This is a genomic window from Porphyromonas endodontalis ATCC 35406 (assembly GCF_000174815.1).
GTDB classification, from domain to species: Bacteria; Bacteroidota; Bacteroidia; order Bacteroidales; family Porphyromonadaceae; genus Porphyromonas; species Porphyromonas endodontalis.
The window spans coordinates 1-50,967 of sequence record NZ_ACNN01000011.1; the positions used below are offsets into that span (position 1 = coordinate 1).

Annotated in this window: 39 protein-coding genes, 3 tRNA genes, 1 other RNA gene, 1 pseudogene and 1 riboswitch; of the genes and pseudogenes, 17 read left to right on the forward strand and 27 right to left on the reverse strand. The window is 48.0% G+C overall.

Annotated features, from left to right (window positions below; genetic code table 11):
• Nucleotides 1-419: 419 nt before the first annotated feature.
• The 4 genes from POREN0001_RS02170 to nusB are packed head-to-tail and all read right to left on the reverse strand — an operon-like array spanning nt 420 to nt 6,099.
• The gene (locus tag POREN0001_RS02170; protein WP_004332704.1) at nt 420-3,710 is read right to left on the reverse strand and encodes a glycosyltransferase family 117 protein; all 3,291 of its coding nucleotides are present in this window, start codon (nt 3,708-3,710) and stop codon (nt 420-422) included.
• Nucleotides 3,711-3,762: 52 nt separating this feature from the next.
• The gene (locus POREN0001_RS08970; RefSeq protein WP_004332696.1) at nt 3,763-4,254 is read right to left on the reverse strand and encodes a methylated-DNA--[protein]-cysteine S-methyltransferase; all 492 of its coding nucleotides are present in this window, start codon (nt 4,252-4,254) and stop codon (nt 3,763-3,765) included.
• A gap of 9 nt (nt 4,255-4,263) precedes the next feature.
• On the reverse strand, nt 4,264-5,022 hold the full coding sequence (locus POREN0001_RS02180; RefSeq protein WP_004332679.1) for a lysophospholipid acyltransferase family protein: 759 nt from the start codon (nt 5,020-5,022) through the stop codon (nt 4,264-4,266).
• A 30-nt stretch (nt 5,023-5,052) separates the two neighbouring features.
• Nucleotides 5,053-6,099, reverse strand: a complete 1,047-nt coding sequence (gene nusB / locus POREN0001_RS02185) for a transcription antitermination factor NusB (protein ID WP_004332658.1) — start codon at nt 6,097-6,099, stop codon at nt 5,053-5,055.
• A 151-nt stretch (nt 6,100-6,250) separates the two neighbouring features.
• Here nusB and POREN0001_RS09340 point away from each other — a divergent pair.
• A pseudogene (locus POREN0001_RS09340) lies at nt 6,251-6,370 on the forward strand (ISAs1-like element ISPg6 family transposase); the annotation flags it as partial.
• 207 nt (nt 6,371-6,577) lie between these two features.
• Here the strand turns inward: POREN0001_RS09340 and POREN0001_RS02190 are convergent.
• The 12 genes from POREN0001_RS02190 to POREN0001_RS02240 all read right to left on the reverse strand — a co-directional run bounded on the left by POREN0001_RS02190 (nt 6,578) and on the right by POREN0001_RS02240 (nt 23,002).
• The gene (locus POREN0001_RS02190; RefSeq protein ID WP_147286677.1) at nt 6,578-9,562 is read right to left on the reverse strand and encodes a hypothetical protein; all 2,985 of its coding nucleotides are present in this window, start codon (nt 9,560-9,562) and stop codon (nt 6,578-6,580) included.
• Between the two features lie 12 nt (nt 9,563-9,574).
• Nucleotides 9,575-10,666, reverse strand: a complete 1,092-nt coding sequence (locus tag POREN0001_RS02195; RefSeq protein ID WP_004332692.1) for a hypothetical protein — start codon at nt 10,664-10,666, stop codon at nt 9,575-9,577.
• A 26-nt stretch (nt 10,667-10,692) separates the two neighbouring features.
• A complete protein-coding gene (locus POREN0001_RS02200; protein ID WP_004332669.1) occupies nt 10,693-12,678 on the reverse strand; it encodes a T9SS type A sorting domain-containing protein in 1,986 nt (661 codons plus the stop codon).
• Nucleotides 12,679-13,395: 717 nt separating this feature from the next.
• Nucleotides 13,396-16,365 carry a protein translocase subunit SecDF gene (gene secDF, locus POREN0001_RS02205; protein WP_004332663.1) on the reverse strand — a complete coding sequence of 990 codons (2,970 nt, stop codon included), beginning with the start codon at nt 16,363-16,365 and terminating at the stop codon, nt 13,396-13,398.
• Nucleotides 16,366-16,528: 163 nt separating this feature from the next.
• Nucleotides 16,529-17,452: a 16S rRNA (cytosine(1402)-N(4))-methyltransferase RsmH gene (gene rsmH / locus POREN0001_RS02210; protein WP_004332693.1), complete on the reverse strand. Its 924-nt coding sequence runs from the start codon at nt 17,450-17,452 to the stop codon at nt 16,529-16,531.
• 86 nt (nt 17,453-17,538) lie between these two features.
• Nucleotides 17,539-17,962, reverse strand: an RNA gene (rnpB, locus tag POREN0001_RS08975) — RNase P RNA component class A.
• 32 nt (nt 17,963-17,994) lie between these two features.
• Nucleotides 17,995-19,116, reverse strand: a complete 1,122-nt coding sequence (locus tag POREN0001_RS02215) for an Mrp/NBP35 family ATP-binding protein (RefSeq protein WP_004332660.1) — start codon at nt 19,114-19,116, stop codon at nt 17,995-17,997.
• Nucleotides 19,117-19,118: 2 nt separating this feature from the next.
• Complete coding sequence (trmB, locus tag POREN0001_RS02220; protein ID WP_004332710.1) at nt 19,119-19,907, reverse strand: tRNA (guanosine(46)-N7)-methyltransferase TrmB; 789 nt, start codon at nt 19,905-19,907, stop codon at nt 19,119-19,121.
• Nucleotides 19,908-19,910: 3 nt separating this feature from the next.
• Nucleotides 19,911-20,252: a hypothetical protein gene (locus POREN0001_RS02225; RefSeq protein WP_004332724.1), complete on the reverse strand. Its 342-nt coding sequence runs from the start codon at nt 20,250-20,252 to the stop codon at nt 19,911-19,913.
• Complete coding sequence (gene meaB, locus POREN0001_RS02230; protein ID WP_004332653.1) at nt 20,245-21,369, reverse strand: methylmalonyl Co-A mutase-associated GTPase MeaB; 1,125 nt, start codon at nt 21,367-21,369, stop codon at nt 20,245-20,247. Before meaB ends, POREN0001_RS02225 begins: the two co-directional genes overlap by 8 nt.
• Nucleotides 21,370-21,404: 35 nt before the next feature.
• Nucleotides 21,405-22,523 (reverse strand): DUF1573 domain-containing protein, encoded by a 1,119-nt coding sequence (locus tag POREN0001_RS02235; protein ID WP_004332661.1) that lies wholly within the window; start codon nt 22,521-22,523, stop codon nt 21,405-21,407.
• An 86-nt stretch (nt 22,524-22,609) separates the two neighbouring features.
• On the reverse strand, nt 22,610-23,002 hold the full coding sequence (locus tag POREN0001_RS02240; RefSeq protein ID WP_004332715.1) for a DUF1573 domain-containing protein: 393 nt from the start codon (nt 23,000-23,002) through the stop codon (nt 22,610-22,612).
• A 540-nt stretch (nt 23,003-23,542) separates the two neighbouring features.
• On the opposite strand from POREN0001_RS02240, the gene POREN0001_RS02245 reads away from it, so the two are divergent.
• From POREN0001_RS02245 to POREN0001_RS02315, 15 genes are all read left to right on the forward strand, one after another.
• Nucleotides 23,543-24,787 (forward strand): Omp28-related outer membrane protein, encoded by a 1,245-nt coding sequence (locus POREN0001_RS02245; protein WP_040580227.1) that lies wholly within the window; start codon nt 23,543-23,545, stop codon nt 24,785-24,787.
• A gap of 273 nt (nt 24,788-25,060) precedes the next feature.
• A complete protein-coding gene (locus tag POREN0001_RS02250; protein WP_004332677.1) occupies nt 25,061-26,956 on the forward strand; it encodes a hypothetical protein in 1,896 nt (631 codons plus the stop codon).
• A gap of 133 nt (nt 26,957-27,089) precedes the next feature.
• Nucleotides 27,090-29,498: a T9SS C-terminal target domain-containing protein gene (locus POREN0001_RS02255; RefSeq protein WP_224208860.1), complete on the forward strand. Its 2,409-nt coding sequence runs from the start codon at nt 27,090-27,092 to the stop codon at nt 29,496-29,498.
• 734 nt (nt 29,499-30,232) lie between these two features.
• Nucleotides 30,233-31,045 carry a helix-turn-helix transcriptional regulator gene (locus POREN0001_RS02265; protein WP_004332684.1) on the forward strand — a complete coding sequence of 271 codons (813 nt, stop codon included), beginning with the start codon at nt 30,233-30,235 and terminating at the stop codon, nt 31,043-31,045.
• Nucleotides 31,046-31,047: 2 nt separating this feature from the next.
• Nucleotides 31,048-31,140, forward strand: a complete 93-nt coding sequence (locus tag POREN0001_RS09725) for a hypothetical protein (RefSeq protein ID WP_442957976.1) — start codon at nt 31,048-31,050, stop codon at nt 31,138-31,140.
• 11 nt (nt 31,141-31,151) lie between these two features.
• Nucleotides 31,152-31,943, forward strand: a complete 792-nt coding sequence (locus POREN0001_RS02270) for a hypothetical protein (RefSeq protein ID WP_004332638.1) — start codon at nt 31,152-31,154, stop codon at nt 31,941-31,943.
• Nucleotides 31,944-32,171: 228 nt separating this feature from the next.
• Nucleotides 32,172-32,405 (forward strand): hypothetical protein, encoded by a 234-nt coding sequence (locus tag POREN0001_RS02275; protein WP_004332646.1) that lies wholly within the window; start codon nt 32,172-32,174, stop codon nt 32,403-32,405.
• A gap of 205 nt (nt 32,406-32,610) precedes the next feature.
• Nucleotides 32,611-32,684: transfer RNA gene (locus POREN0001_RS02280), tRNA-Arg, on the forward strand.
• A gap of 97 nt (nt 32,685-32,781) precedes the next feature.
• Nucleotides 32,782-32,856 (forward strand) — tRNA-Pro (locus tag POREN0001_RS02285).
• Nucleotides 32,857-33,005: 149 nt separating this feature from the next.
• Nucleotides 33,006-33,162, forward strand: a riboswitch (FMN riboswitch).
• Between the two features lie 176 nt (nt 33,163-33,338).
• Nucleotides 33,339-33,977 carry a 3,4-dihydroxy-2-butanone-4-phosphate synthase gene (ribB, locus tag POREN0001_RS02290; RefSeq protein ID WP_004332702.1) on the forward strand — a complete coding sequence of 213 codons (639 nt, stop codon included), beginning with the start codon at nt 33,339-33,341 and terminating at the stop codon, nt 33,975-33,977.
• 118 nt (nt 33,978-34,095) lie between these two features.
• Nucleotides 34,096-35,082 carry an aminodeoxychorismate synthase component I gene (locus tag POREN0001_RS02295; RefSeq protein WP_004332651.1) on the forward strand — a complete coding sequence of 329 codons (987 nt, stop codon included), beginning with the start codon at nt 34,096-34,098 and terminating at the stop codon, nt 35,080-35,082.
• Nucleotides 35,083-35,091: 9 nt separating this feature from the next.
• Entirely contained in the window at nt 35,092-35,673 is a 582-nt protein-coding gene (locus POREN0001_RS02300; RefSeq protein ID WP_040580240.1) for an aminotransferase class IV, read from the forward strand.
• Nucleotides 35,670-36,248 (forward strand): DUF3109 family protein, encoded by a 579-nt coding sequence (locus POREN0001_RS02305; RefSeq protein WP_004332685.1) that lies wholly within the window; start codon nt 35,670-35,672, stop codon nt 36,246-36,248. Before POREN0001_RS02300 ends, POREN0001_RS02305 begins: the two co-directional genes overlap by 4 nt.
• Nucleotides 36,249-36,266: 18 nt before the next feature.
• A complete protein-coding gene (locus tag POREN0001_RS02310; RefSeq protein WP_004332688.1) occupies nt 36,267-36,647 on the forward strand; it encodes a CidA/LrgA family protein in 381 nt (126 codons plus the stop codon).
• Nucleotides 36,647-37,351 carry an LrgB family protein gene (locus POREN0001_RS02315; protein WP_040580242.1) on the forward strand — a complete coding sequence of 235 codons (705 nt, stop codon included), beginning with the start codon at nt 36,647-36,649 and terminating at the stop codon, nt 37,349-37,351. Before POREN0001_RS02310 ends, POREN0001_RS02315 begins: the two co-directional genes overlap by 1 nt.
• A 29-nt stretch (nt 37,352-37,380) precedes the next feature.
• Here POREN0001_RS02315 and POREN0001_RS02320 read toward each other — a convergent pair whose 3' ends face one another.
• The 11 genes from POREN0001_RS02320 to POREN0001_RS02370 form a co-directional block, all read right to left on the reverse strand.
• Nucleotides 37,381-38,259, reverse strand: a complete 879-nt coding sequence (locus POREN0001_RS02320) for a GSCFA domain-containing protein (RefSeq protein ID WP_004332719.1) — start codon at nt 38,257-38,259, stop codon at nt 37,381-37,383.
• Nucleotides 38,260-38,290: 31 nt separating this feature from the next.
• Nucleotides 38,291-39,382: a DUF4369 domain-containing protein gene (locus POREN0001_RS02325; RefSeq protein ID WP_004332700.1), complete on the reverse strand. Its 1,092-nt coding sequence runs from the start codon at nt 39,380-39,382 to the stop codon at nt 38,291-38,293.
• A 14-nt stretch (nt 39,383-39,396) separates the two neighbouring features.
• Nucleotides 39,397-40,548: a tRNA 2-thiouridine(34) synthase MnmA gene (mnmA, locus tag POREN0001_RS02330; protein ID WP_004332690.1), complete on the reverse strand. Its 1,152-nt coding sequence runs from the start codon at nt 40,546-40,548 to the stop codon at nt 39,397-39,399.
• Between the two features lie 10 nt (nt 40,549-40,558).
• Nucleotides 40,559-42,370 (reverse strand): arginine--tRNA ligase, encoded by a 1,812-nt coding sequence (gene argS, locus POREN0001_RS02335; protein WP_004332673.1) that lies wholly within the window; start codon nt 42,368-42,370, stop codon nt 40,559-40,561.
• 147 nt (nt 42,371-42,517) lie between these two features.
• On the reverse strand, nt 42,518-43,213 hold the full coding sequence (locus tag POREN0001_RS02340) for an SIR2 family NAD-dependent protein deacylase (RefSeq protein ID WP_004332649.1): 696 nt from the start codon (nt 43,211-43,213) through the stop codon (nt 42,518-42,520).
• 155 nt (nt 43,214-43,368) lie between these two features.
• Nucleotides 43,369-45,168: a 30S ribosomal protein S1 gene (gene rpsA, locus POREN0001_RS02345; RefSeq protein ID WP_040580231.1), complete on the reverse strand. Its 1,800-nt coding sequence runs from the start codon at nt 45,166-45,168 to the stop codon at nt 43,369-43,371.
• A 278-nt stretch (nt 45,169-45,446) separates the two neighbouring features.
• Entirely contained in the window at nt 45,447-46,943 is a 1,497-nt protein-coding gene (hutH, locus tag POREN0001_RS02350) for a histidine ammonia-lyase (RefSeq protein WP_004332680.1), read from the reverse strand.
• 8 nt (nt 46,944-46,951) lie between these two features.
• Complete coding sequence (locus POREN0001_RS02355) at nt 46,952-47,578, reverse strand: cyclodeaminase/cyclohydrolase family protein (RefSeq protein WP_004332655.1); 627 nt, start codon at nt 47,576-47,578, stop codon at nt 46,952-46,954.
• A 24-nt stretch (nt 47,579-47,602) separates the two neighbouring features.
• Nucleotides 47,603-48,859, reverse strand: a complete 1,257-nt coding sequence (hutI, locus tag POREN0001_RS02360; RefSeq protein WP_004332640.1) for an imidazolonepropionase — start codon at nt 48,857-48,859, stop codon at nt 47,603-47,605.
• An 86-nt stretch (nt 48,860-48,945) separates the two neighbouring features.
• Complete coding sequence (gene ftcD, locus POREN0001_RS02365; RefSeq protein ID WP_004332682.1) at nt 48,946-49,851, reverse strand: glutamate formimidoyltransferase; 906 nt, start codon at nt 49,849-49,851, stop codon at nt 48,946-48,948.
• A 248-nt stretch (nt 49,852-50,099) separates the two neighbouring features.
• Nucleotides 50,100-50,170, reverse strand: a tRNA-Gln gene (locus POREN0001_RS02370).
• A gap of 492 nt (nt 50,171-50,662) precedes the next feature.
• On the opposite strand from POREN0001_RS02370, the gene POREN0001_RS02380 reads away from it, so the two are divergent.
• Complete coding sequence (locus POREN0001_RS02380; protein ID WP_004332698.1) at nt 50,663-50,911, forward strand: NifB/NifX family molybdenum-iron cluster-binding protein; 249 nt, start codon at nt 50,663-50,665, stop codon at nt 50,909-50,911.
• Nucleotides 50,912-50,967 lie beyond the last annotated feature (56 nt).

The following is a 50,967-nucleotide window of genomic DNA, read 5'->3' on the forward strand; positions in this document are numbered from 1 at the left end:
CCACAAAGCGACCTGTCTATTGTAAGCAGTAGTAGCAGTCGCACCCTTTAGGGGTGCGTGAATTGAAACCTGCAATCATTTCATTTATCATATCAAAACTCTGTCGTCGCACCCTTTAGGGGTGCGTGAATTGAAACCATTGATTACTCTAGAGTGTATACACATGTTGTTTTGTCGCACCCTTTAGGGGTGCGTGAATTGAAACGCAATCTTATTGAGTATCAAAATTCTGAGAAATCTGTCGCACCCTTTAGGGGTGCGTGAATTGAAACTGTCTTTTAGCCCTTGCAATGTATGCAATTAAATGTCGCACCCTTTTTCCATAAGTACAGAAAAAGGGAACCCCTCTCAAGGGAGCTCGTCGCAGAGCGAGGCATCTTGAGAGGGGCGATTTGTATTCTTATAGGATTGGCGGGATCTTAGGGAGTATTCCCATCCACATCCTCCTGAGGTAACACGCTATCAGTGGGCTGAGGAGTCGGCTGGGCTGCTCCGTCTTGGTCAAAACCACGAGCGGACTCTTCTCCATATATCATTTGGATAAAGCCCATCAGCGTATTAGCTTCGTGGTCTACCACTTTGGAGCCATGGCTTCGTGCCACTTGCAAAGCAAGGCGAGCCACAGAGAAAGTCTCGTCTACTACCCCGTCTCGATAGTGGCGGAAGAACATCTTTTGCAATCGTGAGCCTCCCATCGCAAGGTTCATAAGCCAACGGCTCTTGCGCATATATTTGGCCATTACATCCGAAACGATCTCATCCCCTCGCTGTGTAAGCCCTGCCTTATAGCAGACATCGGCAAGCATAAGCTCGTTGCGCGAATAGGGGACTGCCTTAGGATTGATCTCCTTGAAGCACTTCTCCAAAACCTCACACGCACGCTTTTTGTCTCCCTTAGCGAGTAGCGCATTAGCCAAAGAGGGGAAGAGCATCCCACGATAGTAACCGCTGATCGTATTGCGAATATTCTCGTCGAAATAGATATTAGGATCACTAGCCCCAAACCAGCGGTACTTATTCATCACGAGATCGTACTCATGCTCTACGTCCTCTTCATAAGGAGTCCCCACCACGGAGATGGGGTTAAGTCGCCAAGTCATACCATCCGCTGTCAGGTAATTGGGCAGATTGGCAAAGGCATTGATAGGTGTAGAACGTGCCCAGTAGAGAGGACGTTGCCAATCGTTAGCCCCTAGCAAATCGAGGATAGCGAGCTTATCTCGCCCAACAATCCGACTCCCCGAGAGGTCGATAAGCATTTCGCCGGGCAAGCTATCACCCAAGAGGGGATAACGCTTCGCCAACATGGCTCTATCCAGAGGGAGCAAAAGTTGATGTGACGGCAATACGGACTGCCCATAACCCGGGGATTGTACTGCAAACTCTAGAGCCTTGTCTAGAGGCAGTAGAGCCCCCTCTTGCACAAAGGAAAGGGGATTTTTATAGTAAAAATCGGGTGTCATGTAGCGGTGTGGCATGGGAGGTGCATCGTAGAGTTGCTGCTGCATCTGATCTACATACCACTCACCCCCTAAAAAACTTAGGTTCGCCACCAAGACGTCGGGGCGTACCCCCTCAATCTCCTGGGCATACCAGAGAGGGAAGGTGTCGTTATCTCCAAAGTCGAAAATAATTGCATTGGGCTGACACCCTATTAGGAAATTGTACCCGAAGTCGGAAGCAACCGTTCTTCCGGAACGGTCGTGATCGTCCCAGTTCTGACCTGCCATTTGAAGGGGAATCAGCACGGCAACAACGGCTCCGATAGCTGCACTTACCATGGAGGAGAGCTTCAGCCGTTGCAAGAGGTAGTAAAGTCCGGCTATACCCATACCTATCCAGATGGCAAACGCGTAGAACGAACCGGCATAGGCGTAGTCTCGCTCACGGGGTTGACCTGGGGTTTGGTTGATATACATCACAATGGCAAGCCCCGTCATAAAGAAGAGGAAAAATACCACCCAAAAGCTCTGTACTCCTCGTGCTCCTCGCATCAATTGGAATACAATGCCTAGTATCCCGAGAATAAAGGGAAGGAGATAGTACACATTGTGCCCCTTGTTATTGGTAATCTCATCGGGGAGATCGTCTCCGCTCCCCAGCACCAAGTTATCAATGAAAGGTAGCCCTGTAGAGACACCTCCTCGGATATTAGAGCCATCGCCGTAGAGGTCGTTTTGCCGTCCTATAAAGTTCCATGCAAAATAACGCCAGTACATATAGTTGACCTGATAGCCGAAGAAGAACTTCAGATTCTCCACAAGAGTAGGTTGGGAGAGGTCTCCTTCGCTACGTCCCATCCAGCTGTTGTAACTAGCAATATGGTTAGGATCCGAGGAATAAGCCCTTGGGAAGAGGGTTTGATTCGTATAAACCGGCTTCTCTTCCATATAGAGTTCGATATAGCGATCAGGGTCGTTGGGGTTCGACTTGGGGGCCGCGCTTATCACCTTCTTCTTGGATTCGTAGCGCACCACTTTGGATGCAAACGTTTGCCCATAGAGCAAGGGTCTATCGCCATACTGCTCCCGATTGAGATATTTCTTAAGCGACAAAGCGTTATTGGGGCTATTCTCATTCATCGGTGTATCTGCCACGGAGCGAATCAAGATCACACCATAGGAAGAAAATCCGATAGCAATTACAGCCAGCGAAATCTGTAAAAGCCCCAGCACTCGCTGCGATACCTTTTTGTTGAAGAGGGTAAACCAAAGCAAAATTGCAAGGCACAGCAACCACACCCATACGCTATCGGACATGAAGGGAATCCCCATCAAAATAGAACTACAAAGTAGCGAGATACGGCTACGACGCTCATTCTTCCCTCGATAGAACTCCCATGCAGACCACGCCAGGACCCCCAAAAGCAGGACGACATAGAAGAGGAATCCGCTATTAAAGCCCAGCCCCAGCGTATTTACGGCAAAGAGGTCAAATGCCGCTCCAAGCTTTACAGAGCCTTGTATGATGCCGTACATCATCACAACAATGAGGACGAAGGAGAGTAAAACAGCTCCAATAGCCCCCTTCATAGAGGGGTTTTTAGTCCTCTTATAGTAGTAAATCAATGCCATGGCAGGGATGCAAAGGAGATTAAGGAGATGTACCCCAATACCTAAGCCCATGAAGTAAGCAATGAGCACAAGCCAGCGATCGGACTCGGGCTTCTCGGCGCGCTCTTCCCACTCCAGCATCAGCCAAAAAACAAGGGCTGTGAAGAAAGAACTAAAGGCATACACCTCCGCCTCCACGGCACTAAACCAGAAGGTATCGCTAAATGTGTAGACCAATGCCCCGGCAACGCCCGAAGCAAAAATAGCAATAGACTGAGCTTTGGTGAGGTGAGCCGGCTTGCCATCCGAGGTGAATCCCGTACGCACCCCGGGAGCGATAAGCCGCCGAACCAGATGGGTGATGGTCCAATAAAGGAACAAAATGGTGAAGGCGCTGAGCAAAGCACTCACAGCATTACAAATCAGCCCCACCTTCATGGGATCACTCGTTACCTGCGTAGCTAGGTTGTACACAAGCATAAAAAATGGAGCGCCGGGGGGATGCCCTACCTCCAGATTACGCACGGTAACAATAAACTCAGCACAATCCCACAAGCTAGCTGAGGGACCAATAGTCAAGAGATAAACTATGGCTGCAATGGCAAATGTGAGCCATCCTAAAGCACAATTGATCTTTCTAAAAGATTTCCATTCCATACTATATGGTAAATAAATACCCTATTACATTGGGTACAAAGATAGTTGAGAATTAGCGAAGAGCAAGCACTCTCCGCTCCCAAAGGAGAAGGGACGCCTTGAGAGTGGAACCCAAAGCGAAGTTGCCCAAACGCCCATCGGCACGTACAACCCGATGGCATGGAACCACCCAAACAAAGGGATTAGCCCCCACAGCTGTGCCTACGGCTTGCAAAGCTCTAGGGTTGCCAATAGTCTGAGCTAGCTCTCGATAGGAGGCCGTCTCACCGAGGGGAATGGTCGTTATCGCCCGCCACACAGACAGACGAAATAGGGAAGCCTCAACAGCGGTAAACTCGGGACGAGCAGAAGAGAGAAGGGCTAACACCTCCCGTTCGTCCGAAGAGAGGGGTGCCTCAAGGTGTAGATCGAAGGAATAAAGTGTGCTAAGCAGGGTATCTTGGGAGCACGAAGGGAGTTCTAGATGGGGAGCCTCTAAATGCGAATAGTTAGGGGCAATCTCTAGCTCTATCGTACCTAAGAAAGGGAGCGTAAATAGGGGCATACTAAGCTCTCACGAATGAGTCTCCTGCTCCTCGGGGAGAACAGAGGCTATGGAGCTACGCACCTGCTCCAAGGCTTGTAGCATATTGCGGGGGTATTCGCCCTCCCTATCAATCTGTATGGGAGGGTGGATGGTAAGAGTAAGGCGAGTGGGCGTAACCCATCGCCCCCCTGCACGGAGAGCTCGATAAGAGCCATCGATAGAGACAGGGATAATGGGGACGTCTAATTCGTATGCCAAGACAAATCCACCTTTTTTGAAGCGATCCATCCGCCCCGTAAGCGTACGCCGCCCCTCGGGAAAGATAAAAATAGAAGTCCCCTCGCTCAATACCCGTCGTGCACTGTCCATCGTCTCTTTGATCGACCCCTTCTTTTGGTCGTCGACAAAGATGAAGCCTGCCATCTGGCATGCCTTACCCATAAAAGGAACTCTGCGCAAACTCTCTTTCATAACCCAACGGAAGGGAATGGGGAGTAAGCCATACATCATGAAGATATCAAAGGCTCCCTGATGGTTGGCCATCACCACGCAAGGTTTGTGGTCTTTAGGGATATACTCACGACCTACCACGCGCGTAGGGCACAAAGAAAGCACCAAAGCAATGCGCGACCAGTAGACTCCGGGCCAGTAGCCAAAGAGGCGTTGCCCACCCAAAGCACACCCCACAACGGTAATTGTGGAGAGCAAAATGGTAGCTACGACAAACAAAGGAGCTGCCACGAGACAATAGTATACAAGATAAAGTGCTCGCAGCAGGGTCTTCATGAGAGGGTAGTTGTATTTATGATTTTATGTTCAGAACTTTAGGATACGACGCTCATTGCGCAATTGGTGCAAAGCGGAGTCTAGCAAGCCATTGACAAAGACTCCACTCTCTGCCGTGGAGTAAATCTTTGCAAGCTCAATATACTCGTTGAGAGTTACCGTGGTGGGGATTGTGGGGAAAGACAACAGCTCAGCAAGTGCCATTTGCAGGATAATCATATCCACGTCGGTCACTCTATCCATATCCCAATTCCTGAGATTCTTATTGATAATCTCGCGGTACTCCTCTTCGTGTACAATGGTGGTTCGGAGCAATTCTGCAGCAAGGTGGGTATCCTCCTCGTCTTTGTAAGCCGGGATAATAACCTCGTCGAAAGAGGTATCAGGCTTCGCCTTACGCATACTCTTTAGGGCAAACTCCTTCTCTATCTCTACCGGACTGGAGGCAAGCCGTACAGCATGGTAATACTCCGTGCCCTTGAGGCCTGCTACCACTTCGTCTACTTCTTCTATGTCTACTTTGTCTTCTACCTCTATCTTTTCTGTTACCCCCAGAGGGTTATCCCAGTAGAGCGAAAGCCCTTCGAGGTACTCGTCAAGCTCTTCGTTGCGGAAGGTATAGCCGGCAAAAGCCTGTACCCAAAACTTAGCATCGGCTGCAAAAGTATCGGGAGCCGAAGTTACGTACTCTCGGTAGAGATCACTCGCTAAGATTTCATCAAGGAGGGTAGACAAGAGTCTATCGTCGTCCGACCAAATAAGCCCACGCTCGCGGATAAATTCTTGCAGAGTGGTACTCGCCTCCATAGACTGAGCCAAGCGATTGTTGGCGAGACGCATATTGGGATTTATATCCTCCTCAGTACGCAAGAGTTTATTGCGACGACGCTCCAAACGCGCTTGATGGAAGCGAGTCAGAGTCGGTACAAGGGTCAAAAGGTGGAGGTAGAGGTCGTGTGTTCTCTCGTTGGAGGTGGTCAATTGGGCTTCCGCCTCAGCAAGTTGCTTCCCAGGGTTATGGTAATAGGCAAAGAGTTCTTGCAGCACACGGATGCGAATGAGCGTTCGGTTGATCATTGAGTTTCTATTTCAATCCATCGCAGGGGAAAAAGGACACTTATTACCTACCCCCTTACGGGAGTGCAAAGGTAGCGGTTTCTCGGTTCTCTACAATACGCTCCCCCCAAGAAGCCGGAGTCCACATCAAAATAGGGTGATCTCCGGGGGTATGGCTGTACAAGATTATTTTTCGATGGCAGAGGATCCTCCATATGTAGAGAGGCATTGCAAACATAAGTTAAGCGATATTCTAATTATTGCCTTGGCGAGTTATCTGTGTGGAGGCGATGTGCTTTCTCACGCTAGGCTCGGTCAAGATCTTTATTCCGGGTACACTCTCCCTTATTATACTGCCTGCTCGGGGTACCCTCTGTAAAGTTATACTCCCCTTCCTCAAAGGTAGTGAAAGAAGTACACCTCTCCCGTATCGGAGAGGTGTAAAGCCACGGAAATAAGTCGGAGTGTTAGTTCACTCCGACTTTTCCTTTCGATCTTTCTACTTATCTATATCGACAGAAACCTTATAAGATATGCCATCAACAACGACAATGTATAATCCTCTTATGACAGGTATCTGCATAGATGTACTTTCTCCTATCCTGCCCTGTGCCAACAGATCTCCATTTACGCTATAGACACTATAAGCACTTTGACTTGGGGCCACAATACCTATCTGCCCATTTACTCCGTAGACAGAGACATTGTGAGAGATATGTTCCACTCCATTCTCCTTGACAAATGCAAGTCGGATGGTAAGATTCTTCTTTGCCGTTACATCAATTACAAAGTCTCTCTCAGACCTCTTAGTTCCATCAACCGTCCACTGAGGTGTATACCCTTGCATAGCCTTGGCTTCACACTTAATGGTTTTCCCCTCAAGATCCTCTACGTAGTAAGCTTTCACACCAGGAGTCATCTCTTGTCCCCTTAAGAGTTTTCCGTTTAGACTAACAGCTAGGGAGAACTGTTCCTTACCATCACTTATTCCGTCAGGGATCGTCAAGAAGCACACCATGTTTACTCTATCAAGCTCTAAGACTACATTCAGGTCTCCCTCTTCAGGCATACGAATGAATATAGGATTGGCATACGATACCTTGTCCTCTGTCGGGGAGTCTGTCCAGACTCTATCATTTACAATCCAATTTTTGATAATAAAGCGTCTGTCATACTTAGCAAACAATTTCACACATTGTCCTGGTGCGAGGTGGTCACCACTCTGGACGACCTCCCCATCTACCCAATTGCCTGCTTCGTCTTGCATTTGCTTTGTAACAATGAGTTCAGTGCCTGCGCTAGTAGCATTATCCCCCCTAGGAGCAAAGGTTATAGTGCCATACTGATGTAGCATTTTTGCTACAATCTCTGTATCCTTATCTATAGAGAGCTCTATGTATTGCCCCTCAACACCGGCATCCACGACTGCACCTTGGAATTCATTGCCGTTGACAATAAACTTGTCTATCCTACAAAGTTCTTTGGGCTTGACATATGCTCGGACAATGCTTCCTTCGGGAACCCATTCGGTGGTAAGTCTCTCAAATGCTCCATTAGGAGCCTTGCCCTTAAGAAGAGTCTCCTCTGCATAGTTAGATGGATCTGATGAGAGACTTACGATGTAGTGACTAACCATAGTCTGGAACTTGACCTCAACCTTCAATGAGTGAATGTCTAGGGTCGTTTGATAGCTCAACTTGGCATCTGTACTCTCCTGCTTAATTCCATTAACAAACCATTTGTCCACTTTGTATCCACTAGGACAAGAAGCTTCAAATGTAAATAGAGCATCTGCACAGCCTACATCTGATCCATACAGAGTACCTATACGCTGACCGAGCACGATCTCACTTTTTCCATTTTGTGTCTTAGTTACATTGATGGCAAATTTAGATAGCTCCTCGTCTGTTACTCCATCTGGAGCAATAATTTTCCATGAGACAACAATGTTTGTAAAGTTGGGGACAACCTCGACAGCGCCTTCAGCGGGCATAATAAATCGAAGCATAGCTCCTCTAAATGGTTTAGTATCTACAGCAGAGACTGTGACAATATCTCCATTGATAGTCCAATTGTCGATAATCATCCCATAGTCCCATAAGACTTTGACAGCTACATGAGTCCCAGGCTCGACCTTGTCACCAATATTTATCTTTTTTTCGATCATCCATTGACCACCTTCTTCTTTCTCTACGTACACTTCGTAGGAGGGTTCTACCCATGCGGCATAAGCCCCATCAGACACATAGACGCAGTGATTGTCATCAACTAGAGATACGGTTACAGGGGCAGAGTACGAGTTAGAATAGAAAGGATAAGCATCATTGCTAACCTTGCATACAATTTTAGCTCGCGTTACTCCCGTACCAAAAGCTCCTGGCTTAAAGGTAAAGACTCCATCTCGCTCCTCATAGTATGAGGGGTCTATTCGCTCATCAAGAGGGTCATACTCGGTCAGAGGAGCTAAGTACCAAGTATACGTGGACTGATGAGTACCCTCCATCAAACCATCACTGATCTCGTGTAGATATGACAAGTCAACCTTTGAGACTCCAATTTTGTCTTTTGGTATGACAAACCTCTGAAAATCGTATTGAAAAACATATGGACTGGCAGCATTAGGTTGGCTGGAGATAAGATTGTCAAAGTCTAGTGCATTGTACTCTAGATTGCAATAAGTAAGATTCTTTAGCTCCTTTACTCCTTTGATTGTTGTCAAAGTTGGCTTCATCGAGAGATTCGTGGACCCTGAAATCATTAGGGTTGTAAGCTCCTTGTTTTGCGTTAGATCAATCTCCTTAAGCATATGTGATGCTTGCTGTATCTGTAGCGTTTTAAGCTTTTTGGCACGAGACAAGTCAATGCTGGTGAGATAGGGAGCACTCGCCCCCGTACTACGATACATAGAAAACGACAGCAACGAGTCAGGAGCTATAAAAGAAGATACGGCATTGAAGGAGACATACTGTAGCTTAGGAAGGTGTGAGAAGTCAATCTCAGGAGTAGCGATCAGGGCACTCGAGGTGGAGAAGGCTATCATCTTTGGAGCATTTATTTCTCGCACCCCAATAGGAGCCCCATCATAGTCACCATCCTTGAGTATTTCCACATTACTAACATCTATGATGACGATGTGATACCCATCCACATCTTTACTAAAGGTATGGTTGATGTAACCATTCTCGTCTAGAGTTACTTTCTCTACGCCATTGCCTTCTCCCCAGTCTATACGTATAGTCTTCTCTTGAGGATCTACTAACTCAATGTACAGCGAGGCTTTCGCCTGACTCTTTGGAGAAAAAAGGAGTACAGCTTTATTCTCAATATCGTTCACAGGATTACTGTGAGCATTGACCTTAAAGCTATGTCTTGAGCCTCTTGTAGAGGATGATCCACTAGCTGCCCTGAGGAGCATCGGGATAAAGAGCATACAGAGTACTAGAAGTAAAGACTTATAAGTCCTATTATTGACAATTGATTTCATATTATTGTATGTTTAGTTTTTGAATAGTCGAACGGCAAACTTGTCGTTAGGTAGCTTGTAGTAACTTGGCAGAATGTACATAGAGTTGAAGTAAAAGATATTAGGGTATGATCCCCCGGCTATCTCATACAGATCAGAAGCCCAATAAAAGCCAGAGGCACCTCGCTTAAAGACGTCATTGGGACTGTCAGCCATTTTAACACATCCAGTAGCTGGTAGTTCAACCGTTCTACTGAGATTACTGCTTTGCTCCCAAAAGTCTGTCCGCGTCAAGTCTCTCTCAGCACTTATTGCTAAGTCTAGGTCTATAGGGCGAGCTGTTATGACAAGTCTACTGTCAAACTTATGCACCTTATCCTTATATCGTTCATAAGAGTACCGCCAGGCTGAATAATAGTCTGTATCCTTAAATCTGACTGCATAGGTAATCCCTACTGTCGTATTAAAGAACTCGGAAGCTCCCTCTACAGTTACACCATTAATCACGACCTGCTCATAACAGGTTCTCAGCGTGTCTTTTTTACCATAGTAGACTACATTTGGGAACTCTGATGCGACCGCAGTCCACTCTTTGAATGTAGGTAGATGCCATCTTTGCCCCTCAATAGTAATTTCAGAGAATCGGTCTTTGGCTTCTGACCAGCTGAAAAGAGCAGAATTCTCAGGGAAGCCACTCTTGTCAAAAGAGACTCCATCATGAGCTATATTATAAGGAGCAATATACTCCAAAGCAGTCGGCTGTAGAGTTCGTTTGACGACCAATACACGCAGCTCTGTCGGAATCCCCTCTTTGTTAAAGAATAGCACTTTACACTGGCCAACCTTCATTGGGTGTATATCGATTACTTTGGAATCTGGAGCATAAGTTACCGACAGAATGTCTAGGGGTTCTACTTGATGTGAGTGTATCTTTCCTTCCAAAAGACTAATCTGTACATCTTTCCCCATTCTTATCGTTATCTCAGACTCAGATAGCACGATAACAGAATCTCCATCCTCGTTTGGCGTAGGCTTCCCTCTGTCGCATGAACAGAGGATACCACAAAAGATAAGGAATATAATGCCTAGCAGAGCCCTCATCTTCTTACGACTTATTTGTGTCATATGCTTAGCAGATTATACATTTGCAATCAGTGTGACAAAAGGACCTTCTTGCTGTAGGTCTTACCATTACAAACGATCTTCACTAGATAGGTGCCGTTGGCAAGGGGAGTTATGGGTATGCTATTTCCGCGCTTGTCTATCAACATTACACCAGCACTGTCATACACCGAAACTTGGGGGTTGCTCAGTCCTGTGATGACTATAGAGGAGCCTTCTAGCTTCAGCTCGACATCATTTCTTTCAAGAATAGGATAGACAGTAGTGGGGTTCTCAATGTAAAACGCTGGAGATAGCACTTGTGTCTGCTTATTGTCAGACAGATCCTTGAGCTCGACCTTTAAGTCAAACCATCCTCTCCGACCTATTACATCGGACAATGCTCCACGGAAGAAGTCACCAAATCCTTGAGCCCAGTAATGCTCGGGTTTTAGCTCAATACTTAAGGGATGCCAGATCTCAGAACCGTGTTCTGAGTAGTAAAGTTTGACATCTACACTATGCTGTTTACAGCTCCAATATCCTAGTCCCTTGCCATTATCAATGTGGTCAAAGTCTCCTGTAGCCAACTCTATATAAGCATCCCCACCGCTATTAAAGCGATCTGTGATGACACCCTCTGTGTCAACGAATCTCAACATCTGAAGGACTGGAGGTACGAAGTCGCTTCTGCTCGTATTGTAGTCTAACGTTGTGATATTGTATCCAGCGACGTTGTCGACCTGAACATTGGAATTTGTAATAACATGGTGTACAACATCCCCCTTAACATCTCTATCTTGGTGTAGTATAGACTCTTCTTTGGCATCGGTCTCTCTTACTTCTCCATAGCGCCCTAGGTAAGTATAGCTAAGAAGCAAGGTTTTCTTGTCTGGAATGGTAATCATTGAGAGTATCGGGCAACTATTTCCATACTCAAACTCTCCTTGCTTTTCGGTAAAAGAAAAGACTGGATGACCGGGATAAATGCTCTGACGTCCATCAGGAAGCATCGCATAGCCATACCACAGTCCATAGCCAAAGTCTACATACTCCGTACCATGAACATTACCACAAAGAGGGAGCCCTACCATATATCGATAATCATATCTAGCAGATCCGCCGACTGATGGTATTACCGTGCGCTGATCTTGGAAGGCCGGAGCAACTAAGGTCATAAACTTCCCATCTTTACTCTTGGGGAGATCATACCAAAAGGAGACAATCTTATCCTGTGCGATAAAGTCGTAGTCAAACATGAAGGAGTTTGACAAGGCCCCTGAGTCGTACACACTCCACACGTAATAGGCAGGAGAGGCAATAGAGATATATCCTCGTCCTACCTTCGTTGGCTCAAAGCGTTGCTTCGCCAGAGCATAGTTGTTTGGATTATTTTCAAGCGTTTGACCAGCTTTGTCACTACTATAGGAAAGAAAATAGCGAGAGCCATCCTCTTTTTTTATTCCCTTGACCGTGGCTCCCAAAGAGATGTTGTCCCCAAAGTCATTGGTATATATGCCAAAATTGTAGTCTGGACTATAGTAGTTGTTGAATGAAGTCATAAGACAACCCAGCTTGTTATGGACGAAGTAGACATCTGTTGACAAGTGCCTACAGTTCCCCAACTGCAAGATTTGTCCATCCTTTTTGACATCACCCTGTAGCAAGACGGATTTCTCGTCATAAGATTTGATCTCCGTGAGATACTTAGCGTCTTGGACATTAAAGTCGATAGACATATTACGTAGAACAGCCACATTGTCCTTAAAAACAACGTAACAACGCATATTATCCTTTGAGAGATAATATGCATACATAGTGTAGGTACCTTTAGGCAACTTACAGCTAGCCTCCCCTATGGAGGAAAACTTTCTAATCATGATAGATTCAGGGATATTTTCCCCGAAGATGGCTAGTACGATCCTGTCAGTCTCAGCCGTTTCGTCTAGCATAAATGATACGGTATACTCTGCCATAGCTTGGGATTCATACTCCTTATGTCTCTTAGGGGCATATAGACCGTACTCTTGTATCATGTAATTCTCACCACACAGTCTCCTTTGCTCTCCTTGTGTCTGAAAAACATCAGAAGAGACATCGAACACTTGTGAGTGCAAGCTTCCACTTGACAAAATTATGATGGACAGCAATCCATACAAGTAGTTGGATATCCTCATATTGGAATAAATCTTGATGTTGTGTTGTATAAAAGAAACTCTTCTTGGAAATGAACCAAAGGCACAACAAGATGTCACTCTCGCTGCAACTTGGTAAATCAAGGCAATACCTCAGGAGGCATCAATAGATCTGACAAAGAAATAGTAGACGCGCTACCAAGGTCAAATCCTATGGTATTATATAACCTAATCTATCTCTAGGTCGACTTAAGTGGATAAATCAACACTAGAGCTATAGACAATATGGTGGATTACTTCCTTCCATACGATAAGGAGACTTTTTATTGTTCCGTTTTTGCAAAAATAGTTATTTCCCAAGAACTATGCAAATGAATAAAAAACCAACTTCAACCTAAAAAAGAATCCCCCGAGCCCCAGCATTTGGGCATGTATGGCTAAAATCGACGGGATGGATAGCTGATATCCGCGCCGTTCTTGCCCTAAAATCGGTGTCTTTTTGGGTAAATTTCGGAGAAACCCCACCCAATATCCGCACCATTTGCAGGCAAAAAACAGCCCCTCTCACCTAAGATGAGAGAGGCTGCGCCTTATATTTATGTTACTCCTAAGGAGGAATTACTTCTTAGCTACAGACTTGCTACGACGCTTCTCCCAAATCATATAAGCAATAGGAGAGGCTACAAACAAGGTGCTATAGGTACCGATAACAACCCCAAGCAGGATGGCAAACGTAAAGCTACGCATCGAAGCTCCACCAAAGATGAAGATGATAAACATCACAAGGAAGGTGGTGATTGAGGTATTCAACGTACGAGCCAATGTGCTGTTAAGAGCATCATTTACCGTCGTATGGGGATCTCGATTAGGATAGTTCTTCACTGTCTCACGTACACGGTCGAAGACTACCACGGTATCGTTGATAGAGTACCCGATGATGGCAAGAATAGCCGCAATGAAGTTTTGATCCAACTCCATCGTAAAAGGCATAATGCGCCAAAGGAGTACATACAGAGCGATAATGCTTAGTGTCGTTGCCGATACAGAAGCAAAGGCTCCCAACGAGTATGATAGGTGACGGAATCGCAACAAAATGTATGCTGCCATGAAAACGAGAGCCAAGATCACCGCAATAAGTGCCTTACGAGCAATGTCGTGCGACATACTTGCACTCACCTTTTGAGAGCTTACAATACCCGTAGAGAGGAATGTATCTCTGTCTGGAGCATTCTTGTAAAGCGACTTGGTATTTTCGTAGAGAATCGTGTTGATTTCGTCTTCTACTTCAGCTGTATTCTCATCTACCTTAAAGTTGGTTGCGACACGTACTTGGGTACCCTGAGAACCAATTGAGGTTACCACCAACTTGTTGTCAAACGGAGCAGCAAGGACATCACGCACCTGAGCTACCTGTACCGGTTGATCAAACTCGATTACATAATTGCGACCTCCCGAGAATTCGATACCCATGTTGAGCTTGAGAGTAAAGAGCCCCACAAGACCGGCAATGATAAGGATAACAGGCATCGCAATACCCATCTTGCGCTTACCAAGGATGTTGAATTTAGGATCTACCAACACGTTCTTGGAAAGAGCCGTTGTGTAGGTCACCTTGCTCATTTTCCCCTTCTTATCAAGAGCTTCTACCACAATACGAGTAAGGAATACCGCTGTGATGAAAGAAGCAACAAGACCAATCATAAGCGTTGTTGCGAACCCCTTGATAGGACCCGTACCCACGATAAAGAGGATAGCTGCCGTGATGATGGTGGTGATATTGGAGTCGAAAATAGCAGAGAAAGCGTTGCCATAACCATCGGCGATAGCACGAGTCATGGACTTGCCTGCCCTAAGCTCTTCCTTGATGCGCTCAAAGATAAGCACGTTAGCATCCACCGCCATACCCAGCGTAAGCACAAGCCCGGCAATACCGGAGAGGGTGAGTACGGAGTGGAACGATGCCAAAATACCAAGCGTAAAGAAGCTATTAACAATGAGAGCACCGTCTGCAATGAGACCGGGGATTAGTCCATAAACAAGGCACATATACACCATTAGGAGTACCAATGCGATGAAGAAAGAAATAATCCCTGAGCGGATAGACTCTTCCCCAAGGGTAGGACCTACCACATTCTCTTGCTCAATCATTACCGAAGCTTCCATCTTACCAGAGTTGAGAACGTTGGCAAGGTCGGTTGTTTGCTCTACTGTGAAGTGGCCGGAGATCTCTGAACGTCCACCCGTAATTTCGCTATTAACGTTGGGTGCAGAGTAGACTACGCCATCAAGTACTACGGCAATAGCCTTACCGATATTATCCTTTGTCAGACGAGCCCACTTGCGAGCACCTTCTTCGTCCATGGTCATAGTAACAACAGGACCCTTGCTGGCTATACCCTGACTTACTTCGCTCTTCGCGCCCGTCACAACGTCTCCGGAGAGATCCGGATCGCCGTTGCGATTACCACGGATTGCATAGAGTTCGTAAATATCGGTTTCCTTCTTTGTCTGAGGATCTACATAGGGATCGTTGCCCCAAAGGAGCATGAGGTCTTCACGGATGAAGCCACGCTCATGTGCCACTTCGAGCATGCTGTCGATAGCTGCACGATTGGCGTTGCGAGCAAGCCCCACTACGGTTCCGCGGTTTACCACCTGGAGAAGGTCGAAAAGCTTAGAGCCTTCGGCCATCTTTTTATCCATTGCTTCTACAGACTCACGAGCACGTTGCTCTGCAACGGCGTTAGAATCTGAAGCATTAGCGGTCGCAGGAGTAGCTTCATTGGCAGCAGAATCGGCTACTGCAACAACTTCTGTCTCCTCTGCGGGAGCTCCGGCAAGAGCTACAAGACGCTCATTCGCTGTGATAAGATCGCTCTCTACATCAGCGTATGTATAGGTGCGCCAGAATTGGAGGTTCGCGCTCTGTTGGAGAAGACCGCGTACACGCTCCGGTTCTTTTACACCGGGAAGCTCAACAAGGATACGTCCTTCTCCTTCGATTTTTTGGATGTTGGGAGAAACAACCCCGAAGCGGTCGATACGGGTGCGAAGCACATTAATAGAAGCCTCTGAAGCACTTTCGTATTTTGCCTTGAGGATTTTTATCACGTCTACATCGGTACTACGTGCAGAGATTTCCTCACGGAGACTACCATTACCGAAGACCACGGCGAGCTGACCCTCGGGTGCGAGAGCCTTGTATTCTGCGACAAACTTATCAATAAAGTCACCCGAATGAGTACTCTTAACGGCGTTATCAAGAGCCTTTAAGAACTTAGGATCCTCGTTTTTCCCAGACAAATTCCGGAGAAGATCCTTCGCATTCAGACGAAGTACTACGTTCATACCACCCTTGAGGTCCAACCCAAGGCCGATCTGTTGTGTACGTGCTTTTTTGAGAGTGTATCCAAACCAAACCTTTTCGTTTGCCATGGAGTCTAGGTAGGCTTTACCATCTTGACCTGCTGCCGTAAGAGCCTCGGCGCGCTTCTCATAGTGCTGCACCACCGGGGTAAATGAGAGGTAGAAGGCACAGATAATGGCCAAAGCTGTCGTGATAAATATCACAAATCCTTTGTTCTGCATCTGTTGTTACTATTATATATATCAGTTACTTTTTTCCACGACCGCAAAGTTATAGGTTTTTATTGACCTAGTTGACTTATAGAGACGAATTAGGCCTAATAATCTCTTCCTTGCCCCCCTAGGAGTAAAAACCCAAAGACTAAAAAAGTATTGAAATAGGTGTCTAGCGGCGTTGCAGAATGCGCATTTTGGCACTTCTGGCGCGGGGGTTTTCAGCGATTTCGGCATCGCTTGGTAGAATAGGTTTGCGGTTCACCACCTCTATTTCGCTCCGCTTTTGTCCGTAAATAGCGGCCATAGGGTCATTATCTTCCACACTCTGAGAGGTCCCCAACAATCCTTTTCCCCACTCTTTTACCAAGCGGTCTTCAAGCGAATGATACGTTAGGACTACCAATCGACCGCCTGGAGCGAGGAGACTGGTAAGGCTCGTAAGCAACGAGCGTAATGCCCCCAGCTCATCGTTCACCTCTATCCGTAGTGCTTGGAAGAGCTGACTCAGTTTTTTACGTCTTAGAGGAGGTTGAGGAGGTAGTACGGGAGCCAAGACCTCTAGCAAAGACTCTATGGTGCGGTAGCCTGTTGAGGGGCGTCCCTTCTCAATAAGAGCGGCAATGCGGCGAGCGTCTTTGAGCTCTCCATAGTAATAGAATAGGTCGGAGAGAGCCTCCACGCTATAGGTATTGAGAAGATCGGCAGCCGTACGCCCGGCACGATTATTCATGCGCATATCGGGCAAAGCTCCCTCAAAACGAAAACTAAACCCTCGCTCGGCTGTATCGAAATGATGAGAAGAGACCCCCAAGTCTGCCAGCACTCCGTCTAGGTGCTCAACGCCAAAATAACGCATCCAGCGCGAGAGATAACGAAAATCGGAGGCAACAAAAGTAAAACGCGGGTCTACCGGAGCATTGGCCATTGCGTCTTGGTCTCGATCGAAACTATACAAATGTCCTTTTTCTCCTAGGTGTCGAAGAATCTCGCACGTATGTCCGGCACCTCCCATTGTAACGTCGGCATAGACGCCATTGGGGCGAGTAAGCAAAGCCTCTACAGCTTCGCGACAAAGTACGGGGAGGTGATACATTTATTTATCTCTTTATGAGTAACTATAACGATGTTGGGGGTATGGGGAGTGGGATCCTACCCCACAATAAGAAAGCAAAAAGGGCTCTTTTTGATAGACCTATAAGCCGGGTTCTGTACTCTATAACCTCTCTACAAGAGAAAAGCTATCGAGCGTCTGCCATTAATCTACGCCATACGTTGCCGCATGGCTCTAGCAATCTACCCCCCGGCAAGGCGCGAGCAACTCCTATATGCCGGTATACTTGATCTTACAACCCATGAGACGTACGGCAGCGAATGTCACCATCCACCCCGGTGAGCTTTTACCTCACCTTTTCACCCTTACTCATCGAAAAGAGTCCTAAAAGAACCCCGACAAGCGGTTATTCTCTGTTACGCTACTACACCTTGGATCCCCCATAAGGGGACACTCGGTGCCTTCCCGTTAGGAAGCATGGTGCTCTATGTTGCCCGGACTTTCCTCTCCTCAAGGCTTTACCCTTTAAGCAGCGACAGACCGGTCTACCAAAGAGAGATTTTGCTTCTATTCTCTACTATTTATCAATGCTTCGAGACAATTACCTTTTTTGTTTCGGGCAAGGTCTCATTGCGCAAAGCCACCTGCTTTGCCACACGATCGGCCAACTCAGAAAAATACTCTGCAAGGAGCGTATTTTCGCCCAGAGCCACAGGAGTTCCTTCGTCCCCTGCTTCACAAACCCCTTGCACGAGGGGGATTTGTCCCAAGAGCGGCAAGCCAAGCTCTTCAGCAAGGCGTGCTCCACCCCCATTCCCAAAGATATAGTATTTATTGTTGGGGAGCTCCTCGGGGGTAAACCAAGACATATTTTCTACAATACCCAATACAGGCACATTTACCTTATCGGTGAGGAACATGTCGATACCCTTACGAGCATCAATGAGAGCAATCTCCTGAGGAGTCGTCACCACAATAGCCCCACTCAAGCCGATGGTCTGCACAAGGGTAAGATGGATATCGCTTGTACCAGGAGGCATATCAATGAGGAGGTAATCCAATTCTCCCCAGTTGCCATCCTTAATTAGCTGACTAAGCGCATTCGAAGCCATAGAGCCACGCCATAGAAGAGCCTTGTCGGGATCCACAAAGAAGCCTATAGAGAGAAGTTTAATACCCTCTGCCACTTCAATGGGTTGGATGGTATCCCCCCGCCCTTCTATGGTCTCTATCACAGGACGCGCATCTTCGCAAGCGAACATTTTTGGCATACTGGGGCCGTAAATGTCGGCATCCAGCAAGCCCACTCGATAGCCTTTGCGAGCGAGAGCCACGGCAAGATTGGCGGTAAGTGTACTCTTACCCACTCCGCCTTTGCCCGAAAAAACAGCGAGCGTATTGCGTACGCCCTCTAGAGGATTATCGCGCTCCACCTTTTGGGGCTCATCGAAAACAGCTTTTACGTTCCCACGAACCTCCACATCCGGAGCTATATATGTCAAAATCGCTTGCTCTGCAGCTTTAATTACAGAAGCCTTAAAGGGGTCGTTGCTTTTAGCAAACTTGATAGAGAAGGATACCTTGGATCCCTCTATGCGGATGTCGTCTTGCAGCATCTCCGAAGAGACAATATCCACACCGCTACCCGGGTAGCGCACATGCTTCAATGCCTCTATAATGAGTGCCGGATATAATTGCGTTGCCATATTTATTTAGATCTGTTGTTCTCTATTTCCTCAAAAGAAGGGGGAGAGACTACACCACGAGAGAAGCTATGATAATCGTCATGCTCCGGCTCCTCCTCCGGCTCTACAAAAGTCTCTCTGTGGGGCAATTGCCAAGAGATATATTTGATGGACTTACCACGACTCAGCCACTGCGCCTCGTAGGCCGTCTGTGTATTGGGGATCTGCTCTAGCACATTACGTCCCGTGCCGTAGAGGTCTTCTGTAGCGAGGCGTGGGCAAATTTCGTTTGCCGCTAGGAGATCTTGCGCATATTGATAGAGGAAAGGGCTATCGGTCTTTAGATGGATAATACCCTCTTTCGCTAGGATACGTCTGTAAAGCCGAAAGGCAAACGAAGAGACGAGTCTTGCCCTTGTTTTCGACATTTGGGGGTCTGGGAAAGTGATCCAAATCTCACTAATCTCTCCCTCCGAGAAGAAGCGATCGAGCAAATTTATGTCCGTACGCACAAAGGCGGCATTGGGCATTTTTGTACGATGAGCCACCCCGGCACCAGCCCACAGACGCGCCCCTTTGCGGTCGAATCCCACGTAGAGCGACCCGGGATTACTCGCTGCAAGTGCCACTGTATATTCCCCTCTACCGCAGCCCAGCTCTATAACAAGAGGCGAGGAGGGGGAGGCAAAATACTCGGTACGCCAAGAGCCTTTATAGGGGAATCCCTCAGCCTCTAGACGCGCATAAGGGTACTGAAGAACGCACGAAAAGGTCTCTAGATCTGCAAACTTAGAGAGTTTATTTTTGCCCATCTACTAAGCCTCTTCTTGCCCCTCTTCAAAGCCACAGAAATCCATTTCGGCCTCTACAATCGACAAGACTTCCTCTTCCGAAAAAGAACCGATTTGGTCCTTCTTGGCATTCTTGATAATGTATTCCACAATCTCCGAGAGGTCAATATCCACTACCGAATCGTCACTCTCGTCTTCAAACTCCTCTATAATGCCACGGCTTTCGTAGTATTCGTAGATCAAGTCGACGAAGTAAACAATATCATCATCACTGAGACGTTCCTTTAGAGCCGGAGAGAGTTTCTTACGGATATAGGCGACAGCTTCGCTATCGTCGTACTCAAAAGATTCGGGTTCGTTATTCATTATATGTTGTTCCTTGTGATATACTATTATAATAAGAAGAGAGGAGACGATGAGCCGCAACAAAGGGCGTTATACTCTCTGACTGCACGGCGTGCTCCATCTCCGGGAGGAGCTTCTTGATCGCCTCGTTGTGGAAAAACGAATGCTTGAGGGCATCATTGATCGCCTCATACATCCACCATTTGGCTTGACGCTGGCGTTTGAGCTCGAAGTAACCCGTGTCTACAGTGTAGTGGCGATACTTGTCAATCATATCAAAGATCTCCTTAATCCCAATCGCGTAGTAACCGCTATAGGTAAGCACTTTAGGCTCCCATCCCGACTCTGTTTGGGGAAAGAGTTGCAACGCATTGCGGAAGTGGGCGGCGGCGAGTCGTGCAGCGTCGACATTCTCTCCGTCGGCTTTGTTTATGACAATACCATCTGCCATCTCCATGATTCCCCTTTTGATCCCTTGCAATTCGTCTCCGGTACCGGCAAGTTGGATGAGCAAAAAGAAGTCTACCATAGAGTGCACCGCGGTTTCACTTTGCCCTACACCCACGGTTTCTACAAAGATCGTATCGAACCCGGCAGCCTCGCACAAAATAATGGTTTCGCGCGTTTTTCGCGCCACCCCCCCCAGTGAATCTCCGGCAGCACTCGGGCGAATAAACGCATTCGGCTCACGAGCGAGTTGCTCCATACGCGTCTTATCTCCTAAGATACTCCCTCTACTCACTTCGCTAGTAGGGTCGATAGCCAAAACGGCAAGCTTACGCCCTTGGCGAATAAGGTGCATACCAAAGGAGTCTATACTTGTACTCTTGCCGGCCCCGGGCACCCCTGTAATACCAATACGGATGCTCTTGCCGGCATAGGGTAGGCAACCCTCTATGATAGCCTGCGCCTTCGCACGATGTGCCTCCAGCGTACTCTCCACAAGGGTAACGGCTTGACTTAAACGCGTAATATCCCCTGCCACGATCGCCTCCACATACTGCTCAACAGACAACTCCGGCAGACGACGTCTCCGGAAGTGCGGATTGACAATGGGAGGCGCAGATGCCACCCCACTCTGTACCTTAAGCCCCTTGTAGGCAGGGTCATTCTCCGGGTGGTGGTGCTTATCTTCCATGGGGATAATTGTCTTATTCGCTTTCGGCGACGAATTTACTTCCTAACTGCCGCTTCAAAACGCACTTTACGAAGGGGGCCATGAGGGTCGTTGACCAAAATATCAACGTTCTGCGAGAGCTTCCCTCCCTGACGAGCGACCTCTCGCATATTCACGCTATAAACCAACTCGCCCTTCTCTCCAGCGGCTACGATCTTGCTCTTCGCCTTGATTTTTATTGCCTTATTGTCCGATACGATACTATAGATTTCGAGAGGAGCATCTCCCTTATTCTCTATGGAGATGCGCCCCTTGATGGTCTCCGTTGCCGAACGTTCACCAAAATCGAAATAGGTAAGCAAATCCATTTTGGGAGCCATCTCGGTAGCTATCATAAGTTCATCGGGGACTACAGGCATACTCACTTTAATATCGGTACGCTCACGAACACCCCCTTGAGTATCCCATGCCTCAAGACGTAAAACGCCCTGACGAAGAGCCGGTTTGTCCTTGGGGGAAACCAAAGAGGTGAGATAAAGCTCCTCGGGTTCATTAGGTGCTAAAGTAAACTCTGTCTTACTGATAGAAACGAATTTGGGCACCTTACGGAGGCGTACCATAATGGGTTGATTGGTAGGATTATTGACTACCAAACGAATTGCGGCTTCGCCTTCGGCAGAAACGATAGGGAATGCGAGGTGTTGATTGCTCACCTGAAGGCCTCCCACTCGGAGCTGATATTTCCGATCTTCATTCCCCCCAAGCGTAGTTACGTTCCCCTTGATTACGAGCTCCTTGGGGAGCTCTCCGGCATTGGAGTAGATACGCACTTTCTTGACAAAGGTACCGGGTCTCCCCTCCGGATTATAGCTCACTCGCACCTCGCCCTTAGCTCCGGGCTCTACGGTCTCCCGTGTATAAGAGGGGGTAGTACAGCCACAATCTGCCGTAGCATTGGTAATAACGAGTGGGGCATTCCCCGTATTCGTAAAGGAGAAAATGCACCCAACTGGGCCTTTTTCTTCTGCTACCAAACCAAAGTTGTGGACGGAGTCTGCAAAAGTTATTGCAGGGATTGCTTCTCCCATTACACCCTGCGCCCACAGACTGTAAGCCCCAGAGAAGAGTACAGAAGAGATCAGAAAAAGTATCCCAAGGCGTATTATTCGTTTCATAACTATGGCAAAAACCGCCCCCTAAGGGTAGTCCATAGAAAGGATTGCCCTCAGAGGGAGGAAATAATCTTTCTCTGTACGGACTTTTACTCTACCGTACCTTTTATCTGAAGCGTAAAGGCCCCATCTTTGCCGTTACTATAGACAGCGACGGTCTTTACGAACTGACCGGGACGACCGGCAGGGTTGTAGGTAACCTTGATCTTAGACTCCTTGCCCGGAGCGACAGGCTCGGTCGAAAACTCGGGTTTAGTACAGCCACACGCTGCATTTACTCGAGTAATAACGAGAGGAGCCGTACCCACATTCTTAATCACAAAGACGTGGCTTACGGGGCCATTTACTTCCTTGATGGTTCCAAAGTCGAACTCAGTTTTATCTGCACTTATAACGGCACCATTCCCTTTCTTATCGTTCTGTGCCAAGGCTACTCCCAAAGAGAAAAAGAGGGTAACCAGTAGAAAAACAACTTTCTTCATAGCATTGTATATTACTTTACTATCCTATTATCCTTTGACAATACAACACCGATAACGTTTACTCGGCTCCGCAAATATACAAAGCTTTTTGCTAAGCGGATCTTTTTTGGGAGGGACAAAGAGAGAAAGACTCCCCCTGTTTTGTGTATAAATGCCGCACCGTCAGTAAGAAAATAGCACGACTTCCTTCCCCAAAACTACCCTAGAGATCTTTTATTCCTACCTTACCCCCCCCCTCCTGATTACCCTAAAAAGAAAAAAGTACAGTCCATGAAACTTTTTGTTTTAGGCCTGTATCTCACAAAATTTAGGGCAAAGAAATTTCTCCATTTCACAGAGAGGGAGCGAAGAAGGAGATTGACTTCAACTCTTCTTGTGTAGCATCGTATTGTTCAATGTTTCCCTATCTTTGTGACACAAAGGCTGAGATTTTTCTTTCACCCTGCTAAAAAGGAGGATAAGTCGGAGGCTCGTAAGGATTTTGCACTGCAAAATAGTTCTCCCAAGAAAATAAGTACAAATACACTAGAATACCCCAAAATGAAAAAAATCAGTAGCATCTGCTTCTTACTTGTGACCATGCTGCTCGCAGCATGTGATGGGTCGGTAAAACCCTCCCAAACCAAGCTTACACTCAGTACCGATAAACTCACCATCATGGCCGATGGCGAGGACAAAGCGGTCTTTACAGTACGCGACCAGGCCAATCAAGATTGCTCTCAAAAAGCTATATATAAGGTCAACGGGAAAAAGATAGACAAGGCGGAATTTTCCACCAAGACCCCCGGAGAATACAAAGTAGTAGCCGTGGTTGGGGAGGTCGTTTCCAACGAAATTACCATCAAAGCGCACGAAAAAAAAGCTGAGGTAAAGGCTATTATCCTCAAAGTGGACAAGACTACAGTATTGGCAGATGGTATAGATAAGATAGCCCTCTCGTGCTATGATGCCGACAATCAGGGAGGGGAACCTCTCAAAGAGGTTGCCTACTTTGCCAACGGAGAGAAGCTAGAGGGTGCTGCATTCCAACCCAAAGAGGCAGGCACATTCAAGCTCAAAGCTCAATATGGCGATCTGTTTTCGCCCGAGATTGAGGTAACAGCAACAAAGGGAGAACCGGAGGATTTCAAACCCACTCCACACGTTCTGCTCGAAGACTGGACGGGGACTTGGTGCCCAGCCTGCCCCAGGGCTCATGCAATACTGGAAGAGGCTGCTAAAGATCCTAAGTTTGTAACCCTTGAGATTCATGTTGCTTCGGGAAGACAGGATCCCTTTGCTGTTGATCAATTAGTTCGGGATCTCGTTGCACCCCAAGGCATAAGGGCATTCCCTACGATTAGGGCTAATCGCACGTATTCCTCACCCCTCAATTTTGAAATGATTAAAAAGACGTTTGCCGACATCGCCGCTCAAGTTGGTATTGCATTGGAGGTAAAGCTTGAGAATGGCAATGTTGTAGCAAAAACAAAAGTACGCCGTCAACCATCCTTTACATCGGAGATTCGTCTCTGTGTTGCCCTCTACGAAAACAACCTACATGCCGATCAGGCCAACGGCGCTAGGAACCAAAGATTTGACCACGTACTCCGCGACTTCTACAATAAAGCATCGCTTGGGTTTGGTGTAGAGTTTGAGGGCGATATCCATGCCGGGCAGTACGTCTTTACCCCTGAGAGCAATTGGAAACAACAAGACCTCGGGGTCATTGTTATGGCACTCGACAAGAAAGGGCGAGTGCTTAACGCTCAGTATGCCAATATTGGCGATAGCAAAGGTTACTAAATAGTAGACTTCTTAGGTTGTGATGAACGTATCCCCTCCCTGCCGGCTTCGGAAGAAATTGCATCAGCCGGCAGTATGGAGGCGGTATTTGTCGCTTTATCCTCCAACGCCAAGGGCTGACAGCCTCACTCTCCTATACGTTCTAATTATTTGTTTCTCTTCTATCCTTTTTGGCCAGAGCGAAAGAAAATATTATTATATTTGCCTGCGAAAGTATCTCTCTTACAGCACTGTAATTGAAGTTTATTAACACAAACAATCAGGTTTAGTACAATGAAAAGATCTTTACTCTTACTAACCCTCCTTGTAGGGTTCCTCGGGCTATTCCGTCCCACAGAAGCACAGGCACAGAGTGGCGAGCGCATGCTCTTGTACACAAAGAGCGGAAAGGTTATCCCATACCGCGTCCAACACCTTGATAGCATCAAGTTCCTGACGGACAAGGTAGACCTTGCACTCCATCCACAGATTGCCCCACATCCCAATGGTACAACAGGAGCCATGAAACTAACTATAGGCGCTGTAGGGCAAAATGTACGGCGCATCTCTTTTGTGCTTCCGGAGGCTCATCAGGTAGCAAAGATGGACGAGTACCAGTGTCTCCAATTGTTTGATCCCGAAGAGGCAGCACGCGCAGGGTTGCAAATCCTGGAGGCAGAAGGGAATAAGCAGTATGACCTACCAAGTATGCAGCGTGGGTATAGCTACACGGCTCTCTTCTTGCCCTACGATGAGTTAGGTTGCCCCGGGGACGTTACGCGTATCCAGTTCTCCGTGCCCCTAGGTTCACTAAAAGGAGAACCGAGTATGCAGGTGCCTTTCTCGGATGTGAAGGCAAATGGATTCAAGGCAAAGTTGATACCCAATGGGGATGTAAAAGGCTATTTCTATCTATGCGAAGAGACCAACAACCCCGCACGTGACCAGAAGATGCAGGAGCTTGGGATCCCCGACTTGAAACACTATATAGTACAATTCGGGGTAGACCCTGAAACGGGGAAGCCATACGAAGGAGTAAAGGAAAAGACCTTTAGCGAACTGAAAAAGAATGTAGAATACACCCTCTATGTGGTTCTAATTGATGCCGAAGGGCAATACTCCGATCTCTACGACACCTTTAAGGTGATTACAAAACCCAAGGGCACCTCCGAGACTGCCTCCTGCACCATCGAAGTGACGGAGATTACCGAGCAAACGGCAACCATCACGACCACGCCCGACGTCAACACCTCCTCCTTTAGGGAGGCTATTTTCCCGAAAGGAGCTAAGACAGAAGAGGAAATGCTCGCATATTTGCGAGACACTCCAGAGACGGCCCTCCTCCCCTTCCACACAGAAAAACGCACTTGGGTTTGGGAAGAGCTTGAGCCGGCAACCACCTATATAGCCATCGCCCTTGCCAAGAATGCAGACGACAAGTGGGGACCTCTTGTACAAAAAGAGTTCACCACCAAGGCGCTTCAAACGGAGCCAAAACTCCCCCTTGAGTACGTAGCAGAATACAATCTCAACGAGGAGGGTAATAACTTCGTTAGCACACAGGCAACCGACGTGAGCGGATACTTTACTTATCAGGAAGCTATAGAGAAGGCGAATAAGGTTACAATAGCTGGAGCAAACTACCATCTTCCCACTCAAGCAGAATGGATGTCTATTATCCCTCTTGACAAGAGTCCCGTTGATTATATCAACTTTGCCGTAGCTTACGACCAGAAGGATATCTCGGAAACAGTATCCGTAGCAGGAAAAGAAGTTACGTCAACCAATGACTACCACGCCGCAGGCGATGGCATCGTATATGCCCTTCGCTACAAGGGAACAGAACTTGTCTCAGCATGGCGCTACGAGCTAGTACCCAATGACGGACACAGGGTTCTAAAGATCACGGCACGACCTCTAGCCTCTCCATTAACGATTACCGTTGAGGATATTGCCAAGGACTCTTTTTGGACGGGAGAAAAGGAAGTGGTGAGACAATTCCCTGCATCGGGTATGGTCACTTCGTCCGGATCAGTTGTATTTAGAGGGTCTGAGGGCTATTTTTGGTCAGCTACAGATAATGGTCCTTTCTATGCTTGGGGAATGTTCTTTGGCGACTCCTCTTCGGACGTTGGCCGCTATATGAGCAGGCTCAAGAACTCGGTACGCCTATTTGTAGATGCGGAGTAAATGATCTTACTTGTACCCTCAGAGAGAGCCTCATTCTTCGGTTTCGACGATTCGTGCAATAACCGCAGGACGAGGGACTCTGAGGGTTTTTGTTTTCAAAAATCAACCTCACAATCAAACACAATAAGTTTGTATGAAAAACAGATATTCCACTATGAGGATGGCCGTCTCCTCTTTTCTTGTGGCTCTGATCGGAAGTATTTCTATCGCCCAAGCTACGGAGCCCCCTTTCAAAGAAGTAGTAAAAGAGGATTTCTCTCTCTGGACTAAAGGCAGCGAAACCACTCCACATAACGAAACAGAAGGGGGGAGTGCCAATAGCTACAACCTCAATTCCGCCATCATGCACCAGCCCGGATGGAGGGGTAACTTCGTGTACCAAGCAGGAGGGTGTGCTTACCTTAAACTAACCGACGACGGAGTGGCAGGGCACCTCCAAACCCCGGAGATGGCTCTCTATGGTGTGGTAAAGATCACCTTCCGAGCAAAACTCCTTCCCGGGAAGCAATCAAATGGAAAACTTTGGATTGCCCTATGTGACAATACACAAGGGCCTGTAGACAACAAAGATGTAGACCTAACCACCGAGTGGCAACAGTACGAGATGGTGTCGGATAAGGCAACCTTCAACAACAAAAATATGTTCCAGTTGCAGCCACTTGACTGTGATATGCTCATTGATGACATTGTGGTGGAGAGAAAGCAAACAACCCTCATCCCCCCAAAGGCTCTATCCCCACTCAATACTTCTTCTACCTCTTTTAAGGCAAGATGGGAAGCCTCGCCCGATGCCAAGAGTTACCTATTCTCACTCTACTACCTTGATATGCCCCAAGAGGTCATCCCACCTACAACGGTTGTAGAGGGTTTTGATGGTATCAAGACAGATGGCAATGGCAAGATAGATACAGCACAACCTAACTACCCCGAAGGGTGGACCATCGACCTCTCCTCTCATGGCTCTCAAGATGTAATACAAACACAAGGGAACTTTCATTCTTCTCCCCTTGCATTGGTCTTCGATGCAGTAGACGATTCTATAGTGTCACCCAAGACAAATGCACCCATCACAGAGCTATCCTTTTGGGTAAAACCCACCTCCATAGAGCAAGAGACAGACTTCACCTACACCCTACTAGAGGTCTCCGTGCTCTCAGATGGCAAATGGGTAGCCATTGCCAACCTACCCAACCTATGGATGCAAGAGCAGGGGGGATTCTACAAGTTCGATAGCGAGGTGCTCAAAAATTACAACATTGAGCGGGTGCGTCTTCAGCTGATTCAAAAGAATAGCGTCTCTTTTTATGTCGATGATATAACCTACACCTATGGTAGTAAGCCCGTACCCTACTATATCCATAAGGATAAAGAGTTGACTGCAACAGAGTACGAAGTCTCCGAATACGACACTTCAAAGGAGCACTTCTACTACGTACGCGCAAAAGATGGAGATGCCCTCTCTGAGCCAACATACCCTACTTGGGTAGATGGGATTAAAGGTATAAAGCCGGCAGTGTATGCAGCTTCTCAGATAACGCCTACAAGCTACGTAGCCCAATGGGAGAAGATCTACAACGCCGGGCTTTATCAGCTCAATAATTACAAAGATCTAACCCACAAACCGGGCGCTCCCAAGCAGGAGATTCTTCGTGAGACCTTCGATACCATAACGGAGGGAAGCGTAGAAGAGCCCGTCAAACCGGAGGATCAAGTTATATTCCTAGCCAAAGAGGTAGTAACAAAGACCGATTGGATAGTGCAGCTCCCTGCCTATGCCAAGGGCATGATGGGCGTTAAAGAAATGGCTCCATACAGCTCAACCGCCGGATTGGTCGTATCACCGGCTCTTTACCTCACGCCCGATAAGGGTGCTTTTGAGGTCTCTGTAAAGGCGCAAAGTACCGTGGATTGCGATACCCTTTTCGTGATGGTTATGAAAGAGTACACAGACAACAAAGTGGATGAATTTATGCGCATCCCCTTCCCCGAGAAAGCAGGCGTAATCTCGTCCACAGTGCAGTTTGCTCCCCCTAAGGAACTCAGCACAAGAGAGCGTATCCGCATCGGATTTATGAGCCTTAGAGGCAAACCTTTCTACATTGACGAGATGGCTGTTTACCAAAACATCAACGAAGGGGAACACGGCTACGCTCCCTACCAAACAAACTTTGTTGCCGGCGACAACTCCTTTAAGGTGGAGCATGGTCTTGATGGACAGAATTTTGTGTACAACGTAACGGCCACCCGAACGCGCATGTTCCAAAACTACGTATCGGAGATTTCGGACTTTATGCCTGTTGTAAACCCCAATAACACAGGTCTATCTGAGCCAAAAGATACGGGATCCCTCACGGTAGAGCAGACTGAGGGCGGACTGGTACTATCGGCAGACAGAGATACACAACTCGCCATCTACGACCTCTCGGGACTCCTTATCTGCAAGATGACTATTAACGCCGGAGTGCCCCGATTTGTCTCTCTAAATAGGGGTATTTACATCCTCCATACAACGGAGAAAAACTACAAGGCAGTTGTTAGATAGCGTAAAAGAAAATCCGTATAAATCCTCCCCCTCCTACCTCTAAGGAGGGGAACTGCAGAGAGAGAGGGCGGCACTGACTTACTGGGAACTCCCATACAGCTCTTGCCTCCCTCTCTTTGTTTTGTCGTACCCCGAAAACTCCCCCTCTCTGTGAAACACGAAAAATAGTCTGCCCTGCAACTTTTCCGAATTAGGGCAAGAAAAAAATGTTTCTCGGCGAGGAGAAGAAAAAATCTCATCCAAAAAGACACTCCCATTCCAGCTGACTTCTAATCCAAAACCAGGCATCATCCCCCGCCCTTGCTCCGCAGGCTTCTTTTCCGCCCAGCTCTACCCAGAAAGCCAAAGTAGAGCAAGAGGGTTACAAGAGATCCAGATACAATGAGAAAGGGTAGCTACTTTCCCAACTCGAAGCCGTTGGGTTAGATTGTCAGATATATGGAGAGATTGATGTAGCCACAGTGAGAATAAGAAGAGTCAACACCTCCAAATCAAGACTAGAAAAGAGCTTATCCGATTATCTCTTCTAGTTATTACTCCATATTCTTACAACCTCTGTCTCTATAAGGCACACCCTAATGGTATATTTGCAGGTGTAAAAAACGCAGCAATTATCAAAACAACGAAACTACAATGAGCAGTATAATCAGCGTAAATCTATGATGTCTCAAGTAAGGAGCTTACGCCTGTAATAATTGTACATTTTGTATTTTTGTAAAACAGGAGGTAAAGATATGGCCATCAATCAAGTTAGAAAATACATTTGGCTACTGGAGGCTCTTCGCAAGCATAGCAAACTCTCATTCAAGGAACTGAATGAACTGTGGCTTAATGACGAAATAAGTGAAGGAGTAGAACTATCTATACGTACATTCCACAAGTGGCGTATTGCTATTGAAGATCTATTTGCAATCAATATCGAAAATGAAGGTCATGGTGAGTACAGATACTATATAAGTAATTCATATGGCATCGATAACAACCCTTTTTATGGCTGGCTGATAGATACGTTCTCCCTTGGGAACCTGATGATGAATAGCCTTTCTCTTCGTGAACGAATAGTCTTGGAAGCAACTCCATCAAGGAATTTTTTGCCGATGATTATTTCAGCAATGAAGGAAAGTAAAACCTTGCGATTAAGATATAAGGCCTTTGGGAAGAAAACTGAAAAGACCATTCTATTGGAGCCATTTTGCATTAAGCAGTTTAAACAACGGTGGTATTTGTTAGGGAGAAATGTGCAAGTAGACAGAGTTTTGATTTATGCTCTCGACAGAGTTATAGAGATGGAAAAGGAAGAGCATATGAAATACACATTGCCGGCTTCTTTCTCTGCTAAAGACAGCTTTGAGAATGCTTACGGCATCATTATAGGGGATAATACTCCTTTAGAAACCGTCACATTAAAGGTTTCCGAATGGCACGCACACTACCTCCGCACCTTGCCTTTGCATCACTCCCAAATAGAAAAAGAGACATCAGAAGACTATAGTATATTTGTGAATATAGCCTCTGCCCGACATTTGACTTCCAGCAGGAGCTACTAGCCATGGGAGCATTTGTAGAAGTACTGTCTCCCCAATGGCTCAGAGGAAGCATAGAATCTACAATCAAGACAATGTACGAAAAGTATAACCAGTAAATATATAGAAAATGAAATCTATTCAAGAGCAAATCACCGACTGGGCAGAAAAATATGTGCCTACGTTCAACAAATTATCAGAGCAGTATAAGACTCCGTATTATACGCAGTCGCCATTAAACGAAATCAATCAACCGATAGATCTTATGGTTATCGGGATCAATCCGAGAGGAGATCTAGGCTCTGGTGCGCAAAACAAGAGTGCAGATGCATATAAGCAAGGCAATCCTTTTTGGGAGAAACGATTTAATGAAGAAGGGAAAATCTGTTGGAATTTCAATCAGCGTGCACGCTTCTTATTAGGTTATGATGACTTTTATCATCCAGAAAGTATAGACAATGACGTAAAGATTGTGTGGACCAACTTATCTCCATTTGAATCAAAACAAGGTAATAATGACCTCAAAAAAGAATTGATGCAAGCGGGGTTGCAAAGCACGTTGGACTTAATAGAGATATTGCAACCCAAGCGTATTGTATTGTTTGGTATCAATGCTTTTGAACAATTAAAAAACGCAATCGGCAACTTGGGGACAGTAGAATATGCCACTGTGTTTGACAACATGAAATCCAAAGTAGGACGCATCAATAATATCCCTACAGTGTGTGTACAGCACCCCTCTTCTCAGTGGGAAGGTGGCTGTCATACATTTCTTTCTATGTTTATCTTCCTACATGGACTTGCTGAAATTACCAATAAAAAGAACACCGTAAAGCCATTAAAAGATGTTGTTGCAACTATGCGTAAAGAAATGACAAGTTGGCAAAAGAATGTGCTCATAAAGGAGGAGGGAGGAGAATAAGGGACTCTATTTTGTAGTCCTATCCGCCTCGCTTGCCATCTCACCTGCACAATCATGGAGAGAGGGGGGGATATTGATCTTTTTCTCAAAACAACCTTCATAATATCACACACAAAAGAGTAAAAAGAAAATTCATTCATTTCTTAGCCACCTATGCCCAGATTTGGCATAGGTGGCTTTTATTTTTGCATCATAGAAAAGAATGAAGTATCACTTAAATATAGATTTATGACACTCTGGAAAATTGAAGCTAAGAACAACTGGAATTGGGGCAAAGGTAAAGAACTCATCAAAGGCATGTTTATAGAGATGCCAACACCCTCCACGGCGCCACCCTTGGGACTGACAAAATATCACGAAACAATAGCTCAGCTCTTTAATACGAAGTATGGAACAAATTTCGACAAGTCAAAAATCAATGCAGGGCATTTTATATGTACATTTTTCTTCCCAACCGCTTGATATTCCTCCATCCAAGGAAAGGCGTTGCACTTACAACTGGAAAATACACGTCCTCCTTTCTTGTCCTTCATTGCTTCGATGGTTACTCCTTGTCGTCTAAAATCATATCGAAAGGAAACATAGCGATTTCTTCAAAAGAAATGGTCTGGAGTCGTTCTTTGAGCGTCATATTTTCGTACCTTTGCAGGGCACAAAGAGGCAATAAGGCTCGGTAGCTTAGCTGAATAGAGCGTCAGATTCCGGTTCTGAAGGTCGTGGGTTTGAATCCCACCCGGGTCACTTCTCTCTCTTGTATCACCTCCCCCGAAGGGTTTTCTTGGGGCGATGGGATTGCAGATTGAGATATAATGCGTACCTTTGTGCCGCTTAAAGGTTTCGGGGTGTAGCGCAGTCCGGTTAGCGCACCTGCTTTGGGAGCAGGGGGTCCCGCGTTCGAATCGCGGTACCCCGACAGACAAAAGATTGTGTATATCTTTGAGTTTTTCATGTTGGAAAGGCAGCATTATCCGCTTGAGGATGATGCTGCTTTTCTTTTTACCCAAGGGCAAGTAAGGCTTACACTCTAGGGCATTATTACTCTAGAATGTACTACCTTTGTGAGTGATTCTAAAGAGGAGCGGTGTAAATCCCTACCGGTGGTGATAGTCCACAACTCCCCTTTTTGGGAGCATCTACATAGAAGAGGCTCTTTATAGGGGGGACTGATATGGTGTAATTCCATAATCGACGGTTATAGTCCGGATGGTATTTGAATCTTGAGAAACCAACCTTTTGCCGTGTAGGCGCATGGGTTGGAGTTCTTGCGTGGGTAGTCTCACCTCCCTCTATAGGAGGCTTTCGTCCTACCCCTCAAATACCTTCGCAGCTTATATTTCCCTCTCCCCCTTAGTATCAATAGTGAGTAAACTACAGATATACTAATGCGGAGATAAAATGAAAGAAGGGAACAACCTCAAGGCGGTAGAGCAACGCATTGACACTGCCATCCAAGCCCTCAAAGAGGGGCGCGGCATCTTGCTTGTAGATGACGAAGACAGAGAAAACGAAGGGGATATTATCTATCCTACTTCCAATCTAACAGAGAAAAATATTGCCCTCATGATACGCGAGTGTAGCGGTATTATTTGCGTATGTATGAAGGATAAGAAGTGCCAAGAGCTCGAGCTCCCGCCCATGGTGCAAAACAACACCTGCAAAAATCAAACCGCTTTTACCATCTCCATAGAGGCAAGAGAGGGCGTTACTACGGGCGTCTCGGCACGGGACCGTCTCGGCACGATTCAGACAGCTGCTCGCCCCGGTGCTCGCCCCGAAGATCTCGTTCATCCGGGGCATGTATTCCCCCTTCGTGCTCGTGAGAATGGCGTTTTGGAGCGTAGAGGGCACACCGAGGGCAGTATCGACATTGTACGTATTGCAGGCTTGGGAGAGACCGCTGTGCTCTGTGAGCTGACCAACGAAGACGGTACTATGGCTCGCCTCCCCGAAATTATTCGCTTTGGGGAGAAGCACAATATGCCGGTACTTACCATCGAAGATATTGTGGCTTACCGCACAGCCCACAATATCTAACTCTGAGTGTCCATCACTATTCTATTCAGCCGAGGGGAGTGTGAGGGTAAGGGCTTTTTGCTCCGTATGATGTACCTTTGCGGTCGTGTTAGAGAGAGCAATTAGTCCTTCTGCCCCCATGGCGGCTCACGACCTGCGTCGAGCCATAAATCTTTTAGGATCGCAAGAGAAACCTTTTCTTTTTGCCATCGATTTTGCCGTTCGCGAAGGCTGGGTTTGGGAGGAGCCATTGGCTCAGCAAGAAGTTCTTTTTAGGGTGGGTTCCTATACCAATGCCCCCCTTACGGCTGAGCTTCCTCCGCTCCCTCCCCATCCTCTACTCGTGGCACACCCTCTATCCGAGGAGTGCTACCAGGGCAAGTTTGCACGCATCCAAGAGGCTCTATCAAGGGGAGATTCTTTTCTCGCAAACCTTACCATCTCTACTCCTATAGAGACACCCCTCTCCCTCTCGGAGATATTTTCCCGAGCAGAAGCTCCCTATAAATTGATGGTACCCGGGCGATTCGTCTCCTTCTCTCCGGAGCGATTCATTCGCACCCAAGGAGGCTGCAAGACCATCGAAACAAACCCCATGAAGGGTACCATAGATGCTGCTACGCCCAACGCCCGAGAGCATATTCTCCAAGATTATAAAGAGACTGCCGAGCATTATACCATCGTAGACTTGATGCGCAACGACCTTGCACGAGTCGCAACAAACGTGCGCGTGGAGGACTTCCGTTACATCGATCGGGTAAAGACGCTCCAAGGAGAACTGCTGCAGGTAAGCTCGCGGATTGCGGCCGATCTGCCCCCAAACGCCTCAGAGCACTTAGGGGATATCCTATTCACGCTATTACCCGCAGGTTCTATATCGGGAGCCCCCAAAGAGGCTACCCTACAAGCCATTGCAGAAGCAGAGGGAGAGCCACGCGGTTTTTATACCGGAGTGTTTGGCTATTTCGATGGCAAGGATCTTGATACGGGTGTGCTGATTCGTTTTATTGCCGAGCATCCCGATGGATCTCTCCGCTACCACAGCGGAGGGGGTATTACCATCAACAGCCTTTGCCACGACGAGTACCACGAGGCTATTGCCAAAGTTTACCTCCCCTTTTTCTAAATGGAGCGTATGGAGGAGTTTATAGAGACCCTTCGCCTTGAGGATGGGAAGGTACAATTGCAGCCCCTGCACCGAGCACGTATGGAGCGAACGGCACGCGACTTGGGGTTCGTTTGTCCGCCAATGCCTCCTTTGGAACAACTCTGCCCCGAACCTCTCAGAAAGGGGCGAGTAAAGTGTCGCTTCGTCTATCGAGAGACCATTCGTGAGCTAAGTTTTACGCCCTATACCCCACGGATTATTCACTCTTTTGCCCCTATGGCACTGCCCGTTGGGTACACATACTTCTACAAGAGTACGGATCGGGAGGTACTCGATCGCCTCAAGGAGGGATGCGCGGCAGACGAAGTGCTTTTAGTGGACAGCGAGGGGCGAATTACCGATTGCTCTTTTGCCAATCTCGCTTTCCACCGAGAGGGACGATGGTACACCCCCGATACGCCTCTTTTGGAGGGGGTACAGCGACAATATCTTATCCAAGAGGGGCTACTCACTCCCTGCACCATCCGAGTTGCAGACCTGGAGAGATACGACCAAATCCTACCCATTAACGCCATGCTCCCCCTACCCCTAAAAGACTCTTACTTATGATACAAATTGAGGATAAAATAGTGAGCCGAGACATCCTAGAGGTGCAGTTTGTTTGCGACTATGAGGCGTGTCGTGGGATATGCTGCGTAGAGGGCGATAGCGGAGCTCCCCTAGAGCATGCCGAAGCCATCACGATGCGGCGTTTACTCCCTCAGGTAAAGCCATTGCTCAGTGCAGATGCTTTGGAGGTAATACACAGCAAGGGGATTAGCTACATAGATGCCTCGGGAGACGAAGTTACCCAGCTCGTCAATGGGCGAGATTGTGTCTTTACAACCTACGACGAGGAGGGGCGTTGTCTTTGTGCCTTTGAGAAGATTTATCGAGAAGGCAAGAGCACCTTCCCCAAGCCCATCAGCTGCCATCTCTACCCCATACGGGTACACAAATACAAGTATTCTACAGCGCTTAATTACGACCATTGGGAGATTTGCCGCCCGGCATGTGCCCTCGGCAAAAAGCTCGGGATACCTGTCTACAAAGCCCTCAAAGAGCCTCTTATACGAGCTTTTGGCGAAGAATTTTTCCATCAATTAGAAGAGGCAGAACTGCTCCTCAGCGAAATGCCTCGGTAACCACACCACAGGTCAAAAATGACAAATCATCTAGAACAGATATTCTGTATCCTGCTATTTTACGCTTTTGGGGAGGCACTTAGCATCCTCATTGGGCACTTTATCCCCGGGAGTGTTTTGGGTATGATCCTCCTATTTGCAGGGCTAAAGGCAAATATTGTACGGCCTCATCAGGTGGAGAATGTGGCCTCTTTTCTTACCAAGAATATGGGGATTTTCTTTGTCCCTGCCGGAGTGGGATTGATCACGCAACTCGACCTTATTCGGGATTATTGGATTGCTATTGTGCTTTCTATGGTACTTAGTACAGTACTCGTACTTGCTGTGGTGGCATGGAGCGAACAAGCCATGGAACAACGTGCAGAGAAACGTAAACGACGTAAGGAGGGCTCCCTATGATGCAGCAAATTTTATCGAATCCCTATTTTACTTTGCCCCTCACGCTAGGGATTTATCTGGGGGCGCAATGGTTTTATCGTCGGGTACATTTCCCCCTCTTTCACCCCCTGCTCGTGACCATTGGACTGCTCATAGGGCTGTTGCTTACCTTCTCAGTCCCCTACGAGAGTTACGAAAAGGGGAGCCACCTTCTTAGCTTCCTCCTAGGTCCCTCTGTGGTGGCCGTGGGCTACTTGCTCTACAAAGAGAGTGCCCACCTCAAGGGGCGTGTTGTTTTCATTCTCACCTCTGTTTTTGTGGGGGCGGTAGTGGGGATTGTAAGCGTCGTAGCCATCGCCTACCTATTTGGAGCCGATAGAGCGATTGCAGCCTCCATGCAACCCAAATCGGTAACAACCCCTATTGCCATGGCTCTTGCAGAACAATCGGGAGGCATCCCGGCACTCACAGCCGTTGTAGTGGTTATTGCCGGCATCTTTGGGGGGCTCGTGAGTCCTCCCATTTTCCGTCTACTAAAGATTGAGAGTAAGATAGCTAAGGGGCTTGCCTTGGGGGCGTCGGCTCATGGTATGGGTACGCTCACCGCCATCCAACTAGGCGCTGTAGAGGGGGCTATCGGAGGGCTTGCTATTGGGATTATGGGCTTCTTTACCTCCATACTCATCCCTATTGCCGATAAGATTTTCTTCTATTTCTTCGGTTGATTTTAGCCCATCTCACCCTCTCGAATAGACTACAGAAGGGGACGATGTTGGCTGCGGCGGAAGTTTTTTTCAGCCTCTCTCACATGGGGTTCTTCGCTGGGATGGAGCCAACCTGCGAGCAATTTTTGTCGGATAAGATCGATGGCCAATTCGGAGGGATGGACTAAGTCTCGAGCATAAAACCGATAGTCTCGGAGCTCGTCCAGCATGATTTCGAAGGCAGGGAAGTAATAGGCTCGAGAGGGAAATACCCCTTCGATCTGCTCGGCCGTACGCAACAAATCGGCTTTACTTCGCATGTTTTCCACAGCTCCATAGCTGCGATAGCGGATGGGGCTTACCGTGATGAGGAGGTGGAGCTGCTCGTTTCGTTGGAGGATAGGGGTGAGAGCCTGAAGGAGAGCTTGGGTAGATTGCTCAGCACTCAAGCGCAGTTGCCGAAAATCTCCGGCAGGGCGTTTGTGACAATTCGCTACCACTTCGCCCGTCTCCCTTAGCTCGTAATAAAAAGAGGATCCAAGGGTCAAGAAAAGCCAATCGCCCCTCAAAAGTTTCTCCCTCCCCACCTCAAGATCGCGATTCATCTGCTCTAGGGCAACACTCTCTTGAGTGTCGGAATAGCGGCTATGATGCATAAAACTTCTGTACCGCTCCCCATCGTAGAATAGGTGCTGAGGGGTAAAATGGAAAGACTCATCCGCAAGAATATTGAGTGCCCTAGCTAGAGATAGGGGGTTATAGAGGGTGCCAAAAGGATTTACCGAAATGTCAAATTGATGCTGAAGTAGCCAATTGCCGATATTATCGCTAAAGCAAGAGCCGAGGGAGAGTAGCCCATGGGTATAGCGCGCCCTGCTCTCTAGAGGGATCCCTTGCCAAGAGACTTCGGTAAAGAATTCATTCTTCATCTTAGGGAGCAAATGGGGGAGAAGAAAATCCCTAGAGGGTCAGTTCTCGCACTTCGTCCCCTTGGATCATGAAAAACAGAGGCAATCTTTGCACTCCATAACTAGAGGCGGAACGTCCCTCCGGATCCCATGTATTGATCCAAGGCAGGGTACGAACGGACTGCAACCACAGGCTCTTATCCTGATCCAAAGAGACGAGAAAAATCTCCAATCCCTCCCTTTTTTCTCGCTCGTAAATACTACGCAATCGAGAGACGACTGAGGGCGCATCTTCGGCTCCCAAAGCGATGAAGCCAAGAATTACTTTGGGGTGTTGGGCTGCAACATCAGCAAGCGAACGCTCCACGCCTTTGCTGTCGTACAAGTGAATCGGGGGGAATGCCACCTCTTTGGCTTGCGAGAGGAGCTCCCGCTCGCGAGCCTGTTGTGTTTGTGCCTTAGACTTAATGGCCATCCCCAAGAGTGCCTTCTCTTTGAGCATTGGAGTGTAAACGCTATTGGGGCGGAAGGTCTCAAAAGCCGTTGCCACTGCCCCATAGGCTTGGATATCTTCCTTATTGCCCGACTCGGGGAAGAAGAGGGGGATATTGAAAGGAGCCTGCAAAAGGGCTACAATCGCCGCCATACTGCGTGGCTCGGCATAGATAAAATCTTGGAGCAAATGCTGGCGAAGATTCGATACAAGCGAGTCGAGAGCGGCTATGTCTTGTGTCTGCTGGGTTGTCATCTCAAAGGCACGCACCTCCTGCTGTATGGCGTAGATCGCCCTGTTTTCTTCATCTGCATTTACGAATTCGAAAGGCATCGCTCCCTCAGCTTTGGAGGAAGTAATTTGCAGTTGTGTACTACTATCGGCGGAGAAGTAGAGCGATCCAGCCGAGGTGGAGAGCTGATAAAGTTTGGCATCGCCACTTGCCGTGTGATGGAGTGTAAAGCGACCCTTCTCGATCTTAACAGAGTCCACGAGTTGGGGTTCTCCCACCACTTCGTAGAGATAGAGCATGGAGTTAAGGGTATCGGTCAGCTCCCCACGGACACTAAACTGATGACCACTCTGCCTGCAAGCAGAGATAAGGACAAGAAGCATCAAGCCTCCTACAATATGGGTGAAGCGTCTATTCATATTTTGAGTACAACTTATTTCCCTTTTACAATCATACCACTCCCGAAGCAAAGGCGGCTCTCGGGGTCGTAGATTACAGCGTATTGCCCGGGAGCAATACCCTGGATGGGGGTCTCGCTCACAATGTGATACCCCCTTTCGAGACGGCGGATAGTAGCCCGAACGAACTCGGGAGTATGACGGATCTTGAGCGTAATAGGCACCACCTGCGCCCCCTCTTTATTGCCAACAGCCCCCTCGGGAGCAAAGAGATCTTCGGTGATAAAATCGAACTTATCCACAAAAATCTCGGTACCATATTGGGTAAGCGGGTCATACCCCCGGCTCACAAGTATGATATTTCGTTTGCAGTCTTTCTTTACCACGAACCAGGGTCCGCCACTAAGCCCCAGGCCTTTGCGTTGCCCGATGGTGTGGAACCAAAATCCTTGATGTGTACCCAGCGTTTTGCCCGTTTCGTACTCAATGATACGGCCGGGGCGCTTGCCTAGGTAACGCTCAATAAAGTCGTTGTAATTGATTTTTCCCAAGAAACAAATGCCCTGACTATCCTTTCGGTGGGCATTGGCAAGGCCGGCCTCCTCCGCCACCATACGCACCTGCTGCTTGGTAAGGCACCCTAGGGGAAAGAGGAGTTTGGATATTTGTTTGAAATTGATCTGGGCAAGGAAATCGGTTTGATCCTTTACGGGGTCGGGGGCTGTAGCGAGAAAAGTTTTCCCATCCACCCGAGCGGTAGAGGCATAGTGCCCCGTGGCAATGTAATCGTATCGGTGCCCCACACGCTCCTCGAAGACCCCAAACTTGATGAGTTTGTTGCACATCATATCCGGATTGGGGGTCAAACCCTGACGCACGCTCTCTATTGTGTACTTTACCACGCGCTCCCAATACTCCTTGTGCAGGTCTATCACCTCATAGTGTAACTGGTACTTACGCGCAAGAAGGGTAACCATCTCCATATCCTCCTCGGCAGGGCAATCAATAAAGCCCTCCTCATCTTCCATCCCGATACGGATGTAAAACAGGTCGGGACGAAAGCCGGCTTGTAGCAATAGATGCACCGCCACCGAACTATCGACGCCACCCGACGCCAAAACGGCGATAGAGGCATCACGCGGCACCTCTTGCAGAGTTTCGGGCAAGGGATAAGTAGAGAGTGTCATTCGGGAGTAGTTACATTCTCTCGGGCATTTCGATACCCAATAGATCCATAGCTCGGGCAATAATGTCGGCTACAATACGGCTAATATAGAGGCGAGTATGACGTATCGAATCGTCCTCCTCACGCAGTACAGGGCAATCGTGATAGAATGAATTGTACCCCTTTACCAGCTCGTATACATAGTTGGCGATAAGGGCAGGACTGAAGCTCTTCCCGGCCTCTGCCACAATAGAGGGATACTCAGAGAGCTGACGGATGAGGGCAACTTCGCGGTCGGAATGAGCATTGTCTAACCGAACGGCTGCCTCAGAAGTAAGCGGAGCCTCGGGGGCTTCTCCGGCTACACGCGCCTTCTCTACAAGAGAGCGGATACGGGCATACGTGTACTGAATAAACGAAGCTGTATTGCCGTTAAAGTCCACAGACTCTTCGGGGTTAAAGGTCATATTCTTGCGCGGATCCACCTTGAGGATAAAGTATTTGAGATCCCCTAAGCCCACACGGCGGGCTACCTCCTGCATCTCGTCTTCGGGGAGGAGAGCTGCACGCCCTGCCTCTTGAGCGATGGCTCGTGCCGAGGCAATCATTTCGTCCATTAGGTCGTCGGCATCCACCACAGTACCCTCACGGCTCTTCATCTTACCGTTGGGTAGCTCCACCATTCCATAGCTAAAGTGTACAAGGCTCTTGCCAAAAGAGAAGCCCAAACGATCGAGAAGGATGGAGAGAACTTTGAAGTGGTATTCTTGCTCGTTGCCCACTACATAGATCATCTGGTCGATGGGATAGCTCTCGTAACGCATCTTGGCGGTACCGATATCCTGGGTCATGTACACAGACGTTCCATCGGAGCGGAGTAGGATCTTTTCGTCCAAACCATCGGCCGTTAGGTCTGCCCACACACTACCATCCTCGTGCTTTACAAAAAGGCCTTCGTCCAAACCGCGGAGCACTTCGGCCTTCCCTTTGAGGTAGGTCTCACTCTCGTAGTAAATCTTGTCGAAGTCAACACCCAAGCGGCGATAGGTCTCATCGAAACCATCGTACACCCATTGATTCATCATTCGCCAGAGGGCAAGCACCTCTTCGTCCCCTGCCTCCCAACGGCGGAGCAGGTCGCGCGCCTCTACCATAGAGGGGGCTTTTGCCTCGGCCTCTTCCTTGATCATGCCTTGAGCCATGAGGTCTGCCACCTCGGCTTTGTAGTGCTTATCAAAAGCAACATAGAAGTCTCCTACCAAGTGATCGCCCTTCTTACCGGCACTCTCGGGCGTAATGCCATTACCCCACTTCTGCCACGCAAGCATAGATTTGCAGATGTGAATACCCCTATCATTTACGATATTGGTCTTTACTACTCGCTTGCCGTTGGCTGTAAGGATGCGTGCAAGGCTATTCCCCAACAGGTTGTTGCGGACATGCCCTAGGTGCAAAGGCTTATTGGTATTGGGGGAAGAGTACTCTACCATTACAAGAGGCGACTGCTCTGTAACGGAGGTATGACCCCATGCACTATCGCCATCAATCGCACTCAAAAGCTCAAGCCAAAGAGCCGTCGAGAGGCTTAAGTTAAGGAACCCCTTTACCACATTAAAATCGGTAATCCAAGGGAATTCGGCTTTGAGGGAGGTACCAATCTCGGTAGCCGTCTCCTCGGGTTTCTTGCGAGAGAGCTTAAGCAGAGGAAATACAACAAGGGTATAATGCCCTGCAAACTCGGCTCTTGTTTTTTGTATTTGGATTTGATCCGGACTCGGGGTTGCGCCGTAAAGCTTCCCCAATGTACTAGTAATAGCTTGATTAAGTGATTCGATGGGAGACATCTTATATAGGGATGTATAGTTCGTTGTTACCTACTTAGTTTTGTGGAGCAAAGTTACGAATTTCTACCTGCAGGGCAAGAAGAGCCCCTTTGGGAGGGATAGAAATGTACTCAAAAGAGAAGAAGGGAAAGATGAGGGAAGAGAGGCTTATTTTGAGAGCAGAGCTGCAAGTTTTGCCACCCCTTCGGAAGCCGTAGATTGTATAAAGACAATATCCTTTCGATAGGAGCTCTCCACAGGCTTCGGATCTATCAGATAAATGGGCGTGGCATGGGGCACATAGGCAAGGAGTCCTGCCGCAGGATAAACGTTGAGCGAAGTGCCAATTACCACAAAACAATCTGCTTGGCAAACCGCCTCTGCCGCCGGAGCAATCATGGGTACAGCCTCGCCAAACCAAACAATGAAGGGACGCAACTGACTACCATCAGGGGCAAGATCTCCCACCTTGATCTCGGGATGCTCCATATCCACGGGGTAAGTAATATCGGGATGGGCAACGGAGCAGTTTTTCAAGATCTCCCCATGCAAATGGATCACGTGCCGACTACCGGCTCGCTCGTGCAAGTCGTCGATATTTTGGGTTATGATGGTCATCTCCCACTCCTCTTGCAGGGCAGCCAAAGCATAGTGACCGGCATTGGGTTTGCACCCTACAAAGTCGCGCCGCCTTGCTGTATAAAAATCGAGTACCAACTGAGGATTTTCACGAAATCCCTCTATTGAGGCCACCTTCTGTACGGGATACTGCTCCCACAAACCATCGCTGTCTCGAAATGTTGATATGCCACTCTCGGCACTCATCCCGGCCCCTGTGAGGACTACCAAACGCTTCTTTCCCATACTATCTTGCTTATTCTTTTGTTGCTATAGCACAAAGATAGTCGATAACTCCCTAGGTAGCAAAAGAAACCCCACACCCAGGATTTCGCCCGAGCGTGGGGTCATAAAATCGTTCCTCCTCCCCTCACGACGGAGGGAGGAAGCGGAGTTTACTATTAATTGTTCTCGTCGAGTTGATCGCGAAGAGCTGCAAGAGCACCAAGATCACCAAGTGTAGCCTTTTCTACAGGAGCCTGAGCTGCTGTTTCTTCTGCACGACGAGCGGGCTTACGTTCTGCGCCTTCAGAAGCGCGTTCGCTGCGTTGCTTGTCTTCGAATGTACGGCTGTGCGATACAATGATACGATGCTTTTCTTTGTTAAACTCAAGAACCTTGAAGGGGAGCTTTTCGTCTACTTGAGCCTTAGAGCCATCCTCTTTTACAAGGTGCTTTTGAGTAGCAAAACCTTCGATTCCATAAGGGAGAGCTACAACAGCACCCTTATTGTCGATGATTTCTGTGATCACTCCTTCGTGGATAGAACCTACCGTAAAGGTATCTTCAAAAGCATCCCAAGGATTTTCTTCGGTCTGCTTGTGACCAAGGCTGAGACGACGATTTTCTTTGTCGATCTCCAAAACTTCAACTTCGATCATCGCACCGATTTCGGTTACTTCGCTGGGGTGCTTCACCTTCTTAGTCCAAGAGAGGTCGCTGAGGTGGATAAGACCATCTACGCCTTCTTCGATCTCTACGAATACACCAAAGTTGGTAAAGTTGCGAACCTTAGCTTGATGACGTGAGCCTACAGGGTAACGCTCTTCGATATCTGCCCAGGGGTCGGGAGTGAGTTGCTTCATACCGAGGCTCATCTTGCGCTCTTCGCGGTCGAGAGTGAGTATTACAGCTTCTACTTCTTCGCCTACCTTAAGGAAATCTTGTGCGCTGCGGAGGTGCTGAGCCCAAGACATTTCGCTTACGTGGATAAGCCCTTCGATACCGGGAGCGATCTCTACAAATGCGCCGTAATCCGTGATAAGTTCCACCTTACCCTTGAGTACGTCCCCAGGTTTGAGGTTGGGGTCGAGGTTATCCCAGGGGTTGGGAGTGAGTTGCTTGAGACCAAGAGCGATACGCGTCTTGTTTTCATCGAAGTCGAGGATTACTACATTGATCTTCTGATCAAGCTCTACCACTTCGCTGGGGTGCGATACGCGTTCCCAAGAGAGGTCGGTAATATGGATAAGACCATCTACACCACCAAGATCTACAAACACGCCAAAAGGAAGGATGTTCTTAACCGTACCTTCGAGTACTTGACCCTTTTCGAGTTTGCTGATAATGTCGCGTTTTTGTTGCTCAAGCTCGGCTTCTACCAAGATCTTGTGCGATACAACCACATTCTTTTGCTCCTGATTGATCTTTACGATCTTGAACTCCATTGTCTTATCAATGAGAGCATCGTAGTCACGGATGGGGCGAACATCGATTTGTGAACCGGGGAGGAAGGCTTCCACGCCAAACACGTCCACAATCATACCGCCCTTGGTGCGGCTCTTGATAAAACCAAGGATAACTTCGTCCTTTTCTTGGGCTTCGTTGATACGCTCCCATGCACGCTCGAGACGAGCCTGACGGTGAGAAAGCACGAGTGCGCCGGAGCGGTCTTCTTGACTGATCACGTACACTTCTACTTCGTCGCCCACCTTAAGGTCTTGATTGTAGCGGAACTCTGTGTAAGGAACCACGCCCAACGACTTGTAACCTACGTCTACAAGTACTTCGCGAATAGTCTTGTCGTTCTTTACGAACTCAACTACCTTACCAATAACTACCTCATTAACTTTGAGAGAGTTAAGGGTTTCTTCATACTTAGCTTCTTGCTCTTTGCGGGCTGCCTCGCTTAGGGTCGTCCCTTTTTCATACATCCCCCAGTCGAAATCTGGATTAGGTGTAAGATGTTCTTGATTGCTCATCAATAATTAATGCGATGGATCTAAATTGTTATACTTAAAACTGATACACAATGCCCTATCCACAGAGGCCTCCTGCCCAAACGCCCATCGCAAACGCCTACGGCAAGTGCCCTGTTTGTAGAGATACGTGTCGTGCAAAGGTACAAATAATTCACTAAAAACCAACTGACTATACCGAGAGTCATAAAAAAGAGATCGCCTCCAAGGCTTCCCTCGCTCTTCGAGAAAAGACCTTTGGAGACGACCCCCGTTAGAAAAGAATTTGTCCTTAGCCTCTTTTAGGCAAAGGCATACGTGCGAACAAACTCTGTTGCTTGCTGTATTAGCTTGTACATTACAATGTCATCCTCTACTCGGGGTACAACCTGACGGAATGCTGCCAACATCTCTTCGATTTTGGGAGAAGACTTAGCAGGGCGACGGAACTCTAAAGCCTGTGCCGCATTCATCAATTCGATACCAAAGATGATCTCCAAGTTTTCGATGATAGGGAGCAACTTAGTGGCTGCATTCGCCCCCATCGAAACGTGGTCTTCCTGACCATTGCTCGAAACGATGCTGTCGCTAGAGGCAGCAAAACAATACATTTTGTTTTTGCTTACCATAGAAGCGGCGGCATACTGAGGAATCATGTAACCGGAGTTAAGCCCGGGGTTGGCAACGAGGAACTCGGGGAGATCGCGCAAACCAAGGATCAATTGAGCAACGCGACGCTCAGAGATATTTCCGAACTCAGCCAAAGCAATAGCGAGGAAGTCGTATACGATGGCAAGAGGCTGTCCGTGGAAGTTACCACCCGATACCACCTTATCTTCGTCGGGGAATACCGTAGGATTGTCCGTTACAGAGTTAATCTCGGTCTCAACCACAGAGGTAACATAGTCGATAGCATCTCTAGAGGCGCCATGTACTTGGGGCACGCAACGGAAGCTATAGGGGTCTTGTACCTGCTTTTTGGGGCGAGCGATCAATTCGCTTCCCTCTAGAAGAGAGCGGAGGTGACGAGCGACAGTGAGCTGACCCTTATGCGGACGAATAGTGTGAAGAGCATCTGCAAAAGGAGCATCCAATCCATCAAAAGCCTCTAGCGAAAGAGCGGAACAAGAGTCGGCAAGACGAGCGATACGATGAGCCTTGATGAGGGCATATACCCCATGCGAGCTCATGAACTGCGTACCATTGAGAAGGGCAAGACCCTCTTTGCTCTTGAGGGTAACCGTGCTAAGGCCGTGCTCTGCAAAGACTTCGCGAGCGCAACGCTTTTCGCCACCGGCTACACGCACTTCGCCTTCCCCGATAAGGGGGAGGAAAAGATTGGCAAGGGGAGCCAAGTCGCCCGATGCACCCAAAGAACCCCTGTCATACACGATGGGGATGATATCCTTGTTAAGCATATCAAGGATGCGCTCTACCGTTACCACCTGCACCCCGCTATGCCCTAATTGCAAAGCGTGAGCCTTGAGGAGCAACATCAAACGCACGATATCCTGATTCACTTCTGTACCACAGCTACAAGCGTGACTCTTAACGAGATTTTCTTGGAGCGTAGTCAAAGCCTCAGCAGAGATAGAGCGATTGCAAAGTGAGCCAAAGCCCGTAGTTACACCATAAATAGGACGGTCGCTCTCTTTTACTTTATTATCAAGATAGTTGCGACAATGCTCAATGCGAGCACGCGCATCATCTCCCAATGCTAGGGGGAAACGCTCTTTGAGATAGCGTTCACAAAGGGCGAGGGTAAGGGGTTCACTCCCGATATAAAATGTCTGTGCCATGTCTTTATTTATTCGCAAGCCTTCTTTGTGTGAGCAATAACAGCTGCCTCACGAGCTAGAACATCAGCTTCGAGGCGATCTGCTTCTTCGCGAAGGCGAGCTACAAACTCTTCGTCTTTGATAGAGGTGAGGTTGATGCGAACGTTGAAGAGGGCACCTACCACAGCCACACGAGCGCACATCATGGCTACACAACCATCAGTTACTGCATTTTGGTTGCCACGAGCTACCACAGCCTCAATAGAGGGCAAGAGTGCACTGGCACGGCGAGCTACCTCCATAGGTACAAGAGCAGCCTTTTTGGTATTTTCTTGGATAGCAGCTGAGCGGATTGCTTTCTCTTCGTCCGTTTCTTTTGGGAGCTTGAAGGCTTGAGAAACGCCGTCGTAAGCTTCGCTGTCTCGGTCTACATCAAGTACGAGTTCCTTCTGTAGAGCAGCTGCGCTCTTAGCGATTTCTGCCATTTCGTCTTGTACGTCGGCATATTTCTTTTTGCCTATAGTAAGATTGGCTACCATCTCAGCAAGAGCGGCAGCAATGGCTCCATTGAGGGCAGAGATACTTCCACCACCAGGTACGGGAGCATCGCCCGCAGTCTCGGCAAGAAGGCCTTTTACAGTTAGTTCGGTAAGCATATTGCTGGTTGTTAAGTATTAAAATCAGTCTATGTGATTGGTATAAACCGCACCACCCTTTATCGTAGAGTGTACGATATTCATACCGATATGATACGAAAGGAATTTATAGCAAGGATAACCCAGTACCACGAGGTCTCCTTCTTTACCCACCTCGATACTACCAATTCTATCGGCACGCCCGATAGCGGCTGCTCCATTGAGCGTAAGTGCCGTAAGGGTCTCTTCGGCCGTCATGCCCATGTAAATGCACGCGAGGTCATACATGAGGGGGATGGATGCACTAAAGCAGCTCCCGGGGTTAAGGTCACTGGCAACAGCCACAGCGCAGCCGTTGTCTATCATCTTACGAGCGGGAGCATAGGCGGCTTTTAAGCTGAAAGCCGTGCAGGGTAATAGGGTAGCCACCGTATTAGAATTAGCGAGTGCGGCAATTCCCTTTTCTGAGATTTGAAGCAAATGGTCGGCAGAGAGGCACCCAAGCTCCGCAGCCAATTCGGCACCCCCAAAGGGCACAATCTCATCGGCATGCATCTTGAGGGTAAAGCCCATAGCGCGAGCAGCATTGAGCAAGCGACGAGTCTGCTCGTGGTCGAAGACCCCCTCTTCTGTAAATATGTCGCAGCACTCTGCAAGCCTTCGGCTCTTAACCTCGGGGAGTACCGTCTGTACCAAATACTCGATGTAATCCGTGGAGCGACCTTTGAACTCGGGAGGAGTATCGTGCGCCCCCATAAAAGTAGCGTGAAGTGCAATGGGTTGCGACTTTTGCAGACGCTGAATTACCTCCAACTGGCGCAATTCGGTCTCCAAATCCATGCCATAGCCACTCTTGGCATCGGCCGTAGTCACCCCCATAGAGAGCATAGCGCGGAGGTGAACTTGGGCGGCTGCCTCTAGCTCCTCCACACTCGCCTCGCGAGTTGCCTTGGTAGTACTGGCAATTCCTCCCCCTGCCTGCATAATGCTCATGTAGGAAGCTCCACGCAATCGCATCTGGAACTCCTCTTCGCGGAATCCTCCAAAGACAAGGTGAGTATGGCTATCAACAAAACCGGGCACTACGGCACCTCCTTGGGCGTCGTAGACGGCACAATCTTGGATAAGGTCGCCGGGGGCCTCAGACTCCTTTCCTACATAGGCGATAATCCCATCTCGGATTACGATAGCCGCAGGCCCCATAAGGATATCCAGCTCTCCCATGGCTTTCCCATGGATCGCCTTATTCCCCTTAGGCGTTGCTACCTTGCCTATATTTTTTACGTATAGATTATGACTCATGTACACTATATAAAACAAGGGAAGCTCTCGGGAGAGCAAGCGATATGTACCACCCTCCCGAGAGATATTCCTAGCTCATTCCAATATTACTCCATCATGCGGAGCTCGAGGATCTGATCGTGTGAGAAGTTTTCGATCCCGAGGTAATATTCTGCACAATCGATAAGAGCAGCCATAGGAAGCAAACCGATTACTTCGCTACCTACAATCTCTACACCATAACGCTTTGCCTCCATACGTACCATTTCGTGTGCACGATATACGCTGGTCTTGGTAAAGTCGGTAAGGTTCATAGATACTTGTGCAATGTGACGATCGGTCAACTCTACACCCATAGCCTTGCAGAAGCGGAGACCGCCACCGATGTGACGTACTCTCTTGGCAATAGCATCAGCGATAGCAACATCGCTGGTATTGAGGTTTACGTTGTAGGCAACAAGAGGCATACGAGCACCTACAGCCACACAACCTGCCGTAGCGTGACGATCTGCGGGACCGAAGTCGGGGAGCCATTCAGCTTCGTGCACTTTGGTTTCCATCCCTTCGAACTCGCCCTTTCTTACCTTGGCAAGGTTTTCACGATGGGGAGCTGTTGCACTCTTTTCGTAGAGGTATACAGGCACTCCATACTTAGTACCAATGATTTCGCCAACCTCACGAGAGAGGGCGATAGCTTCGTCCATTTCCATATTGCGGATGGGGATGAAGGGAACTACGTCCACAGCACCCATACGAGGGTGTTGCCCCGAGTGCTTAGTCATATCGATAACCTCAACAGCTACGCCCACTGCTTCGAGGAGCGACTCCTTCACTGCTTCCGGAGTACCGACTACGGTTACAACAAGGCGGTTGTGGTCTTCGTCGTTGCTATAATTGAGCAACTTAACGCCCTGACGTGTACGGAAAGGATTTACAATCTTCTCGATTTTTTCGCGGTCGCGTCCCTCGCTAAAATTGGGTACGCACTCTACAATTTTCGTTGCACTTGCCATGATGATTTATTCTTTAGTAGTTTAGTCTTTTCGTCGGCGAAGTTAGCGCATTTTCTTGAGCTTACAGAGATATGGGCAAAAGAAGAGCTCCACCCTCGTAAGAAACAATACTCATAGCACCATCATCTAAGGAAAATAAAAAACGCATCTAACCCACGGAAGGAAAGATGCGACATTATAATAGGAAGGAGAGCAGCTCCACAAAGAAGTGTACCTACACCACCCCCTTCTTTTGCTATCAGCCCAAGTTGTCCCGGAAGAATTCGAATCCTCAATTTCAGAGCCAGAATCTGACGTGTTACCATTACACCACGGGACAATTCATTTAGAGCTACAACCCCACCCTAAGAAGGCAAACTAGGCTGCGCCCCTTGCGAGATTGCGGTGCAAAGGTACAATAAAAATCCGGAAAGGCAACAACCCCGCTGATTTTCTTTCGCGCCCATCCCTCCCCCATTTTCAGGGCGAGAAGGGAGCGAAAAGGAGGCTGATTTCTAAAAAAGAATCAGCCGGGAAGTACTCCGACTTCTGCCTAAGATTTTGCAAAAAACAGCCCATGAAATCTTTTATTCCTACCCTAAAAAGGGAAAAGCGCAGGGCAGCAAAATCCGAGCATTTCACAGCTAAAACAAAAGCGATTTCTCGGCTAAACTCAGTGGAGAGGTAGAGATGTAGGGAGTTCTCTTCCCCTAATCTCAAGAGAGAGCCTCCTCCTTGCGATGGGATAAAAACGCCGTAGGGTGGTCTAAATTGGCTACTCCCTGAAATATCCTTATCTTTGCGTTAGTTAAATCAAACCTAGTACAAGACTATGATCAAAATTGCAGTGCCCACGCGAGAGAATAGCGTGGACGATCACTTCGGACATTGTGCCTACTACACGATTTTCAGCATCGAAGACCAAGAAATCAAAGCTTCGACCACGCTTCCTTCCCCCCAAGGGTGTGGCTGCAAAAGCAACATCGCCGCTACCTTGCAAGAGATGGGCGTAGGTCTTATGCTTGCAGGGAACATGGGAGACGGAGCAAAGAAAAACTTGCAGACCATGGCATCGAGGTAATCAGGGGGTGCAGCGGTCCTGTAGAAAAGGTCGTAAAAGACTACCTCCAAGGCACA

Coding starts and splice junctions, on each gene's coding strand:
- hutI (WP_004332640.1), bottom strand. CDS start 48,859: ATGAGTCATAATCTATACGTAAAAAATATAGGCAAGGTAGCAACGCCT.
- secDF (WP_004332663.1), bottom strand. CDS start 16,365: ATGCAGAACAAAGGATTTGTGATATTTATCACGACAGCTTTGGCCATT.
- POREN0001_RS02305 (WP_004332685.1), top strand. CDS start 35,670: ATGATACAAATTGAGGATAAAATAGTGAGCCGAGACATCCTAGAGGTG.
- POREN0001_RS02235 (WP_004332661.1), bottom strand. CDS start 22,523: ATGAAACGAATAATACGCCTTGGGATACTTTTTCTGATCTCTTCTGTA.
- ribB (WP_004332702.1), top strand. CDS start 33,339: ATGAAAGAAGGGAACAACCTCAAGGCGGTAGAGCAACGCATTGACACT.
- POREN0001_RS02275 (WP_004332646.1), top strand. CDS start 32,172: ATGACACTCTGGAAAATTGAAGCTAAGAACAACTGGAATTGGGGCAAA.
- POREN0001_RS02240 (WP_004332715.1), bottom strand. CDS start 23,002: ATGAAGAAAGTTGTTTTTCTACTGGTTACCCTCTTTTTCTCTTTGGGA.
- POREN0001_RS02340 (WP_004332649.1), bottom strand. CDS start 43,213: ATGGGAAAGAAGCGTTTGGTAGTCCTCACAGGGGCCGGGATGAGTGCC.
- argS (WP_004332673.1), bottom strand. CDS start 42,370: ATGTCTCCCATCGAATCACTTAATCAAGCTATTACTAGTACATTGGGG.
- POREN0001_RS02245 (WP_040580227.1), top strand. CDS start 23,543: ATGAAAAAAATCAGTAGCATCTGCTTCTTACTTGTGACCATGCTGCTC.
- POREN0001_RS02195 (WP_004332692.1), bottom strand. CDS start 10,666: ATGACACAAATAAGTCGTAAGAAGATGAGGGCTCTGCTAGGCATTATA.
- POREN0001_RS02355 (WP_004332655.1), bottom strand. CDS start 47,578: ATGCTTACCGAACTAACTGTAAAAGGCCTTCTTGCCGAGACTGCGGGC.
- POREN0001_RS02320 (WP_004332719.1), bottom strand. CDS start 38,259: ATGAAGAATGAATTCTTTACCGAAGTCTCTTGGCAAGGGATCCCTCTA.
- POREN0001_RS02200 (WP_004332669.1), bottom strand. CDS start 12,678: ATGATACAAGAGTACGGTCTATATGCCCCTAAGAGACATAAGGAGTAT.
- POREN0001_RS09725 (WP_442957976.1), top strand. CDS start 31,048: ATGGGAGCATTTGTAGAAGTACTGTCTCCCCAATGGCTCAGAGGAAGC.
- POREN0001_RS02255 (WP_224208860.1), top strand. CDS start 27,090: ATGAAAAACAGATATTCCACTATGAGGATGGCCGTCTCCTCTTTTCTT.
- ftcD (WP_004332682.1), bottom strand. CDS start 49,851: ATGGCAAGTGCAACGAAAATTGTAGAGTGCGTACCCAATTTTAGCGAG.
- POREN0001_RS02325 (WP_004332700.1), bottom strand. CDS start 39,382: ATGAATAGACGCTTCACCCATATTGTAGGAGGCTTGATGCTTCTTGTC.
- POREN0001_RS02180 (WP_004332679.1), bottom strand. CDS start 5,022: ATGAAGACCCTGCTGCGAGCACTTTATCTTGTATACTATTGTCTCGTG.
- POREN0001_RS02250 (WP_004332677.1), top strand. CDS start 25,061: ATGAAAAGATCTTTACTCTTACTAACCCTCCTTGTAGGGTTCCTCGGG.
- POREN0001_RS02380 (WP_004332698.1), top strand. CDS start 50,663: ATGATCAAAATTGCAGTGCCCACGCGAGAGAATAGCGTGGACGATCAC.
- POREN0001_RS02270 (WP_004332638.1), top strand. CDS start 31,152: ATGAAATCTATTCAAGAGCAAATCACCGACTGGGCAGAAAAATATGTG.
- POREN0001_RS02265 (WP_004332684.1), top strand. CDS start 30,233: ATGGCCATCAATCAAGTTAGAAAATACATTTGGCTACTGGAGGCTCTT.
- meaB (WP_004332653.1), bottom strand. CDS start 21,369: ATGGAAGATAAGCACCACCACCCGGAGAATGACCCTGCCTACAAGGGG.
- POREN0001_RS02315 (WP_040580242.1), top strand. CDS start 36,647: ATGCAGCAAATTTTATCGAATCCCTATTTTACTTTGCCCCTCACGCTA.
- POREN0001_RS02170 (WP_004332704.1), bottom strand. CDS start 3,710: ATGGAATGGAAATCTTTTAGAAAGATCAATTGTGCTTTAGGATGGCTC.
- POREN0001_RS02310 (WP_004332688.1), top strand. CDS start 36,267: ATGACAAATCATCTAGAACAGATATTCTGTATCCTGCTATTTTACGCT.
- POREN0001_RS02300 (WP_040580240.1), top strand. CDS start 35,092: ATGGAGGAGTTTATAGAGACCCTTCGCCTTGAGGATGGGAAGGTACAA.
- trmB (WP_004332710.1), bottom strand. CDS start 19,907: ATGGGCAAAAATAAACTCTCTAAGTTTGCAGATCTAGAGACCTTTTCG.
- POREN0001_RS02215 (WP_004332660.1), bottom strand. CDS start 19,116: ATGGCAACGCAATTATATCCGGCACTCATTATAGAGGCATTGAAGCAT.
- POREN0001_RS02225 (WP_004332724.1), bottom strand. CDS start 20,252: ATGAATAACGAACCCGAATCTTTTGAGTACGACGATAGCGAAGCTGTC.
- rsmH (WP_004332693.1), bottom strand. CDS start 17,452: ATGTATCACCTCCCCGTACTTTGTCGCGAAGCTGTAGAGGCTTTGCTT.
- POREN0001_RS08970 (WP_004332696.1), bottom strand. CDS start 4,254: ATGCCCCTATTTACGCTCCCTTTCTTAGGTACGATAGAGCTAGAGATT.
- rpsA (WP_040580231.1), bottom strand. CDS start 45,168: ATGAGCAATCAAGAACATCTTACACCTAATCCAGATTTCGACTGGGGG.
- nusB (WP_004332658.1), bottom strand. CDS start 6,099: ATGATCAACCGAACGCTCATTCGCATCCGTGTGCTGCAAGAACTCTTT.
- mnmA (WP_004332690.1), bottom strand. CDS start 40,548: ATGACACTCTCTACTTATCCCTTGCCCGAAACTCTGCAAGAGGTGCCG.
- POREN0001_RS02190 (WP_147286677.1), bottom strand. CDS start 9,562: ATGAAATCAATTGTCAATAATAGGACTTATAAGTCTTTACTTCTAGTA.
- hutH (WP_004332680.1), bottom strand. CDS start 46,943: ATGGCACAGACATTTTATATCGGGAGTGAACCCCTTACCCTCGCCCTT.
- POREN0001_RS02295 (WP_004332651.1), top strand. CDS start 34,096: ATGGCGGCTCACGACCTGCGTCGAGCCATAAATCTTTTAGGATCGCAA.